This is a genomic window from Kitasatospora sp. NPDC092039 (assembly GCF_044756065.1).
Lineage (GTDB): Bacteria > Actinomycetota > Actinomycetes > Streptomycetales > Streptomycetaceae > Kitasatospora.
Genome location: NZ_JBIVSD010000029.1, coordinates 1,864 through 58,618, shown reverse-complemented (window position 1 = coordinate 58,618; position 56,755 = coordinate 1,864). Strand labels below are relative to the sequence as shown.

Sequence of the window (56,755 nt, the reverse complement as noted above, 5' to 3'; positions counted from 1 at the left end):
GTAGTAGTTGGAGAAGCGGCCGAGTTCGACGCCGAGCACGGTGTGCGGTTTGCCGAGGTCGAAGCCGAGGATCTGCAGGTCGGGGATGCGCGGGATGCCGTTGGAGCCGTTGGTGACCTTGGGGCCGGTGGTGCCGTTGAGGTTGAGCATGGTGATGCGGAAGATCTCGCCGAACCCGAGGGTGACGATGGCGAGGTAGTCGCCGCGCAGCCGCAGGGTGGGGGCGCCGATCAGTACGCCGAAGACCATCGAGACGACGGCGCCGGTGAGCATCGCGGCCCAGAACGGGAACTGGACGTGGATGGGGGAGGCGGGGGAGCCGGAGACCAGGGCGGCGGCGTAGGCGCCGACGCCGAGGAAGGCGACGTACCCGAGGTCGAGCAGGCCGGCCAGGCCGACGACGATGTTGAGGCCGAGGGCGACGGTGGCGAAGATCAGGATGTTGGTGGCGACGGAGGTGTACTGGTCGCTGGTCTGGGTGAACGGGAAGCTGGCGGCGGCGGCGAAGGCGGCGCCGGTGGTGACCGGGCGGTGCTTGACGGTCAGGGCGCGCAGCCGGGCGAGCAGGCCGGACCTGGACAGGGCGGGGACGGCGAGGGCGACGAACAGCAGGTAGCCGGTGAAGAGTTCGCCGTACTCGGTGTCGATGCCGAAGGTGATCGCGAACAGTCCGAGCCCGAAGGCGAGGACGATCAGCAGCACTTCGAGCCAGGAGGGGAGCGGGCGCGGCGCGGGCAGTGGCCGGTCGATCCGGCCCAGTCGGACGGTGCTGTTGGCGAGGTGGCCGAGCTGGAGCAGCAGGACGGCGCCGGCCGCGATGGCGAGGCCGCCGGCCAGCGCGGTCATGACCGGGGCGACGGGCTTGTCCTCGGGGATGGCGTGGGCGGCGAACCAGGCGGCGGGGGCGACCGGGACGAGCAGGAAGAGGCGCTTGTCGAGGATCCGCAGCGGGACGGCGGTGCGGCGGTCGAGCGGGAGGCCGAGGGCGCCGAGGACGCTGATCAGGCCGCCGGCGGCGAGCACCCAGCCGCCGGGTTCGAGGTTGGCGAGGCCGCCGAGTTCGGTGGAGACGGCGGCGACCGAGTAGACGGCGACGGCGAGGGCGCCGGTGGCGGCGTACAGGACGGCGTTGTGGCTGCGGGCGGGGGCCGCCCAGCGCAGGCCGGGGACGCCCTGGCCGGCGAGCAGCAGGACCAGGGTGAGCAGGCCGGCGGCGAGGGCGAGCCACTGGAGGCCGGCCGGGGAGCCGTAGTAGGTGAGGTCGCCGGGGAACTCGGAGGTCCAGGTCCAGGACATGGCGGCGGAGGCCGCGGTGGCGAGGGCGCCGAGTGCGGTGACGGCGGCGGCGGCGCGGGCCGGCAGCGGGATGACCGGGGTCGTTTCGGTGGTGGTGGTCATGGTGGTCACGCCCTGTCCGCGACGCGCTCGCCGAGCAGGCCCTGGGGCCGGATCAGGAGTACGAGGATGAGGAGAACGAAGGCCCAGACGTCCTTCCAGGCGCCGCCTCCGAAGAGGTGCATGCCGGGCAGGTGCTGGATGTAGCCGGTGGCGAGGGCTTCGGCGAGGCCGAGGGCGAGGCCGCCGAGCATGGCTCCGTAGATGTTGCCGATGCCGCCGAGGACGGCGGCGGTGAAGGCCTTGAGGCCGAGGATGAAGCCCATCCGGAAGTCGACCTGGCCGCTGCGCAGGCCGTAGGCGACGGCGGCGACGGCGGCGAACGCGGCGCCGATGGCGAAGGCCATGACGATGATGCGGTCGGTGTCGATGCCCATCAGCTTGGCGGTGTCCGGGTCCTGGCTGGTGGCCTGCATGGCGCGTCCGGAGCGGGTGCGGGTGACGAACCAGCCGAGGGCGAGCATGCAGAGCGGGGCGGCGATGATCAGGAAGAGGTCGCTGCGCTGGATGGTGACGGAGCCGAGGCTGAACGGGTCGCCGGGGAGCTTGGGGAAGACCCGGGCCTTCTTGGCGTCCGGGTAGAAGGAGAAGACGAGCTGCTGGAGGAAGATGGAGAGCCCGATGGCGGTGATCAGCGGGGCCAGCCGGGGGGCGGTGCGCAGGGGGCGGTAGGCGAAGCGTTCGGCGGCGACGGCGGTGAGGGTGGAGACCAGGATGCCGGCGATCAGCATGAGCGGCAGGGCCAGCCAGAGGGTGGTGCCGCCGGGGAGGGCGAGGTAGGCGGTCAGGGCGCCGAAGCCGCCGACCATGACGATCTCGCCGTGGGCGAAGTTGATGAGCTGGACGATGCCGTAGACCATCGTGTAGCCGATCGCGACGAGCCCGTAGAGGGCGCCGAGGATCAGGCCGTTGGCCAGCTGCTGCGGTAGGTCGTGCACCGCTGGGCCTCCGTAGTGCGTTCGGGGGTGTCCGCGTGGGTGGTGGATGTGGGTGCGCGCGGGGGCACTCGTGGCGCCCCCGCGCGCTGTGTGGTGGGGAAGTGGGGCTGGTGCTGCGGGTGGTGACGTGATGTCAGCCCTTGAAGGTGCCGGACTTCTCCACGGCCCACTTGCCGTCCTTGACGGCGTAGACGGTGAGCTGCTTGTTGGTGGTGTCGCCGAACTCGTCGAAGGAGACCTTGCCGGTCACGCCGTCGAAGGTGACCTTCTGGACGGCGTCGCGGACGGCCTTGCGGTCGGGGACCTTGCCGTTGTTGTCCTTCACGGCCTGCTTGACGCCCTGGATGATGGCCCAGGCGCTGTCGTAGGAGTAGCCGCCGTAGGTCTCGTAGGCGTCCTTGTAGCCGGCCGTCTTGTAGTCGGCGATGAACTTCTTGGCGGTGTCGAGGGATTCGACCGGCAGGCCGACGGCGGTGGCGTAGTCGCCCTGGCTCTTGGGGTTGAGCTTGATGAAGTCGCCGCTCTGGATGCCGTCGCCGCCCATCAGGGGGATGTTGGCGCCGGCTTCCTTGAGCTGGAGGGAGAGCGGGCCGGCCGCGGGGTACTCGCCGCCGTAGTAGACGGCCTCGGCGCCGGAGCTCTTGACCTTGGTGACGATGGCGGCGAAGTCGCGGTCGTCGGGGTTGACGTGCTCCTCGCCGACGAGGGTGCCGCCGAGCCTGGTGAACTCGCCCTTGAAGGTGCCGGCGAGGCCGGCGCCGTAGGTCTTCTGGTCGTCGATGAGGAAGACCTTGGTCTTCTTGGCGTCGTTGTAGAGGAACTGGGCGGCGAACGGGCCCTGGACGGCGTCGGTGGTGGCGGTGCGGAAGTAGGAGTTGAAGGGGCGCTTCTTCTCGCCGCTGGCCCACTTCTCGCCCTGGCTGAGGGCGACACCGGTGTTGGCGGGGGAGACCTCGACCAGGTTCGCGTCGTCGAAGATCTGCTGCATCGACTGCGCCACGCTGGAGTTGAGCGGGCCGACGACGCCGAGGACCTTGGAGTCGCCGACCAGCTGGGTGGCGTTCTGCTGGCCGGGGGCGGGCTTGCCGGTGTCGTCCAGGGCCTTGATCTCGAACTTGACGCCGGGGACCTCGTTGCTCTCGTTGGCCTTCTTGATCGCGAGGTCGACGGAGTTGCGGATGCCGAGGCCGAGGGCGGAGAGGTCGCCGGTGAGCGGGGCGTCGACGCCGATGACGACGGTGGTGGAGGCGGAGTTGGTGCCGCCGCCGTCGCCGCCCTTCTTCTCTCCGCGGGAGCCGCAGGCGGTGAGGCTGAGGGCGCCGATCACGGCAATGCTCACGACAACTGCTGAACGGTGACGCACGAGGGTCCCCTTCGGTTCAGGAGGCGCCCGCGCCGGAATGGCGGGAGCCGGAGTGCGCGGAGGGCCTGGCCCAATCGAATGGCGCGGTGACTGGCCGTGACTCTAGATGCCGTTGGGCGGCTCTGGCAGTGCTGGAGGCAGGCTGTGATTCTCTTGTTATGAGCACACGGAGCATTTGTCTCACCATGTGGTCGTTCCGGCTCGATCCATCCCGCGATGTCAGGCGTTTACTTGCTGGTAGGGGGATGTAAGGCCCAGAAATGGGGGTTGCAGCTGGCAGCGTCGATTATCGGACGATCATGTCCGATGCTCTGGTTTCGACCTTGAGCGTCCGGATTACGGACGTCGGAAGTGGTGCCAAGGGGTTCCGCGGCGCCTGAAGGTCGCGGAACCCGGCAATTGATCGGATTTCCTACTTGTTACGTAGCGTCACATGTGGCGGGTTGGGGTCGGCCGCGCCCGGGCATGTGAAAGCCCCCTCGTCCAGACCAACGCCTGCCCAGGGCGGCGGAGGGTCAAACAAGGGGGCGGAAAAGGGACTTGATGTCGCTCTGATTGAACTCTTCGGCGTGGTAGGGCCGTTGTGGCGTCGGTGGTTCAGGACGCGCCGGAGGTTCGGGCCGTGTCGCGGTTTCCGGGGGCCCGTCAGAGGTCGCGCAGCATGCAGGTCAGCCGGCAGCTGGTGATCCGCCGGCCGGTGTCGTCGGTGATCGCGATCTCGTAGGTGGCGGCGGTGCGGCCCTTGAACACGGCCGTCGCCACCCCGGTCACCAGGCCCGAGGTGGCCGAGCGGTGGTGGGTGGCGTTGAGGTCCACGCCGACCGCGTAGCGGCCCGGTCCGGCGTGCAGCATCGCCCCGATCGAGCCCAGCGTCTCGGCCAGCGCCGCCGACGCGCCGCCGTGCAGCAGCCCGTACGGCTGCTGGTTGCCCTCCACCGGCATGGTCCCGACCACGCGGTCGCCGGAGGCCTCGACGATCCGGATGCCGAGCTTCTCGCCGAGGTGGCCGCCGGAGAAGGTCTGCGGGCTGACGCCGAGCTTGGCGAAGTGGTCCAGCACGTCCTGCGGGACGTTCAGGACCGGCGCGGTGTCGGTCGCGGGCGCGGTGTCGGTCGCGGTGGCGGGCGTGGTGTCGGTGGCGGTGCCGGGGGCCGCGTCGGTCATGGGGTGAGCTCCTGCCGCTGGGGGACGCTGGGGACTGCTGAGGAAGGCCGGGGATGCCGGGGAACGCCGGGGGCGTGCCGCCTGTGATCGTACGACCGTCCTACTCGGAGGTAGCAGCTGCGGACGGACCGGCGCGGCGTCCTTTTTGTCGGTGCCGGGCCATAGGATCGGTGGCCGGTAGTGGAATCGGCAGGAACGGACGTTGACGTGGCTACGCAGAGTACGGACAAGGGCGCGACGGGTGGCGGCGGGGCCGGCCGGCGGCCCCGGCTGATGCTGCTGGACGGGCACTCGATGGCCTACCGGGCCTTCTACGCCCTGCCCGTGGAGAACTTCAACACCTCCACCGGCCAGCCCACCAACGCGGTCTACGGCTTCGCCTCGATGCTCGCCAACACCGTGCGCGACGAGCAGCCCACCCACCTCGCCGTCGCCTTCGACCTCTCCCGGCAGACCTTCCGCTCCGTCGAGTTCCCCGACTACAAGGCCAACCGCGCCAAGACGCCGGACGAGTTCCGCAGCCAGGTCGGCCTGATCGGCGAACTGCTCGACGCCATGCACGTCCCCCGGCTCACGGTCGAGGGCTTCGAGGCCGACGACATCATCGCCACCCTGGCCACCGCCGCCGAGGCGGCCGGCTACGACGTCGACATCGTCACCGGCGACCGCGACTCGCTCCAGCTGGTCACCGACCACGTCACCGTGCTCTACCCCACCAAGGGCGTCTCCGAGCTCACCCGCTTCACCCCGGAGAAGGTCACCGAGAAGTACGGCGTCACCCCGCGCCAGTACCCGGACCTCGCCGCGCTGCGCGGCGACCCGTCCGACAACCTGCCCGGCATCCCCGGCGTCGGCGAGAAGACCGCCGCCAAGTGGGTCAACCAGTTCGGCTCCTTCGACGAACTGGTCTCCCGCGCCGACGAGGTGAAGGGCAAGATCGGCGAGAAGCTGCGCGAGCACCTCGACTCGGTCAAGCGCAACCGGGTGCTCACCGAGCTGGTCCGCGACGTCCAACTCCCGGTCGGCGTCGCGGACCTGGACCGCAAGCCGTTCGACAAGGACGCCGTCGGCACCCTGATGGAGTCGCTGGAGTTCCGCAACGCCAACTTCCGCGACCGCGTCTTCGGCATCGACCCGTCCGCCGGCGAGGCCCAGGCGGAGGCCGAGCTCGCCCCCGGCGTCGAGGTCGACGGCGAGCTCCTCACCGACCCGGGCACCCTGGCCGCCTGGCTGGCCGAGCACGCCTCCGACGGCAAGACCACCGTCGCCCTCGCCGCCGTCTACCAGTGGGCGCTCGGCTCCGGCGAGGTCACCGAAGTCGCCCTCGCCGCCGGGGAGTCCGCCGCCTGGTTCGACCCGGCGCTGCTCGCCGAGGAGGACGAGCAGGCCTTCACCCGCTGGCTCGCCGACGCCACCGCCCCCAAGGCCCTGCACATCGCCAAGCAGGTGATGCGCGCCTTCGCCGAGCGCGGCTGGACGATCGAGGGCGTCGTCGCCGACACCGCGCTCGCCGCCTACCTGGAGAAGCCCGGCCGCCGCACCTTCACCCTGGAGGTGCTCGCCGAGGAGTACCTGGCCCGCTCGCTCACCCCCGCCCCCGCCACCGAGAGCGGCCAACTCGCCTTCGATGCACCGGAGGAGGACGAGACGGCCGCCGCCCAGTCGCTGATGCTCCAGGCCCGCGCCGTGCTCGACCTCGCCGCGCTCTTCGACACCCGCCTCGGCGAGGTCGGCGCCGCCGAGCTGATGCACGACATGGAACTGCCCATCGCCGCCCTGCTGGCCCGGATGGAGCGCTACGGCATCGCCGCCGACCGCGAGTGGCTCACCGGCCTGGAGGCGCAGTTCGCCGCCGAGATCCAGCGCGTGGTGGAGGAGGCGCACGCCGCCGCCGGGCACGAGTTCAACCTCGGCTCGCCCAAGCAGCTCCAGGAGATCCTCTTCGGCGAACTCGCCCTCCCCAAGACCAAGAAGATCAAGACCGGCTACACCACCGACGCCGACGCGCTCACCTGGCTGGCCACCCAGACGGACAACGAGCTGCCGGTCATCCTGCTGCGCCACCGCGACCAGGCCAAGCTGCGCACGACCGTCGAGGGCCTGCTCAAGACCGTCTCGCCCAAGGGCCGCATCCACACCACCTTCAACCAGATGGTCGCCGCCACCGGCCGGCTCTCCTCGCAGGACCCGAACCTGCAGAACATCCCCGTCCGCACCGAGGAGGGCCGCGCCATCCGCCGCGCCTTCGTCGTCGGCGAGGGCTACGAGTCCCTGCTCACCGCCGACTACTCGCAGATCGAACTGCGGATCATGGCGCACCTGTCCGAGGACGAGGCGCTGATCGAGGCCTTCGCCTCCGGCGAGGACCTGCACAACACCGTCGCCTCCCAGGTCTTCGAGGTGCCGCGCGCCGCGGTGGACGCCGAGATGCGCCGCAAGATCAAGGCGATGTCCTACGGCCTGGCGTACGGGCTGTCCGCGTACGGGCTGTCGCAGCAGCTCGGCATCAAGCCGGCCGAGGCCCAGGGCCTGATGGACACCTACTTCGAGCGCTTCGGCGGCGTGCGGGACTACCTGCGCCGGGTCGTCGACGAGGCCCGGGCGACGGGCTACACCGAGACGCTGCTCGGCCGCCGCCGCTACCTGCCGGACCTCAACAGCGACAACCGCCAGCGCCGCGAGATGGCCGAGCGGATGGCCCTCAACGCCCCGATCCAGGGCTCGGCCGCCGACATCGTCAAGATCGCCATGCTCCGGGTGGACGAGGCGCTGCGCGCGGCCGGCCTCACCTCCCGGATGCTGCTCCAGGTGCACGACGAAATCGTGCTGGAGCTGGCCCCGGGCGAGCGCGAGCAGGTCGAGGCCCTCGTCCGCGAGCAGATGGCGGGCGCCTACCCGCTGCGCGCTCCGCTGGACGTCTCGGTCGGCGTCGGCCCGAACTGGGAGGCCGCCGCGCACTGACGCGGCGTGCGGTACGCGGCGGGCCCGGACGCGCGGAGCGTCCGGGCCCGCTGCCGTCCCGGCCCAAGGCGCCTGGTCGGATCGCAGGGAAATCGTCCCGTACGCCGGGTCAATTCCGTACTACCGTAGGCCCAATGACAACAGGAGCCACTGCGACCGACCAGTCCGTATCCCTGGCCGAGGCGCCGAAGAACCAGGCCCGCAACTCCGCCGCCTTCTGGACCGCGACCGGCCGAAGCCGCGGGCACGAGGTGATCCGCTGCCGCGGATTCGTCGCGGTCGACGGAGACGAGCGGGCGGGTCTGCGGATCCTCGTCCAGGAGCCCGACCTCGACCCGGACGAACTGGCCGGGTTGACCGACCTGGTCCGCCGGGCCGCGGGGGCGGTGAACGTCGAGGATCCGTTCAGCTCCACCGACCTGAGCCACCTGGGCATGCGCAGCTGGCAGATGCCGGTCATGCTGCGGCTGCCCGGGCCCGTCGGCGAACCGGCGCTGGACGTGATCCGGGTGCGGCGGCCCGAGGAGCTCCAGACGGCCGAGCGGGTCGTGATCGAGGGCTTCGAGCTGGACGGGTTCGAGCCCCACCGCCCCGGCGAACTCTTCCCGGCGGCGCTGATCGAAGAGCCGGGCGTGGACGTGTTCATCGCCTCGATCGACGGCGAGACCGCGGGCGCCGGCGTCAGCGTCCTGGCCGACGGCGTCGGCAGCCACTACTGGATCAGTACGTCGTCGGCGTTCCGCTCGCGCGGCGTGGGCCGGGCCGTCATGCTCGGCGCCCTCGCCCACCTGGCGGACCACCCGGCCACACTCACCGCCTCGAAGCTGGGCAGGCCGCTGTACGAGTCGCTGGGGTACACGGTCGCGGCGCCCTCGACCTGGTGGGCCGCCCCGCGTCCGACCGCGTCGCACTGAAGCCCGCCGGCCCGCACCGTCGTGATGCGCGGGCCGGCACTCGCACCGCGCAGGAAGTCGGCGCCGCCGACTTCCTGCGCGCCCGGCGACTTCGTCGTGCGGGCCGTCGTGTGCGTGGCGTCAGCGTGCGAACTTCTCGACGGCCGCCGGGGTGACGGGGGTGAAGAAGTTGACCAGGTTGCCGTCGGGGTCGCGGAACAGCAGCGACCGGTTCCCCCACGGCATCGTGGTCGGCTCGGTGACGAAGTCTGGGACGAAGCCGCGCAGGTTCCGGTGGACGCGGTCCACGTCGTCGACGAGGAACTCGGTGATCACGCTGTGGTTGGCCGCCGGGCGGGCGGAGCCCGGGGCGAACAGCGGGACGGTACGGGCACCGGCGATCGCTAGGGTGGCGCCGCCGACCCTGAGTTCGGCGAAGTCCTCGGTGGCCCACGCCGCCCGCGCCCCGGTGGCTCGCTCGTAGAACTCGACGAGGCGCGCCACGTCGCCGGTGATGATGCGGATCGAGACGAAGTCCATGGGGATCTCTCCTTGGCCGTGCCGGATGTGTGCGTCGCAGGCTAGGAGAAATAGTGGACAGAACCGGTCCCCTATTCGCGTTAGGCTGCGAACATGTCCCGACCGGCCGCCCGCGTGCTGACCCTCCTGGAGCTGCTGCAGTCGGGCGGCACCCGGACCGTGGCCGAACTCGCCGACCGGCTCGGCGTCGAAGGGCGCACCGTGCGCCGGTACGTGGACCAGCTGATCGACCTGGACGTCCCCGTGGAGTCGGTGCGCGGCCGCTACGGCGGGTACCGGCTCGCCCCCGGGTACCGTCTTCCTCCGCTCATGCTCAGCGACGACGAGGCGCTGGCCGTACTGCTCGGTCTGGTCGCCGGCCGCCGAGCGGGGTTGACGACGACCGACCGCACGGCGGGTGAGACGGCGGCGGCCAAGATCCGGCGGGTGCTGCCCCGGCACCTCGCGCATCGGCTGGACACGCTCCTGGAAGCCCTCGACTTCACGGACCAGCCCGGCGAGTTCGACACCCCGGACGCGGAGGTCCTGCTCACCATCGCCGACGCGGTGCGCCACCGCCGACCGGTCTCGATCCGCTACACCGACCGCGACGGACGGCGCAGCGAACGCACGCTGCACGCGTACGGGATCGTCGCCCACGCGGGCCGGTGGTACGTCACGGGCAAGGACCCCGCGATCGGCGAGGACCGGACCTTCCGGCTCGACCGCATCGAGGACGCGCGGACCCGGCCAGGCTCCTTCGAAGCCCCCGAGGGCCCCGGTCCGGCGCAGCGGGTGTTGTCGGCGTTCGCCACGGCCGAGTACCGGCACGAGGTGACCCTGCGGATCCAGGGCACGGCCGCCCAGGTCCGCGCCCACCTCCCCGCGAGCGTCGCGATCCTGGAGGAGTGCGCGCCCGGGGCGGGCGGCTGGCTGCGCGTCGAGCTGCGGGCGGAGCGTCTCGACTGGCTGCCCCCGGTCCTCGCCTCACTCGACCGGCCGTTCGTCATCGAGCGCCCCGACGAGCTGCGCGACCTCGTCACCGCACTCGCCGACCGCCTCACGTCCCATGCCCGCCGAGCCTGACGGCGCGGAGCCGGCGCACTGGCGCCGGCACGGGCGACCGGCCGCGCTACCCCGGGCGGCCGTGCCCTTCGCGGGCTTCGGCGCGGAGCTGGTGGCGGGTGCGCATCAGGATCCGACCGAGCATGTTCTTGCCGGTTCCGGTCCTGCCGCGGCCCCAGTAGTGGTCGGTGCCGGTGTCCTCGACGATCTCCTCGTCGGCGGTCGACAACAGGATGTCGCGGATGTCCGCGTGGGTCCGGAACTTGGCCGCCACGGCGCGGCGCATCACGTCGTCCTTGACCCGCTCCCAGTCCCGCCGCAACGGTCTGGACGGGTCACGACCCAACTCGGCGGCACGCAGCGGCGTGCGAGCGCGACGGACGAGATCGGCATGGCGGGTGCCGGTGAACTTCTGGGCCTGGAAATAGTGTTCCGAGGTCGGCCAGAAGTGCCCGTCCAGTTCCAGGCCGTGGGCGAAGAAATTGGAGAAGCAGCCGTAGGGGACTTCGTCCGCGCCGTAGAAGTAGATCGTCATCCGAGCCTCGCCGCAGTTGCGTGAAGCCGCACCGTCTCAGGCGCGGGCCGCACCCGCAACCGGTTTCGCGTCCCGCACGGCCTTCGGCCCGCCCACTGGCCGGGCTGGGAGGCGGTCTTCGGCGCCGTGAGGCGGTGGGGGTGCACCAGAAGCCCGACGCTCGTCCTCTTCTCCGCGATCCGGCCGAACCGGCGGGACCGACCTACTTCCGCGCGTTGGTGCGGCGGGTGGGTTCGGCCGTGGTCGGGTCCTCGGGCCAGGGGTGGCGGGGGTAGCGTCCCCTGAGTTCTGCGCGGACGGCGCGGTAGCCGTCGCGCCAGAAGCTCTCCAGGTCGCCGGTGACGGCGGCGGGGCGGCCGGCGGGCGACAGGAGGTGGATGGTCAGTGGGACACGGCCTCCGGCCAGGGCAGGGGTCGCAGTCCAGCCGAAGAGTTCCTGCAACTTGACTGCCAGCACGGGGCGTTCGGTGGTGTAGTCCACGCGGATCTTCGATCCTGACGGCACCGTGATGCGCTCGGGGGCGAGCTCGTCCAGGCGGCCGGCCTCGCCGCTCGTCCAGGGGAGCAGGCGCTGCAGGGCGGCGGTGGTATCGATCCTCGCGAGGTCGGCACGGCGGCGGGCGCGGGAGAGTTCGGGCTCCAGCCACTCCTCGGCCCGCTCCAGCAGCGCCTCGTCGGAGACGTCGGGCCAGGGATCGCCGATGGCGGCGTGCAGGAAGGCCAGGCGTTCGCGCAGGTTGGACGGGAAGGTCAGCAGCGTGCCGACGCCCTCGCGGGCGAGGCCTTCGAGGAGAGCCGCCCGGACGAGCAGGGGGTCGGGGCGATCGAGGGGCTTCTCGGCGAGTTCGACGGCGCCCAGCGACTCGACCCGGCGCGAGACGACCTCCCCGCGCCGGGTGTCCCAGTGGACCTCCTCGCGCGCCGTGAGCAGCGCCGCTCCGGCGGCCAGCGCGGTGGCCTCGTCCAGCGCCGCCGCGTGCAGGACGCGGGCCGAGTGGGAGCCCGCCGGGCGGTCGGCGACCGCGACGGCGAGCCAGGGCAGGGCGCCGAGCGCCGTGCCGGGCGCGAGTTCGGCGGCCGTCCCGCCGGCCATCAGGTACGGGCTGCGCTCGCCGGGGGCGGGCCGCTCGACGCGGGCGCGGGCGATCCGCTCCGGGAAGGCGAGCGCGACGACGAGCCCGGCGGCGACGGCGTCGGGGAGGTCGGTGGCGGGCTCGTCGGCGGTGGCGCGCAGCAGCCGGCGGACTTCGTCGCGCCAGCGCCCCGCGTAGGGGTCGCGGGAGGACCGAACCGTCCGCCAGACCGCGCCGAGGTCGTCGCCGAGCGCCCGGAGCGGTTCCTCGGAGAGCAGCGCGACGACCTCGGCGGCTCGCCGCGCGCCGACCGCCGCCGCCCCGTCGACCAGGGCGCGCCCCAGCCGCGGGTGCAGCCCCGTACGGGCGAGCCGGACGCCGCGCGCGGTGGCCCGCCCGTCCGGGTCGACCGCGCCGAGGGCGACCAGGGCCTGCCGGGCGGCGGCCATCGCCCCGGCGGGCGGGGCGTCGGGCAGGGCGAGGCCGTGGGCGTCCGGGTCGCCCCAGCAGGCGGCCTGGAGGGCGAAGCCGGTGAGGTCGGCGAGCGCGATCTCCGGAGTGGGGAAGCGGGCGGCGAGGGCGTCCTCGGCCTCGTTCCAGCAGCGGTAGACGGTGCCGGGGGCCTCGCGTCCGGCCCGGCCGGCCCGCTGGCGGGCGGCGGCGAGCGAAGCCCGGACGGTGACCAGCCCGGCGAGCCCGCGGGCGTGGTCGGTGCGCGGCTCCCGGGCGAGTCCGGCGTCCACCACGACCCGGACGCCGGGGACGGTCAGCGAGGACTCGGCGACGGCGGTGGCGAGCACGACCCGCCGGGAAGCGGACGGCGACAGGGCGGCGTCCTGGACGGCCTGCGGGGCGCGGCCGTGGAGTTGCAGGACGTCCACGGGAAGACCGCCCAGCGCCCCGGCGACCCGGGCGATCTCGCCGACGCCGGGCAGGAAGCAGAGCACGTCCCCGTCCCGCTCGGTCAGCGCCCGCCGCACCACCGAGGCGACGTGGTCGAGCAGCGCCGGGTCCACCCGGGTGCCGTGGGCGGGCCGGACGGCGCGCGGCGGCGGCGCCCAGACCGCCTCGACCGGGTGGGAGGTGCCGTGCGCCTCAACCACCGGGGCGCCGCCGAGCAGCTCGGCCCAGGCGTCGGTGTCGGAGGTGGCCGAGGCGCAGACCAGCCCGAGGTCGGGCCGCAGCGCCGCCCGGACGTCGAGCAGGAAGGCGAGCGCGGTGTCGGCGTCCAGGTGCCGTTCGTGGCACTCGTCCAGGACGACCACGTCCACGCCGGGCAGTTCCTGGTCGCGCTGGAGCCGTTGCAGCAGCACGCCGGTGGTGACCACCTCGACGACCGTCGAGGGCCCGACGCGGCGCTCGCCGCGCACGGTGTACCCGACCCGGCCGCCGACGGCCTCGCCGAGCAGCCAGGCCATCCGCCGGGCGGCCGCCCGGACGGCGAGCCGGCGCGGCTCGGCGACCAGCACCCGCCGCACCGGGCTCCCGGGGTCCAGCAGCCCGGCCAGGGCCAGCGGCACCAGGGTGGTCTTGCCGGTGCCGGGCGGCGCGGCGAGGACGGCGGTGCCGTGCCCGGCCAGTGCGTCGTGGAGGGCGGGCAGGGCGGTGCGGACGGGCAGGTCGTGCCCCACCGGACGCAACCTCAGCCCCGCTCGGTGACGAAGATCGCCGTGCCGGGGATCAGCCGTCCGCGAAGCGGGGACCAGCCGCCCCACTCTTGTTCCAGGCCGGCCGGCCACTCGGGCTCGACCAGGTCCACCAGCCGGAAGCCGGCGGCCACGAGTTCGCGGACCCGGTCGCCGAGGGTGCGGTGGTGCTCGACGTAGGTGGCGCGCCCCTGCTCGTCCTGCTCGACGTAGGGGGTGCGGTCGAAGTAGGAGGACACCGCGGTGAGGCCCTCGACGCCGGGCTCGTCGGGGAAGGCCCAGCGGATCGGGTGGGTCACCGAGAACACCCAGCGCCCGCCCGGCCGCAGCACCCGGTGCACCTCGCGCATCAGGGCGGCGGTGTCGGCGCTGAACGGGACGGCGCCGTACGCGGAGCAGGCGAGGTCGAAGGAGGCGTCGGCGAAGGGCAGCACGGCGGCGTCGGCCTGGACGACCGGGACGGGCGCGGTGCCGCGGCCGAGGTCGATCCGGCGGGAGTGCTGGAGCTGGCGGTAGGAGATGTCCAGGGCGACGGGCCGGGCGCCCCGGGCGGCCAGCCAGCGGGAGCACTGGGCGGCGCCGGCGCCGATCTCCAGGACGTCCCGGCCGGCCACCTCGCCGAGCAGCCGGGCGTCGGCCTCGTCCAGGCCCTCGGGGCACCAGGTGAAGCGGTCGTCGCCGAGGAACTCGCCGTGCTCGTCCTGGTACTCGTCGGCGTTGCGGTCCCACCAGTGCCGGCTGGCCCGGCTGCTCTCCCCGCTGCCGGCCTCCCGCCGGAGCGCGTCGTCGCCGTCCTCCTCCTCGTCCCCAACGGGGGAGGTGTCAAGATCGTGCAGGTTCGACTGGGGGGTGGTGGCCACGGTGACAATGCCCATCGCGTAGGGTACGGAGTGCGGAAGCGCCGCTGCCGAGAACCGGCCCGTAAGGGTCCGGGTCCTGGCGGTGGCATCCGGGGACAAGGCCCCTTCGGGCGCCGCCGCGAGGCGCGCATTCGGAGGATATGGCCTGATCCGTACCGGGCTCCACCGTCTTGCCGTCCTTCGGCATTGACCGTGCCTGGCCGTCCCCGTATGCTACAAGTTGCGCTGCGGGCCTGCGCGCCTCGGACGGAGCAGGTCGCGCTCGCATCTGTCGAAGACCCCACGGTCGCAAGACGGACGCCGGTTCTCGTTGTACGGGAATCCCGGTGCGCCGTGTTCTTGGCTGTCCGGCTTTCGGTGGGAGCGATACGGGCCCTCCGCGTGGCATTACCTACGACTTTCATGTCCGTACCGGAGCCCTTTTCCTAATGACGAGCCCCACCGACTCCTCCCTCAGCACCACCCCGCAGGTCGCGGTCAACGACATCGGCGACGCGGAGGCCTTCCTCGCCGCGATCGACGAGACCATCAAGTACTTCAACGATGGCGACATCGTCGAGGGCGTCATCGTGAAGGTCGACCGTGACGAGGTCCTCCTCGACATCGGTTACAAGACCGAGGGCGTCATCCCGTCCCGCGAGCTCTCGATCAAGCACGACGTTGACCCGCACGAGGTCGTCGCCGTCGGTGACAACATCGAGGCCCTGGTTCTCCAGAAGGAGGACAAGGAGGGTCGTCTCATCCTGTCCAAGAAGCGCGCTCAGTACGAGCGTGCCTGGGGCACGATCGAGAAGATCAAGGAAGAGGACGGCATCGTCACCGGTACCGTCATCGAGGTCGTCAAGGGTGGTCTCATCCTCGACATCGGCCTCCGCGGCTTCCTCCCCGCCTCGCTGGTCGAGATGCGTCGCGTCCGCGACCTCCAGCCCTACGTGGGCAAGGAGCTCGAGGCCAAGATCATCGAGCTGGACAAGAACCGCAACAACGTGGTCCTGTCCCGCCGTGCCTGGCTGGAGCAGACCCAGAGCGAGGTCCGCCAGACCTTCCTCACCACCCTCCAGAAGGGCCAGGTGCGCTCCGGCGTCGTCTCCTCGATCGTCAACTTCGGTGCCTTCGTGGACCTGGGTGGCGTCGACGGCCTGGTGCACGTCTCCGAGCTGTCCTGGAAGCACATCGACCACCCGTCCGAGGTCGTCGAGGTCGGCCAGGAGGTCACCGTCGAGGTTCTCGACGTGGACATGGACCGCGAGCGCGTCTCCCTGTCGCTGAAGGCGACCCAGGAGGACCCGTGGCAGCAGTTCGCCCGTACCCACCAGATCGGCCAGGTCGTTCCGGGTAAGGTCACCAAGCTGGTTCCGTTCGGTGCGTTCGTCCGCGTGGACGAGGGCATCGAGGGTCTGGTCCACATCTCCGAGCTGGCCGAGCGCCACGTCGAGATCCCGGAGCAGGTCGTCCAGGTCGGCGACGAGATCTTCGTCAAGGTCATCGACATCGACCTCGAGCGTCGCCGCATCAGCCTGTCGCTGAAGCAGGCCAACGAGGCCCTGGGTGCCAACCCGGCCGAGGTCGAGTTCGACCCGACCCTGTACGGCATGGCCGCCTCGTACGACGACCAGGGCAACTACATCTACCCGGAGGGCTTCGACCCCGAGGCGAACGACTGGCTGCCCGGCTTCGAGAAGCAGCGCGAGGAGTGGGAGCGCCAGTACGCCGAGGCGCAGGCCCGCTTCGAGCAGCACCAGGCCCAGGTCATCAAGAGCCGCGAGGCCGACGCCCAGGCCGCCGAGGAGGGTGGCGACGCCGTTGCCGCCGCCGCCGGTGGTTCCTACTCGTCCAGCAGCGACGAGGGCTCGGGCGCCCTGGCCTCCGACGAGGCCCTGGCCGCCCTGCGCGAGAAGCTGGCCGGCGGCCAGAGCTGAGGCTCCCGCTTCCCGCTAGCCGATAGCTAGACGGTGGGCCCCACCCGGAATTCCCGGGTGGGGCCCATTTCGTTTTTCGCCCTGATTTATACCGCCCCGACTTATATGTGGCTTATGTGAAGGAAAGTGTGAGATGAGGCTCATTGCCCGTCTATAGGCCGTAGTTCGGCTTGCACCTAGATTGAGGGGAGCTGCCTGAAAGGCTCCTTCATGCGTAACCCCTCTTCCGCCGCCCCCACCGCCGTGGTCGGTGGCCGGCTCGCGGCCCTCGGCCGGTTCTGCTTCCGCCACCGTCGCTGGGTGCTCGGCCTGTGGGCCGTCGTCCTGGTGGTCGGCGTCCTGATCGGGGGGCGGGTCTTCGAGGGCTCGGTGGCCGGGGCCGCCTCCGCCAGCGCCGAGGCCGACCGGGGCGGCGCGGTGGTCACCGCGGCCGACCCGGCCAAGGGCACCGTCACCGCCGTGGTGGACGGCCGGCCGGTGGACGATCCGGCGGTCCGGGCCGCCGTCGAGCGGGCCACCGCCGAGATCGCCGCTCTGCCCGGGGTCTCCTCCGCGCTGGACGCGTACGGCTCCGGCCCGGGACCGGCCGCGCTGCGGTCCGCCGACGGGACGGCGAGCCTGGTCAGCGTCCGGATGGCCGACACCGCGTCCACCGCCCAGACCGACGCCGTCACCCAGCGGCTCACCGCGCTGGACGGCACCGGCGGCGCCCACGTCACGGTCGGCGGGGACCTGGTGCTCCAGCAGGAGGTCAAGAAGCAGACCGAGAAGGACACCCGGTTCGGCGAGCTGGTGACGCTGCCGCTCACGCTGATCGTCATGGTGCTGGTCTTCGGCGGGCTGGCGGCGGCCTCGCTGCCGGTGATCGGGGCGGTCGCCTCGGTGGGCGGCGCGCTGCTGGCCATGTTCGGTTTCAGCCGGATCATGGACATCGACACCAGCGTGCTGCCGATCGCCACGGTGCTGGGGCTCGGGCTCTCGATCGACTACGCGCTGCTCATGGTGAATCGTTTCCGCGAGGAACGCGGCCACGGCGCGGGCATCGCCGCCGCCGTCGAACGGACCGCGGCGACCGCCGGACGCACCGTGGCCTTCTCCGGGCTGACCGTCGCCGTCGCGCTCTCGGGCCTGTTCGTCTTCACCAGCCCGGTGCTCGGCGCGGTGGCCGCGGCCGGGGTGAGCGTGGTGGTGATCGCCGTCGCCGCAGCGCTGACCCTGATCCCCGCCCTGCTCGGCTTCGCCGGGGCGCGGATCAGGACGCCCGCCGCGCCCGTGGCGGACGAGGGGTTCTTCAGCCGGACGGTGCGCCGGGTGCGCAAGCGGGCGGTGGCGGTCACGCTCGCCTCGGTGGCGCTGCTGATGGCGGCCGGCGCGCCGTTCCTGCACGCCGACATGCGCAGCTCCGGCGCCGCGGTGCTGCCCGCCTCCTCCGCCGGGCGGCAGGTCGCCGAGACGGTCGACCAGCGCTTCCCGCAGGCCGCGGCCGCGCCGATCACGGTGGTGGTCGAGGGCGGGGCGCCGGTGGCGCAGGCGTACGCGGACGAGGTGGTCGCCAAGCTGCCCGGGGTGAGCGGGGTGCGGGCCGTGACGCCGGTGGGCGACACGGTCTCCACGATCGACGTGCTGGTGCACGGGGACCCGCAGGGCGGGCAGGCCAAGCAGGTGGTGGAGGAGCTGCGGGCTGACCGCGGCGGGCTGACCACCTACGTCACCGGCGGCGCGGCCTCGGTGGTGGACTTCCAGGACGAGCTGCTCTCCCGCGGACCGTGGGCGCTCGGCCTGGTCGCGGTCGGCACCCTGGTGCTGCTCTTCCTGATGACCGGCTCGGTGGTGATGCCGGTCAAGGCGCTGCTGATGAACCTGCTCTCGCTGGGCGCCTCGCTCGGCGCGCTCACCCTGGTGTTCCAGGACGGCTGGTTCAGCGGGCTGCTCGGGTTCAGCCCGACCGGCGGGCTGGAGACCTTCATCCCGGTGCTGGTCTTCGCCTTCGCCTTCGGGCTGTCGATGGACTACGAGGTGTTCCTGCTCGCCCGGATCAAGGAGCTGCGGGACAAGGGGCACAGCTGTACCCGGGCGGTGGAGCTGGGCGTGCAGCGCAGCGGTCGGATCATCACCTCGGCGGCGCTGCTGATGGTGATCGTCTTCGCCGGGTTCGCGCTCGGGGACATGCTGATGGTCAAGCAGATGGGCATCGCGCTGGCCGTCGCCGTCGCGGTGGACGCCACCCTGGTGCGGTGCCTGCTGGTGCCCGCCGCGATGAGCCTGTTCGGCGAGTTCAACTGGTGGGCGCCCGCCCCGCTGCGGCGGCTGCACCGGCGGTTCGGGCTGAGCGAGCACGTCGACCTGCCGGAGATCGAGCCGGCGGTGATCCCGGTGCAGCGGCCGGTCAAGCCGCTGGTCGGGACGGCGTAGCGGGCTTCCCCGGAGGGGGCTGCTCCATCGGGGCCGTTCTGGAGCGGGCTTCTCCGGAGCGGCCTTCTCCGGACGGGGCTGCTCCGTAGGGGCGTCCGGAAGCTAGGGCGCCGGGACCGGCCGCTGCCGGAGCAGGGCGAGGCGGCTGGCGGTGCGGTCCAGGTCGCGCTGGAGCGGGAGCCCGGGTCCAGGCCGGTCATCGGGTCGGCGCCGATCAGGACCAGCCGGACGTCGCGGTCGCAGCAGACGTCCACCAGGTTGGCGAACCGCTGGCGGCCGTCCGGGCTCGCCTCGGTGAGCGGCGGGACGCCGTCCAGCACGAGGGTGGGGAAGCGTTCGACGAGCGCCAGGTAGTCGGGGACGGCGGTGCGGCCCTCGCAGAGCGCGTCGAAGCCGAACCAGACCAGGCCCCCGCCCTCGCGCACGGCGCGGGCGGGCAGCTCGCGGTGGTGGGCGGTCACCGGGGCGGCCTCCCCGGGCCCGGGCGGGGTCAGGCCGGCGGCCGCCTCCTGGCCGGGGCGCAGGACGGCGCCGGTGGTGAAGCGCGGCTCCTGCCCCGGGGGCCGGTCCCCGGTCGGGGCCGCCCGGCGGAAGTCGACCGCGCCGGCGACGTCGAGGACGTCCATCCGCTCCTGGATGAGCCTGATCGTCGGCTCGAAGAGGTGGTGGTAGAGCGGGTCGGGCATCAGGCCGGCGGGCGGGTCGTTGGACGTGGTGACCAGGGTGATCCGGCGGTCCAGCAGGGTGCGCAGCAGGCGGGCGACGAGCATCGCGTCCCCGGCGTCATGGGCGTGGAACTCGTCGAAGACCAGGATCCGGCAGTCGCCGAGCAGGTCGTCCACGGCGCGGTCGACGGCGGCGCCGTCGCGTGCGGAGTGCTGGGGGCCGGCGTCGTGGTGGGCGACCCCTTCGTGCAGGCGGCGGAAGAAGTCGTGGAAGTGCAGCCGCCGCTTGTGCGGGGTGGTCAGGCCGTCGAGGAAGGTGTCCACGAGCCAGCTCTTGCCGCGGCCGACCGGGCCCCACAGGTAGAGGTGGCGTGGTGGGTGCCGCAAGCGCCAGGCGGGCCGGGCCAGTTCGCCGGCGAGCCGGCTGAGCCGCTCGGCCGCCGCCTGTTGGGCGGGAGCGAGGGTGAAACCCCGCTGGTGGGCGGCGCGGTGGAAGTGCTCGCGCATGGCCTGGTGGTGCTGCTCTGCCCGGTCCGTCACGTGGTCGGACCCTAGCAGGGGCCGGGGCGGCCGGGGCGTCGTGGGTGTCGGTCCGTCAGCGCGGCCGGTGGGGCGGGGGGATGGCGGTGCCAGGGGGTCAGTGCAGGCGGCGCAGCAGGGGGACGGCGGCCCGCAGGGTGTGCTGCTCCTCGGGGGTGAGGCGGGACTCGATGACGCCGGCGATCCGGCGTTCGCGGCGGGCGCGCTGGTCGAACAGGGCGGTGCGGCCGGCCTCGGTGGCGGTGACGAGCAGCTTGCGGCCGTCGGTGGGGTGGGGCTGCTGGGTGACCAGCCCGGCCTCGGTCATCAGCGCGACGGTGCGGGCCATCGACTGGTGGCGGACCCGCTGGAGGGCGGCGAGTTCGGCGACCGTGCAGGTGCGCTCGTCACGGACCAGCAGGCCGAGGACGGCGGCCTGGTTCTGCGGGAGTTCGTCGCCGCCGCGCAGGGAGCGGACCAGGCTGCCGATGGCGGCGCGCAGGTCGGCGGCGAGTTCCAGGGTGTCCGGGTGCGGGTCCTCACTGTTCATGGGTGGAGTCTACCGGGAATTAATCCAGCACAGCTGTACAGCCTTGCTGTATGGTTTCGGCATGCGAATCACCAAGTTCGGACACGCCTGCGTACGCGTCGAGCACGGCGAGGCCACCGTCGTCGTCGATCCGGGGGCGTTCACCGACCCCGCCGCCCTGGCCGGGGCGGACGCCGTCCTGATCACCCACGAGCACATGGACCACTTCGAGGAGTCCCGGCTGCGCGCCGCGCTGGAGGCCGACCCGGCGCTGCGGGTGTGGACCAACCGGGCCGTCGCCGCCCAGCTGGACGGCGTGGCGCAGCGGGTCGCCGTCGTCGGCGAGGGCGACGCCTTCGAGGTCGGCGGGCTCGGCGTCTCGGTGCACGGAGAGTGGCACGCGGAGATCCACCCGGACATCCCGCGGGTGCCGAACGTCGGCTTCCTCTTCGACGGCCGGCTGTTCCACCCCGGCGACGCGTTGACCCTGCCGCCGCACACCGTGGACACCCTGCTGCTGCCGATCGCGGCGCCCTGGAGCAAGGCCTCCGAGGTGGTCGACTACATCCGGGAGGCCGGGCCGCGCCGGGCCGTACCGGTGCACGAGGCGGTGCTCAGCCCGGTCGGGTTCGCCGTGCACACCCGGCTGGTCGGGCCGGAGGGGCCGGGTGCGAGCGCGGGCGCGGAGCTGGTGGTGCTGGGGGACGGCGAGGGCCTGGAGCTGGACTGACGGGCTCCGGCGACGGCCGGGTGTCGCGCGGCAGGCTCCGGGGGCGGCTGGGTGTCGGGCGGGGCCGCTCCGGGGGCGGCCCGCGCTGACGCCGCCGGTGCCGCGCCGGTAGCCTGACGCCATGCTGAAGATCGGACTGACGGGTGGCATCGGCGCGGGCAAGAGCGAGGTGTCCCGGCTGTTCGCCGCGCGTGGCGCGGTGATCGTGGACTCCGACGTGATCGCCCGCGAGGTGGTCGCCCCCGGGACGGACGGTCTGGCGGCCGTGGTCGCCGAGTTCGGCCCGCAGGTGCTGCGGGAGGACGGCGCGCTGGACCGTCCGGCGCTCGGGGCGGTGGTGTTCGCCGACCCGGAGCGGCTGAAGGCGCTGAACGCGATCGTCCACCCGCTGGTGCGGACCCGTTCCGCCGAGCTGGAGGCGGCGGCCGCGCCGGACGCGGTCGTGGTGCACGACGTGCCGCTGCTGGCCGAGAACGGCCTGGCGCCGCTGTTCGACCTGGTCGTGGTGGTGGACGCGGCCGACGGGGTGCGGCTGGACCGGCTGGTGCGGCTGCGCGGGATGGCCGAGGAGGAGGCCCGGGCCCGGATGGCCGCGCAGGCCTCCCGGGAGGACCGGCTGGCGATCGCGGACCTGGTGATCGACAACGGCGGCGGCCTGGCGGAGCTGGAGGCGCGGGTGGACGAGGTCTGGACGGAGCTGGCGCGGCGCGCGGCGGCCTGACGGCGACTCGGGCGTGCTCGCGCGCGGTCGGCGCGAGCGCCTGGAGGGGCGTCGGACCGAGTGGCCGGGAAGGGGCTGGTGAAAAGCCCTGGTGGGAGGAGAGCATGGCGGGATGAATGATCGTTTCTCGCCAGAGCCGCACCTCGTCGGGGCGCCGGTGGTCGAACGGCTCGCGCAGTACGGCCGCGCCGAACAGGAGGAGGTCCTCGGCCCCGGCGACGACCCGTACGGCGTCGCGTACACCGGGCTGGCCTTCCTGCCCAAGGAGATCCACTTCGGTGTCCGGGCCGCCGACGGCCGGCTCGTCGCCCACACCGGGCTGCTGCCGCTGTCGCTCACCGTGGGCGGCACCGACCTGGCCGTGATGGGCGTCGGCGGGGTCTGCGTCGCGCCCGACCACCGGCACGGCGGCCTCGCGCGGGCCGTGGTCGGGGCCGCCCTCGACCACGCGCGCACGCTCGGCCACCGGCACGCGCTGCTGTTCTGCCGCCCGCCGCTGTCCGCGTTCTACCGGGGGCTCGGGTTCCGGGAGGTGGCGGAGGGGGTGACGGTGGAGCAGCCGGAGGGCCGACTGGCGGAGATGCCGCTGCGCACCATGTGGGCGCCGCTGGTGGCGGGGGCCGGGTGGCCGGAGGGGCCGGTGCGGCTGCGGTCGCTGCCGATGTGACCTCGAACCGTGTTGCCGGGCCGTGACGCCGGAACGTGTTGCCGGGCCGAGGTGCCGGATCGTCAGGCCGGCTGGTGACGCCGGCTCAGGCGTGGGCCGCCGGCGCCCTGGAGCCGGCGTGGGCCACGGCGGCGCCGGCCAGGGCGCGGATCATGGGGTGCGCCCGGGTGCCGTCGCCGGCCAGCTCGGGCTGGAACAGCGAGGCCAGGAAGAACGGGTGGCCGGGCAGCTCCAGGACGCGCACCTCGCCGGACTCGTCCGCGCCGCTGAACCGCAGGCCGTACGCGGACAGCCGTTCCAGGTAGGCGCCGTTGAGGCCGTACGCGCAGTGGTAGCGCTCCAGGGTCCGGGTGGCGCCGAGGACGCGTTCGGCGAGGCTCCCGGGGGTGAGTGTGACGGCCCCCTCGTGGCCGACCAGGGAGCAGGCCAGCGGGGTGATGACCTGCCGCTCCCCGTCCGGCTGCTCCTCGCCGTGGACGGCGTCGGCCAGACCGCAGACGCTGCGGGCGTACTCCAGCACCGCGTGCTGGAACCCGGCGCAGGTGCCGAGGAAGGGGATCCCGCGTTCGCGGGCGGTCCGGACGGCGGCCAGCGCGCCCGCCTCGCTGCGGTACGGGCTGCCGGGCAGCAGCCAGACCGCGTCGAAGCCGTCCAGAGCGCCGGGCTCGGCGGCGTCCCCGGTCGGGATCCAGTAGGCGTCCAGGACGAGGTGGTCGTGCTCGGCGAGGGCGTCCAGCAGGCCGGGGATCCGGGCGTGCGAGCGGACGGCGGGGGAGCGGTCGCCGACCAGGGCGATCCGCGGGGTCGGATAGGTCATGCGGCTATCCTGACCCCGCCCCCCGGATCAGCGCCAACGATGATTCCTTAAGCTTCGATCAGATCGGTTGATGCCCGCCGTGGACCCGCAGCAGCTGCGCACCTTCGTCACCGTCGCCCGACTCGGCTCCTTCTCGGAGGCGGCGCGGGAGCTCGGCTACACCCAGTCCGCGGTGTCCCAGCAGATCGCCGCGTTGGAGGCGGACCTCGGGACGGCACTGCTGGTCCGCCGTCCGGTCGGCCCGACCGGTGCCGGGCAGCGGCTGCTGGAGCACGCCGCGCCGCTGCTGGTCCGGCTGGAGGCGGCGCGCGCCGACGTCGCACGCCTGGCCGGCACTCCGAGCGCCCGGCTGGTGCTCGGAGCCACCCCGCTGGCGGTCGGGGCGACGCTGGGGCGTGCGCTGGGCGAGGTGCGCCGGGCGTATCCGCGGGCGGAGGTGGTCGTCCGGGTGCTCGCCCAGGACGTGCTGCCCGCCCAGGTCGCCACCGGCGAGGTCGACCTCGCCCTGATCGACGGACTCGCCGCGCCCAGCGACCCGCTGCCGCTGGCCGACGTCGGCCCGCTGCGCACCGTCGCGGTGGCCGAGCGGCCGGTGGCCGTGGCCCTGCCGGTCGGCCACCCGCTGGCCGGCCGCGGCGGCCTCGCGCTCGCCGACCTCTCCGCCGCCCGCTGGCTGGACGCCCCCGACCTCACCCCGACGGCGGCCCGGCTGCGCGCGGCCGCGGGCGTCGACGGCTTCCGGCCCGCCACCCGCTACCAGGGCACCGACCTGCACGGACTGCTCGCGCTGGTGGCGGCCGGGCACGGGCTCAGCCTGCTGCCCGAGCCGGTGCTCGCGGCGGCGCCCGGGGTCGGGCGCGCGCGGATCGCCGCGCCCCGGCTGGTGCACCGCACCGAGCTCGTCCACGGCAGCCTGCCGGAAGGGCCGGCGGCGCTGCTGGCCCGGCTGCTGGAGGAGGCCCGGGTCGATCCGGCCCGGGCGGCGGCGCCGGTCCTGCCAGTCGCTCCGGCCCGGGCGGCGGCTCCGGCCTGACCTTCGGCGCCGGCCCGGGCGGCGGCGCCGAATTCGGTTGCGAGGGCCGCAGGTGCCGATGAAATGATCACGCGATGAGCAGCGGAATCATCATCAGACGGGTGCGGATCGAGGACTGGCAGCAGGCCAGGGACCTCCGACTGGAAGCACTGCTGGACCCGGTCGCGGCCGTGGCCTTCCTGGAGACCCACGAGCAGGCCGTCACCAGGCCCGAGGAGTTCTGGCAGGACCGCACGACCCGGGCCGCGACGGACCCGCACGTGGCGCAGTTCGTCGCCGAGGCCGAGGACGGGCGCTGGCTCGGCTCCATGACCGCGCTGGTCGAGCGGTCCGGCGGGGCGGGCGCCCTGGAGGGCGACGTCGTCGAGGTGGACCAGGCGCACGTGGTCGCGGTCTACGTCCGGCCGGAGGCGCGCGGCACCGGGCTGGCGCTCGACCTGATCCGGACGGTCCAGGAGTGGGCGTGGTCGCTCACCGAGCCCCGGATCGAGCGGGTGCGGCTGTTCGTCCACGAGGACAACCCCCGGGCCGAGGCGTTGTACCGGAAGGCCGGCTTCGAACCCTCCGGGGTGGTGCTCTCTGTGCCCGGCGACCAGCGCGGCCGGGAGGTCGAACTGGCGGTCCTGCGGGGCTGACCGCTCGGCGCGGGACGAAGGGAGCCGCCCGGTCCGTCCGGTCCCCTGTGCCGGACGGGCCGGGCGGCCGTCTGTGGGGTGGGCGCCCCTGCTCCGGCGCCCGCTGAGGGTCAGCGCCCGCGGAGGGGCCGGCGCCCGTCGAGGGTCAGCGCCCGTCGCAGCCCGGGAGGGCCTCGCACATCGGTGCCGTCATGCCGGTGCCGACGTACTTGTCCTCGGGGGCCTTCCAGGCGTCCTTGGGCTGGGCGCCGGCCTTGGTGGTGGCCCAGACGGCCAGCTCGCTGACCGCGCCCCCGTCGCTGACCACGTACTCGTGCAGGGTGACGGTGCCGCCGTCGGCCTGCGGGACGGTCAGGACGGCGGCGAAGTAAGGCGCTTCCGGGGCGCTGTCCACCTTCACGGTGGCGCCGGGCGCGGTCTTGGCGCAGGACTTGAGCGCCTCCGTCAGGCGGCCCTCGGCCAGGTTGGTGGTCTGCTTGGCGCCGCTGCTGTGGGTGGGGTCGCCGACGAACAGCAGGGTCTGCTGGGCCGTCCAGCGGTCCCCGCCGAAGCCGACCGAGGACTTCGCGGCGGCGGTGCCGGTGAACAGCGGCTCGTCGTCCTTGGTGACCGCGGCGTGGCACAGCTCCATGCCCTTGAACTGGAGCGGGCCGGAGACCGGCTTGGCGTTGGCCGCCAGCGGCGTGTAGTGGTAACTCTCGTCCATCGGGATGCTCTTGGTGTCCATCCAGGCCTTGTCCGGGATCCCCTTCTCGCCGCCGGTGGGCTTGTTGGGGTTGACGCTCGGCGTGGTGGTGCCGGCTCCGGCCGGGGCGGCGGGCTTGCCCGTGTCCTGGCCGCCGTTGTCGGGGCCGCAGGCGCTGAGCGCGCCCAGGCAGACGAGGGCGGCGGCGGTGGCGGTGGCGAGTCTGGTGGTGCGCAACTGACGGTTCCTCGGGTGTCCGGTGGCATGGGTCGGGGTCGGGCGCGCGTCGGCCGTCGGCCGCTGGTGCGCGGCGCCGTCCGTCCGTCCTCGCCGCCCGGTCGACCCGTGGTCGCGAGCGTGCGGCATGGCAGCTCCTCCCCCCTGTGCGTACGGCCGTCGGCTCCTCGCCCCGCTGCCGGCCCCGGGATTGAGGGGTGGTCAGCGTCGATGGTGCGTCGACGGCGGTCGAAACCTATGCCACCGGACCGCCGGTCGCAAAGCCGGGTTCCGGCCGGACGCCCGGATTCCCTTTGGGACTGGTGGGGCCTGTGGGACGAATGTGGTCAGGCGTGGCGGGATCCGTGGCCGGCGTGCGGTGGATCCCCGGTGCGTGCGATCGTGCCCCGCGCGCGGGTCGGGGCTGCGCATCCGCCCTGGTGGGGGCGGATGCGCCGGAGGCGGGCCGGACGCGGGCGCCCGGGCCTCCTCTCGGAAGGACGGGCGCCGACGGCCGGTCGGTTCGGTTCGGGCGCGTCCGGTCGGCAGTCCGCCGATGCCCCGGGGGCGCTGCGGGGCCCCGATCGACTCGACCGCGACCAGGGGTCGGAACCCCTCGCCGAAGACCGAGGCGGCGGCTTCGGTGAGAGCGGCGATGAGCGACCGCTCGACGGCGGGGTCGAGGGACTCCTCGCGGATGTGCAGGCTCAGGTGCGGCATGGTGGAGCTCCGTTCGGCTCGGTTCGTACCATGGCCGACGGGTTCACTTTGCACGTCAAACAGCTTTTATGCCAAAGGTAAACGGAGAGAGGTGGGCGATGTCACCGCCCGAGGGAGAACCGCGCAACGGGCTGGCACCGGAGGGGGAGCCGGTGCCCGGGGAGCAGCTCGACGACGCCGTGCGGTCGATGCTGCTGCTGATGCCCCGGCTGGTCGGGCGGGCCAAGCGGATCCCCGTCCCCGAGCCGCTGCGCGGCTTCGCCCTGGCGCCCCGTCATCTGTCCCTGCTGGCCGTCCTGCTGCTGGACGGGCCGGCGGGCGTCAACGACCTCGCCGCCCGGCTGGAGGTCGCCCCCACCACGGTCAGCCTGATGGTCGGCGACCTCAGCCGGCAGGGCATCCTCGAACGGCGCGAGGACGAGGCCGACCGCCGGCGCCGCATCGTCGCGATCGCCCCCGACCGGCTGCCCGCCATCGAGGCCTGGCTCGCGCCGGGGGCCGCCGCCTGGCGCACCGCCCTCGGGCCGCTCAGCGCGGCGCAGCGGCGCCTGGTGGTGGACACCCTGTTGGCGTACGAGGCGGCGGTGGGGCGGGAGCGGGACTGACGGCGCCGGGGCCCGGTGCCGCCTACCCGCGCCCGTCGGTGGGGCCGCCGGTGGGAACGCCGACGGGACCGTCGGTGGTGCGCCGGAAGAGCGCCGCGAGGAGGAAGGGCACGCCGAACAGCGGCGAGTCGGCCTCCTGGGCGGCCATCGGGCGGATCTCCAGCGGGGTGAACTCACGGAACAGCGAGCGGAGTTCGTCCGGCGAGTAGGCCAGGCCGCCCTCCAGCGCGCCGAGCCGGTAGAGCTCCTCGTCGGGCCGCTCGGACCCCATGGCGCCGGCCGCGAAGGCGGTGACGGCGAAGTGGCCGCCCGGCGCCAGGACCCGGTCGAGCAGGGCCAGGTAGCTGACCCGGCGGTGCGGCGGGAGGTGGTGCAGGCAGCCGGAGTCGTAGACCAGGTCGTAGTGGGCGTGCGGGAGCCGGGCATCGAAGATGCTCGCCCGGTGGAACCGCGGCCGGGCGCCCGCGCCGGCCTCGCGGGCGCGCTCCTCGGCCCAGGCGACGGCGGTGGCGGAGAGGTCGACGGCATCCACCTCGAAGCCGAGCGAGGCCAGGTGGACGGCGTTGCGGCCGACGCCGCAGCCGAGGTCGAGCGCCCGCCCGGGCGCCGGGGGCAGCAGGCCCCGGCCGAGCCAGGAGACGAGGTTCTCGTCCGGCTCGGGCGTGAAGAACGGGCGCCCGGCGGACCGGTCCGCGTAGAACCGGTCCCAGAACGGTTCGGCCGGCGGGAAGAGGCCGTCGAGAAGCGCGAGGACGTCTTCGGTGGTGCGGATCGTACGGTTCATGCCGCCGAGCCTAGGCGGCCCGACGGGCGGGCGCAGGCGGCGCAAAACGCTTTGCGGGGCGGGTGGTTGGGGCCGTCGGGGGCAGTGTCGGTCCGGATGGTCCGGACCCCGGCCGGCGCCCGGCCCCGCCCCGGCCCGGGGCCGGGAAGGGCCACCTGGGCGGGGCGGGGGGAGGGGCCCCGGCGGCCGTCCGGAATTCCCGCCGGAAATTCCGTGCGGGGATTCGGAAGACACGTTCAACCCGGACAAGTCAACATTTACTTCCCCGGATTCCCTCTGCATAGTGGCGGGTTGAATCGAGAGGGGCTCTTCCGTGTCGCAGACCAATGACAACGCCGTCCAGCAGGTGGAGCTGGAGCGGGCGCAGGTGTCCGTCATCGCCGAGCTGTTCGACGAGCGGCTCGCCGGGGCGCGGGCGCAGCTGGGGCAGGTGCTCGCGTCGGCGGCGGACAGTGCGGGCGAGGTGTACGAGCGGGAGGTGGCGGCGAGCCGCCTGGCGGGTGAGGTGCGCCGGCTGGAGGGGGCCGAGGGCGGGCTGGTCTTCGGCCGGATCGACCGGGCGGACGGGACGGTGCTGCGGATCGGGCGGCTGGGCCTGCAGCGGGACGAGGACGAGCTGCCGCTGCTGGTGGACTGGCGGGCGGAGGCGGCGCGGGCCTTCTACGAGGCGACGCCGGTCCACCCGCTGGGGCTGCGGCGCCGCCGTCACCTGAGCCTGGCGGGCCGCACGGTGGTCGGGGTGAGCGACGAGCTGCTGGACGGCTCGGAGCCGGCCGCCGGGGACGTCGTCGGCGACGGTCCGCTGACGGCGGCGCTGCAGGAGCGGCGGACCGGCCGGATGGGGACGGCGGTCGCGACGCTCCAGACGGAGCAGGACGCGATCGTCCGGTCCTCGCACCGCGGGGTGACGGTGGTGCAGGGCGGCCCGGGCACCGGCAAGACGGTGGTGGCGCTGCATCGGGCCGCGTACGTGCTGTACGCGTTCCCCAAGGCGGCCGAGCGCGGTGTGCTGGTGCTGGGGCCGAACACGCGGTTCCTCGACTACATCTCCCAGGTGCTGCCCTCGCTAGGGGAGAACGACGTCGTCCTGGCCACCTGCGCGGACCTGGCCGGCGTGGTCCCCGGCGCCGTGGACCGCTTCGACGTGGCCCGCCTCAAGGGCGGGGCCGGACTGGCGGACGCGCTGGCCGAATCGGTCCGCTCGCGGCAGGCCCCGGCCGGGGGCTTCACCGTCCGGGTCGGGCAGGAGTGGGTCGGCCTGGCGGAGGAGGAGGTCGCCGGGGCGCGGCAGGCGGCGCAGGGCAGCGGGCTCGCGCACAACCGGGCCCGCCGACTGTTCCTGGAACTGCTGGTCGACGCCCTGACCAGCGCGCTGGCCCGCGGCATGGCCGAGACGCTGGAGCGCATCGACGCCGAGGTCGCCCAGCTCACCGGGGTCGACTTCGACCGGATGGCGGCCCGGGACCTGCGCAACCTCGGCATCGATGAGGCGCCCGCCACCGGGGCCGACGAGTTCGACGCCGACGCCGTCCGCGCCGCGCTCCTCGACGACCCGCACATCGACCGGGCCGTCGAGGAGCTCTGGCCGCGGCTGGAGCCCGGCGACGTGGTCGGCGCGCTGCTGGCCGACGCCGACGCGCTGGAAGCGCACCTCCCGCACCTCACCGGGGAGGAGAGGGCCCTGCTGCGGCGCACGCCCGGCGCGCCGTGGACCGACGCCGACCTGCCGCTCCTCGACGAGGCGGCGAGCCTGGTCGACGGGCCGCCCGAGCAGTCCTTCGGGCACGTCGTCGTCGACGAGGCGCAGGAGCTGACCGCGATGCAGTGGCGGATGGTCCTGCGTCGCTGCCCCGGCAGGTCGATGACGCTGGTCGGCGACTTCGCCCAGGCCGGCCCGGTGACGGCCGCGCGGGGCTGGAACGAGGCGCTCGACCCGCACCTCGGCCACCGCTTCGACCTGCGGACGCTGACCGTCAGCTACCGCACCACGCAGGAGATCCTGGCCACCACCGCGGAGTTGCTGCGCCGGATCGCCCCGGACCAGCCGCCGATCCGCTCGATCCGGAACGGGGACGAACCCCGGACCGTCGCGGTGGCCCCGGACCGGCTGGCGGCCGGTGTCGTCCGGGAGCTGCGGGCGCAGAGCGCCGCGCACCCGGGCGAACTGCTGGGCGTGGTCTGCGCGGACGGCCGGGTGGCGGAACTGGCGGCCGCGGGGGTCGAGCGGTACGCCCGGCTGGTCCCGGCGTCGGAGGCGCGCGGCCTGGAGTTCGACGAGGCCGTCGTGGTCGACCCGGACGGCATCGCCACCGCCCGCCCGGCCGGTGAGCGCGACCTGTACGTCGCCCTCACCCGCGCCACCAAGCGCCTGTGCACGGTCGTCGTCCGGGCGTAGGAGACGTGCCGTCGCGCGGGAAGCCGGCCCGGCCGCCTTCCCGCGCGACGCCTGGCGCGCTCTAGGATCGGCGGATGATCACCGTTCCGTCCGGCCGGGTCACCCTCTCCGACCGTCGCACCCGGCGCAGTTGGGCCGTCGACGTCGCCTCCTACGAACTGGCGGCCTGTCCGGTGACCCGCGAGCAGTACGAGGGCGCCACCGGCGACCGCCGCCCCGCGCACAGCGTCTCCTGGCTCGACGCCGTCCGCTACTGCAACGAGCTCTCCCGGCGCGAGGGCCTGGCGCCCGCCTACGAGGTGGACGGCGAGGACGCCGCCTGGGACCGCGCCGCCGACGGCTACCGGCTGCCCACCGAGGCCGAGTGGGAGCACGCCTGCCGCGCCGGCACGGACGGCCCGCGCTACGGCCCGCTGGACGAGATCGCCTGGCACCGCGGGAACTCGGACGAGCGCCCGCACGCGGTGGGCGGGCTGCGCCCGAACGGCTACGGGTTGTACGACCTGCTCGGCAACGTCTGGGAGTGGTGCTGGGACCGCTACGACCCCGAGGTGTACGGCGACTACCGGGTGCTGCGCGGCGGCGGATGGTTCGACGAGCACTGGAGCTGCCGCGCCTCCGTCCGCCGCCGCAGCCACCCGACCCTGCGGATCGACGACGTGGGGTTCCGGCTCGCCCGCTCGATCGCCGGATGACGGCGCCCGCGGTAGAAGCGGGCGCGGCGCGGTAAACGGAAGCCCGCCGCGGTAAAAGAAAGCCCGTCGCGGTAAATTGCGGGCCGATCGGAATTCCCGGGGACTTTTTCCGCGGAATGAGGAACCGGCACCTCGCGGATACGCGTTGACGCCGGCATGAACGAGGAAAACGTCACCCTGCGCCCGATCGCCGAAGCCGACCTCCCGCACTTCCTGTCCCTGCTGAACGACCCCGACGCCATGGGTGAGCACCTGTGGTTCGGCTGGCGGCAGCCCGACCGGATCCGCCGGGTCTGGGCCGAGAACGGGCTGCTCACGGAGGAGCAGTGGACACTCGCGATCACCGTGGACGGGGAGTTCCACGGCTACGCCGCCGCCATGCGGGAGGTCGCGGCGCCGACGGGCTGGCACTGGAGCATGGGCGCGCAGCTGCTGCCCGGCGCGCGGGGCCGGGGGATCGGCACCCGGGCGCAACGGCTTTTCGCCGACTACCTGTTCGCGCATTCGCCGGTGATGCGGCTGGAGGCGGAAACCGAATCCGCCAACCTGGCCGAGCAGCGCGTCCTGGAGAAGCTCGGCTTCGTCCGCGAGGGCGTGAAACGGGCGCAGCTCTTCCGGGCCGGCGCATGGCGCGACGTCGTCCTCTACAGCCTGCTGCGCACCGATCCCCGTCCGCCGCTCGACGGAGGAACCGCGACGATCTCCCGGCCGTTGGCGCCTGCATGAGCGAAGAATCAGTCTCCCTGCGCCCGATCGCGGAGGACGACCTGTCCGCGATCGAGGAGCTGGTGAACGACCCGCAGGCGCTGGGCGAGTTCCAGTGGTACGGCTGGCGGGACCCGCAGCGGTTCCGCCGCCGGTGGCAGGAGAGCGGGCTGCTGGAGGACGGGCAGTGGGTGCTCGCGGTCGTCGTCGACGGCGGGTTCGGCGGCTTCGTCGCCGCCAACCGCAGCGGGGTGCGGCCGGCCGCCCCGTACTGGAGCATCGGGGTGCAGCTGCTGCCGCAGGTGCGCGGGCGCGGGATCGGCACCCGGGCCCAACGGCTGCTGGTGGACTACCTGTTCGCGCACTCGCCGGTGATGCGGCTGGAGGCGGACACCGAGGCGGGCAACCTGGCCGAGCAGCGCGTCCTGGAGAAGCTCGGCTTCACCCGGGAGGGCGTGCAGCGCGCGGTGACCTTCCGGGACGGCGAGTGGCGCGACATCGTCCGCTACGGCCTGCTGCGCACCGACCCGCGGCCGTGGGGCGGGTCCGACGGTTCCGGCCGGGGTGAATCGTCGGACCGCCCCTAGAGTGCCCCGAACCACTCCTCGGCGAGGGCGTCCAGTGTCCGCGCCGAGGGCTTCAACTCCCGCAGGTACCAAGGCAGGTGGCTGTACACGTGGAGCAGCGTGTACGCCAGCAGCAGCCGGGGCTCGAAGCGGCGCCCGTAGGCGTCCAGCAGTCGTCCGAGCAGCCGGGGGTCGGCCCGGGTGGTGAAGATGCCGACGGCGACGAGGTCGTAGGCCGGGTCGCCGATCATCGCGGGCTCGAAGTCGATCAGGCCGGTCAGGCGCCAGCCGCCGGCCGGGTCGGTGAGCAGGTGCTCGCGCATGAACTCGGTGTGCAGCAGGGCGCGCCCGGGGGCGGCGGGCAGCGGGGCGGCGGCGAGGAAGTCGGGGATCTGCTCCAACCAGTGCTCGGCCAGGCCGCGTTCGCGCTGGCGGGCCACCGCGCCGGCCCGCTGGCGGGCCAGGAAGGCCGGCCAGTCGGCGGGGCCGAGGGTGTCGGCGAGCGGCTCGGGGTCGAGGGCGTGCAGGGCGGCGAGCGCCTCGCCGCAGTCGCGGGCGATCCGTTCGCGGTCGCCCTGCGGGACGCGCGGCCAGGCCGGGGCGAGGCCCTCGCCGGGCATGCGGGACATCAGGACGTACCGCCAGCCGTTGGCGTCCTCGCCGGCCGCCCGGACGGCCGGGGTGGGGATCGGCAGGGCGCCGTCCAGCCGGGTGAGCACCCGCTCCTCGACGACGCCGTCCCGGGCACTGGCCGCCGGGAACAGCTTGAGGACGTGCTCCGCGCCGACCGCGTACACCGGGACGGAGCCCTCCGCGAAGCGCTCCAACGGCAGGCCCCCGACGCCCAGTCGGGCGCAGAGCGCCTCGGCGCCGGGGCGCATCACCGTCTCGTCGGGGACGACCGCGTCCCATTCCTCGTCCGTCAGCACCAGGGGCAGCATGGCGGCACGCTAACCAGGCGGACGGACCCGGCGCAAAGGGGTTCTCAGTACCCGTCCGGGCAGGTCCCGAACGGGTCGGCGGCCGCCGACAGCGGCTCCGGCCCGCCGTCCGGGTCGCGGGTGAGCAGGTAGCGGGCGCCGGGGCCGGCCTCGCCCGCGCGGTCGGCGGCGTTGTAGAGGGCGCAGCGGGAGAGGGAGAGGCAGCCGCAGCCGATACAGCCGGTGAGCTTCTCCTTGAGCCGCTGCAGTTCGGCGATCTGGTCGTCGACCCGGTTCTGCCAGGACTCGGCCACCTGGTCCCACTCGGCGCGGCTGGGGGCCGGGCGGTCGGGCAGCCGGTCCAGGGCGACCTTCGCCTCGTCCAGCGAGAGGCCGACCCGCTGGGCGGCGCGGACGAAGGCGATCCGGCGCAGCGTGGCGCGGGTGTAGCGGCGCTGGCCGCCGGAGGTGCGGGTGGCGTGGATCAGGCCGAGGCTCTCGTAGTAGCGCAGCGCGGAGGCGGCGAGGCCGCTGCGGTCGGCGAGTTGGCCGATGGTGAGCAGGTCGCTGTGGTGCGGGCCGGTGGTGCGGCGGGGGTCGGGGCGGTCGGTCATGGAAGTCCACTGTAGCCGCTTGACCTCAAGTCGGCTTTAAGTTGCAGGATCGTTGCCATGACGACGAACGCGACCGCCAAGACCGCGACCGGCACCCGCTTCGAGGACCTGCCCGCCCTGATGAGCCTGATGACCGGCGACGAGAAGCACGGCCCCGCCGCCACCTCCACCCTGGACGCGCTCTGGGTGCTGTACGACCGGGTGCTGCGGGTGGCCCCGGAGAGCGCCGACGCGCAGGACCGCGACCGCTTCCTGCTCTCCAAGGGCCACGGCCCGATGGCGTACTACGCCGTGCTGGCGGCCAAGGGCTTCGTCGACCCGGAGGTGCTGCCGAGCTTCGGCGGCTACGACTCGCCGCTCGGCCACCACCCGGACCGCACCCTGGTCCGCGGCGTGGAGATCGCCTCCGGGTCGCTCGGGCACGGCCTGCCGCTGGCCGTCGGCACCGCGCTCGGGCTGCGGGCGCAGGGCCTGGCCGACCCGGCGGTCTGGGTGCTGGTCGGCGACGCGGAGTTCGACGAGGGCTCCAACGCCGAGGCGGTGGCCTTCGCCGGGGCCTACGGACTGGACCGGCTGCACGCGGTGGTGATCGACAACTCCTCGGCCACCCACGGCTGGCAGGGCGGCATCGCCCGGCGGTTCGCCGCCGAGGGCTGGTCGACCGCGACGGTGGACGGCCGCGACCACGAGGCGCTGTACCGCGCGTACACCGCGGAGCACCCGGGCCGCCCGCACGTGGTGGTCGCCCGGGTCGAGCCCAAGGGACCGCACTGAGCCGGCGCGCCACGCCCGAGCACGCCACCCGACCGAGCCCCCGAGAGGAACTCCACCGATGGACACCATGCGCGACCGCTTCGTGGACGTGACCACCCGCCTGCTGGACGAGGACCCCCGGCTGGCCCTGGTGCTCGCCGACATCACCGCGGCCGCCTTCACCCCGGCGCAGCAGCGCCACCCCGACCGGGTGGTCAACGTCGGCATCCGCGAACAGCTGCTGATCGGCGCCGCCGGCGGCCTGGCGCTCACCGGGATGCGCCCGATCGCCCACACCTTCGCCAGCTTCCTGATCGAGCGGCCCTTCGAACAGGTCAAGCTGGACCTGGTCCACCAGGGCGTCGGCGCCGTGCTGGTGAGCGCGGCGGGCTCGTACGACTGGCCGGCCGGCGGCCGCACCCACATGTCCCCGGGCGACGTCGCCCTGCTGGACACCCTGCCGGACTGGACGGTCCACGTCCCCGGCCACCCGGACGAGGCCGAGCAGCTGCTGCGCCACGCCTACGCGGACGGCGACCGCAACGTGTACGTCCGGCTCTCGGCGCACCAGAACGCCGCCCCGGTGCCGGTCGAGCCGGGCCGCTTCACCACCGTCCGGAAGGGCTCGCGCGGCGCGGTGCTCGCCGTCGGGCCGATGCTGGACGCGGTGCTCGCGGCCACCGAGGGCCTGGACGTCACCGTGCTGTACGCGGCGACGGTGCGCCCCTTCGACGGCGCCGGGCTGCGCGCGGCGCTCGGCGACCGGGCGGACGTGGTGCTGGTCGAGCCGTACCTGGCGGGCACCTCCGCCAACGAGGCGCACGCGGCGCTGGCCGACCGCGCGCACCGGGTGCTGGGCCTGGGCGTGCCGCGCGAGGAGCACCGGCACTACGGCTCGATCGGGGAGCACCTGGCGGCCTACGGCCTGGACGCGCCGTCGCTCCGGGAGCGGATCGGCACCTTCCTCTGGTGACCCCGGCGGGTGAGCCGGTCAGCCGGTCAGCGCGCCGGCCCGTCGGCCCGTCCGCCCGTCCGTACGAGGGCACGTCAGCCCGTCAGCACGACGGCCACCGCGTCCGCCGCCAGCCGCACCGCCGTGCCCTCCAGCGCCGCCGCGCCGAAGGCCGCCACCACCTCGCGACCGGCGGCCCCCAGCGGCAGCGCGGCCTCGTCCGGCCCGAGGTTGACGGCGATCCGGTACGGCCCGCGGTGCACCACCAGTCGGCCCGCCGCCTCGTCGAACGTCACCCGCACCGCGCCGAGGTCCGGGTCGGACAGCTCCGGGCGCTCGCGCCGCAGGCGGATCAACGTCCGGTACCAGCCGAGCAGTTCGCTGTGCGGGGCGCGGCGGAGCTCGGTCCAGTCGAGGACCGAGCGCAGCACGGTGGCGGGCTCCTGCGGGTCGGGGACGGCCTCGGCGGTCCAGCCGTGCTCGGCGAACTCCCGCCGCCTGCCCTGCCGGACGGCCTCGGCGAGGCCGGGGTCGGTGTGGTCGGTGAAGTACTGCCAGGGGGTGGCGGCGCCCCACTCCTCGCCCATGAAGAGCATCGGGGTGAACGGCGAGGTGAGCACCAGCGCGGCGCCGCAGGCGAGCCGGCCGGGGGTGAGGCTGGTGGAGACGCGGTCCCCGAGCGCCCGGTTGCCGACCTGGTCGTGGGTCTGGAGGTAGCCGAGCAGCCGGTGGCCGTCGCCGAGCGGGGTGAACGGGCGGCCGTGGCGGCGGCCGCGGAAGGAGGACCAGGTGCCGTCGTGGAAGAACCCCCGGGTGAGCGTCTTGGCGAGGGCGGCGAGCGGCGCGCGCGCGAAGTCCCCGTAGTAGCCGTGGGATTCGCCGGTGAGCGCGCAGTGCAGGGCGTGGTGGAAGTCGTCGCTCCACTGCGCGGTGAGGCCCAGGCCGCCCGCCTCGGGCGGGGCGGTGGTGGCGGGGGTGTTGAGGTCGGACTCGGCGACCAGGAACAGCGGCCGGTTGGTGGCGACCGCCAGTTTCCGCACCTCGCCGGACAGTTCCTCCAGGAAGTGGACCGCCCGGTCGTCGGCGAGGGCGTGCACGGCGTCCAGCCGCAGCCCGTCGATCCGGTAGTCGCGCAGCCAGGCCAGGGCGCTGCCGACCAGGTAGGCGCGCACCTCGTCCGAGCCGGGCGCGTCCAGGTTGACCGCCGAGCCCCACGGGGTGTGGTGCCGGTCGGTGAAGTACGGGCCGTACGCGGGAAGGTGGTTGCCGGACGGGCCGAGGTGGTTGTGGACGACGTCGAGCACCACCCCGAAACCCTTGCGGTGCGCGGCGTCCACGAAGCGCTTGAGCCCCTCGGGGCCGCCGTAGGGCTCGTGGACGGCCCAGGGCGAGACGCCGTCGTAGCCCCAGCCGTGCCGGCCGGGGAACGGGCAGACCGGCATGAGCTCGACGAAGTCCACGCCCAACTCGACCAGGTGGTCCAGGCGTTCGGCGGCGGCGTCGAAGGTGCCGCGGGCGGTGAAGGTGCCCACGTGCAGCTCGTAGAGCACCGCGCCGGGCAGCGCCCGGCCGCGCCAGCCGGTGCGCGACCAGCGGAACGCGGCGTGGTCCACGGTACGGCTGGGCCCGTCCGGGCCGTGCGGTTGCCAAGCCGAGCGCGGGTCGGGCAGCGGGGGGCCGTCGTCCAGCCGGAAGGCGTAGTCGCCGGCCGGGGCCTCACCGGACCACCAGCCGTCCCGGTCCGGGCAGCGGGCCAACTCGTACGCCGTGCCGTCGACTTCGACCCGCACCCGGGAGCCGGCGCTGGGCGCCCACACCTGGTAGAGCGGCATCAGGCCCTCCTCGTCAGCAGTGCCACCGGCAGCGCCGTCAGCAGCTCCGCCACCGGCGCCGCGCCCGCCGGGAAGCTCCGCCCGGTCAGCTCGTCCGTCCACGGCCCGCCCGCCGGCAGCTCCAGCGCCGTGTCGCGCCAGCCGCCCGCCCGCTCCAGCCCGTACGGCAGCCGGGTGACGGCGGTGACCACGTCCTCGCCCCGGGCGAAGGCCAGCAGGTGGTCGGCGGCGGGGCCCGCGGCGGGCAGCGGCCGGTACGGGCCGAGCGGCCGGTCGCGGCGCAGGTGCAGCGCGGTGGTGGTGAGGTGCAGCTTCTCCCGGGCGAGGTCGCCGGGGCGCGGCGCGGCCGCGTCGGTGAGCCGCACGGCGAGCGCGCCCAAGTCCACCACGCCCCGGTTGTCCGGGTCCACCAGGGTGTACAGCGGCTCCTCGCTGCCCTGGTAGAGGTCCGGCACGCCCGGCACGGTGAGGTGCAGCAGCGCCGCGGCCAGGGTGTTGGCCCGGGCGTACGGGGCCAGGGCGTGCACGGTGCCCTCGATCCGGGGGAGCAGCCCGGGATTGCCGTGGACGGAGCGGGCCCGCTGCTCCAGGGCCCGCTCGTAGCGCGGGTCGGGGGCGGTCCAGGAGGTGCGCAGCTTGGCCTCGCGGGCGGCCTTGAGCAGGGCGGTGACCAGCCGGTCCGAGTCGATCGGCCAGGCGGCGACCAGGGTGTGCCAGAGCAGCCAGTCGGCGTCCGGGTCGAAGCCGGGGCCGGCGGCGGTGGACCAGGCGGCGGCCTCGGCGGCCCAGGCGTCCGGCCGCTCGGCGAGCACGGCGAGCCGGGCCCGGGCGTCGGCGCTGCGCTTGGTGTCGTGGGTGGAGAGCACCGTCATGCTGTGCGGCCAGGTGCGCTCCAGGTAGCGGCACCAGTCGTGGAACTCCTCCGGGTGGACCCCGGGCCGGGCCGGCTCGCCGCCGACCTCGTTGAGGCCGGGCAGCGCGTTCCAGCGGTAGAAGGCGGTGTCCTCGACGCCCTTGGCGGCCACCGCGGCGGCGGTCTGGGCGAAGCGCGCGCAGAACTCGTCCTTGTCCGCGCCGCGGCCCAGCTCGCCGAGCGCGAGCGCGGCCACCAGCCGGTCGGTCGGGTCGGTGGAGCCGTCCAGGGCGGCCCGCAGCTGCGCCGCGGAGGCCGCCGAGGGGGGCTCGCCGGGCCGGGCGTACGGCCGGTACGCCGGGTAGCCGGTGAGCAGCCGGCCGAGCGCGGCGCGCAGCTGCCCGGGCGCGTGGTCGGCGTGCGCGGGCTCGGCGGCGCCGATCCGCAGCGCGATCCGCACCAGCCGCTCGACCTCGGCGGCGAGTTCGCCGTCCGGGCCGGTCATGTCGGCCCGCCCGCGCCGGGCCTCGGCGATCGCGGGGTGCGGGTCCGCGCAGAGGTCCCGGACCGGGCCGCCGTGCCGGAAGGACTCGTACGCCCCGGCCAGCCGGCAGGCGCCCGCGTGGTCGGTGAGCACGCCGTCGATGCGGCGCAGCGCGTCGTAGCCGGTGGTGCCGGCCACCGGCCAGTCCTCGGGCAGCCGCTCCTCGCCGGTGAGGATCTTCTCGACCACGACGTACGCCCCGCCGGTGGCGTCGGCGAGGCGCCGCAGGTAGCCGCGCGGGTCGGCGAGCCCGTCCGGGTGGTCGATCCGGAAGCCGTCCAGGACGCCGTCGGCGTGCAGACCGAGCAGCACGGCGTGGGTGGCGGCGAACACCTCCGGGTCCTCGGCGCGCAGCGCGATCAGCTCGTTGACGGTGAAGAAGCGCCGGTAGTTGAGTTCGGTGCGGGCCAGCCGCCACCAGGCCAGCCGGTACCACTGGCGGGCCAGCAGCCCGGGCAGCGGCAGCTCCTCGGTGCCGGGGCGCAGCGGCAGCTCGTGCTCGTGGTAGCGCAGGGTGTCGCCGTCCACGGTGAGCTGGTCCAGTACGGCGCCGAGCCGGTCGCCGAGCAGCGGCAGCAGCACCCGGCCGCGCCCGGGGGCGTCGGCGGGGCCCGGCTGGGCGGTCCAGTCGATGTCGAACCAGCGGGCGTACGGCGAGTCGGGCCCGTCGCGCAGCACCTGCCACAGCGGCCGGTTGAGGCGTTCGGGGGCGGGCACGGCCATGTGGTTGGGCACCACGTCGGCGATCAGCCGCAGGCCGTGGCGGTGCGCGGCCGCGGCCAGCTCGCGCAGCGCCGGCTCACCGCCGAGCTGCTCGCTGATCCGGGTGTGGTCGACGGTGTCGTAGCCGTGGGTGGAGCCGGGGACGGCCTCCAGCAGCGGGGACAGGTGCAGGTGGGAGACGCCGAGGGCGGCCAGGTAGGGGACGGCGGCGGTGGCGTCGTGGAGGGTGAAGCCGGGCTGGAGCTGGAGACGGTACGACGACGAGGGGACGGTGGCGGCCGGGCGGGGCTGCGCGGGCTCGGCGGCGGGGGTCATAGCTCCATAGGTACCCGGGGGAGCCCTCCGCCAAGACCCGCTGCTGACCCGAACAGGTGACCACCCCGGCCGTCCGGCAGGCCCGCCGGCCGTCCGGCGGGCCCGCGCCGCCTCCGGACGGCGGCTACGCGGGCCGTTGCAGCACCATCAGCGAGCGGTCGGTGAGCCACAGGGCGTCCCCGGCCTTGACCCGGGCTCCGGTGCCCGGGGCGGGCAGCCGGGGCCGGGCGGTGTCGACCACGACCTGCCACTCCTTCCCGTGGTCGGCGGGCACGGTGAACTCCAGCGGTTCGAAGTGGGCGTTGAACATCAGCAGGAAGGAGTCGTCGACGATCCGGCCGCCGCGCCGGTCCGGTTCGGAGATCGCGTAGCCGTTGAGGAAGACGGTCAGCGACTTGGCGTAGCTGGCGCCCCAGTTGTGCTTGGTCATCTCCTCCCCGCCCGGGGTGAACCAGGCGATGTCGGTGAGGTCGTCGAACCCGCCGGAGGCCGGCCCGCCCGGGCCCTGCGCACCCGCACCGCCCTGGCCCCGGCCCTGCGCGGCCGCACCCGGCCGCCCGGACACCGGCCGGCCGTGGAAGAAGCGCCGCCGCCGGAACACCGGGTGGTCGCGGCGCAGCCAGATCATCCCCTGGGTGAACTCCAGCAGCCGCGCCTGCGGCCCGTCGCCCTCCGGCCAGTGCACCCAGGTCAGCTCGTTGTCCTGGCAGTAGGCGTTGTTGTTGCCCAGCTGGGTGCGGCCGAGCTCGTCGCCGTGCGAGAGCATCGGCACGCCCTGGGAGAGCATCAGGGTGGCGATGAAGTTCCGCTGCTGGCGCTCCCGCAGCTCCTCGACGGCCGGGTCCTCGGCGGGGCCCTCGACGCCGCAGTTCCAGGAGCGGTTGAAGGACTCGCCGTCCCGGTTGTCCTCGCCGTTGGCCTCGTTGTGCTTCTCGTTGTACGAGACCAGGTCGCGCAGGGTGAAGCCGTCGTGGCAGGTCACGAAGTTGATCGAGGCGATCGGGCGGCGGCCGTCGTCCTGGTAGAGGTCGGAGGAGCCGGTGAGCCGGGAGCCGAACTCGGCGAGGGTGGCGTTCTCGCCGCGCCACAGGTCGCGCACGGTGTCCCGGTACATGCCGTTCCACTCCGTCCACAGCGGCGGGAAGTTGCCCACCTGGTAGCCGCCCTCGCCGAGGTCCCAGGGCTCGGCGATCAGCTTGGCCTGGGAGACCACCGGGTCCTGCTGGACCAGGTCGAAGAACGAGGAGAGCCGGTCCACCTCGTGGAACTGCCGGGCGAGGGTGGCGGCGAGGTCGAAGCGGAAGCCGTCCACGTGCATCTCGGTGACCCAGTAGCGCAGCGAGTCCATGATCAGCTGGAGCACGTGCGGGCTGCGCATCAGCAGGCTGTTGCCGGTGCCGGTGGTGTCCTCGTAGAAGCGCTGGTCCCGGGCGAGGCGGTAGTAGGACACGTTGTCCAGGCCGCGCAGCGACAGCGTCGGCCCCAGGTGGTTGCCCTCGGCGGTGTGGTTGTAGACGACGTCCAGGATCACCTCGATCCCGGCCGCGTGCAGCGCCTTGACCATGGACTTGAACTCCTGCACCTGCTGGCCGCGGTCGCCGGTGGAGGAGTAGGAGGAGTGCGGGGCGAAGAAGCCGATGGTGTTGTAGCCCCAGTAGTTGGCCAGTCCCAGGTCCCGCAGCCGGTGGTCGCGGACGAACTGGTGCACCGGCATCAGCTCGATCGCGGTGACGCCGAGCTTGGCCAGGTGCTCGATCACCGCCGGGTGGGCCAGGCCCGCGTACGTGCCGCGGATCTCCTCCGGGATGCCCGGGTGCAGCCGGGTCAGGCCCTTGACGTGGGCCTCGTAGATGACGGTGCGGTGGTAGTCGGTGCGCGGCGGGCGGTCGGTGCCCCAGTCGAAGTACGGGTTGATCACCACCGAGTGCATGGTGTGCGGGGCGGAGTCCAGGTCGTTGCGGCGCTCGGGGGCGCCGAAGTGGTAGCCGTAGACCGACTCGTCCCAGTCGATGTGACCGCTCATCGCCTTGGCGTACGGGTCCAGCAGCAGCTTGGCGCTGTTGTGCCGCTGGCCCAGGCCCGGGTTGTACGGGCCGTGCACGCGGAAGCCGTAGCGCTGGCCGGGCTGGACGCCCGGGAGGTAGGCGTGCCGGACGAAGGCGTCCGTCTCGCGCAGCTCGACGGCCGTCTCCGAGCCGTCCTCGGCGATCAGGCACAGCTCGATCCGGTCGGCGCTCTCGGAGAACACCGCGAAGTTGGTGCCGGCCCCGTCGTAGGTGGCGCCGAGCGGGTAGGGCGTACCGGGCCAGACCTGCATGACTCCTCAACTTCCTTGCTGCCGACGGAAACTGACGTGTGGTCCGACAGTCGGCCCGACCGTCTGCCCGGACCCGGACGCTCTCCTGCCCGGCCGGGCGGCCGGGCATGTGCGTGACCGCGCGCCGTGACGCAGGGCACAGCCGCCGTGACACGCGGCACAGGGCATACTCCCCGAGCCCTTCCCCGGTGGCCGGGACATCCGGCCCCGGTTGGTCCGAACGAGTACCGGCGGGCATTCGTATGAAAAGCGCCGCCGGTGCCGTCGCGGGGCCCCGGACATCAGGCTGCGACCGCCTCTCGGCGGGCAGTACCCTTGATCGTCCGGGCGCCCGGTCCGGGCCGACAGACAGCCGAACGCCCCCCGCGCCCGCGGGGGTCAGCCGCAGACGAGGTGGCGCATGGTGTTTCCCGCAGGCGGCCGTGGCTCCGGGCCGGGCGGCCGCGACCGGGGCGGTGTCCGCAGCGAGGCGCCCACGGTGGTCATGCGCCCCACCCTGACCGGCCGCGCGCTGGTGCCCGCCCAGAGCGGCCCGGTCGAGATACCCGCGCTGGCCTGGTCCGCCGGCGAGTGGGAGGACGCCTACCAGCGGGTCCGGCTGTCCGGCCGCGCCTACGTCTGGCTCAACCTGGTCGAACAGCGGCTGCGCGCCCTCGTCGACGAGGTGCTGCACCCGATCTACGCCCCCGCCCACGGCGAGGACTGGGTCACCGCCGCCGCCGGGCCGGCCGGCGAGGAGTGGGCGCACCGGGCCGGAGCCGTGCGCGAGGTCAGCCGCCGCAAGGGCTACCTGCTCGACCCGGCCGACGACGACCCGCTGGTCTTCCTCACCCTGCCCCAGCTGCGCGAGCTGATGGTGCAGCACTGGCCCTGCTTCGAGCCGTACCTGGCCGACCGGCGCGAGATCGAGCTGGCGCTGGACGAGCTGGAGGTGGCCCGGCACGTGGTCTCCCGCAACCGGGCGCTCACCCAGACCGTGCTGGCCCAGACCGAGCGGGCCGCCGCCCGGCTGCTGGCCGTCCTGGACGGCGGCGCCGGCGGGGTGCCCGCCGACGTGGTCGAGTCCCTGGTGGCCGGCCGGTACGCGGACGTCGTCGCGGTGCACGCCGACCGCGTCCGGCTCCAGCGCGACCTGCCGGTCGAGGACCTGCTGGACGGCGCCCGGCGCCTCGACGCGCTCGGCATCGGCCTCGGCATGCTCTGCCAGAACTACACCGGCAAGCGCCTGGTGCACCTGGCCGGCGAGGGCTGCCGGGTGCGGCTGCTCTTCCTCAACCCGGCGAGCAGCGCCGTGCGCCGCCGGGAACGGGAACTCGGCCTGGGGCGCGGCGAATTGTCGCGCTCCATCGAGATGAACATCATGCACGTGCGGCGGGTCCGGGCCCGGCTGCGGGACCAGGGCGGCTTCGAGATCCGGGTCTTCGACGAGACCCCGCGCTTCACCGCCTACCTGGTCGAGGGCCCCCGCACCCCGGGCCAGGCGGGCGGCCGCCGGCAGAGTCGCGACCTCGGCGTCGTCCAGCCCTACCTGCGCCGCGCCCGCGGCATGGAGTCCCCGGCGCTGGTGCTGCGCGGCGGCGCCGGGCAGCAGCCCGGCGGGACAGAGCCCGGCCTGCTGGAGGTCTACCGCGAGGAGTTCGAGGGCGTCTGGGGCGACTCCCGCCCGGTCTCCTGAGGCCGACGCGCCCGGTGTCCTGGGCCGTCCCGCCCGGTGTCCTGAGGCCGACGCGCTCGCCGGCGCCCTGCCCGGCCGCCCGCCGTCGCGGCGCTCACCCGGTCCGGCGCCGCCGCCCTGCCCGGCCGCCGCACCCTGGCCGCCCCGGCGGCGGCGCGGTAGCGTGCCCGCTGTCGAACCGGCGGCCAACCCGGCTGCGCGCCACCGGCGTTGACACCGCCCGCCGGGCCGTCCCGCCCCCCGTCCGGCGGTCCCGACGGCCCTCCCGGACAGCCGCCGAGCCCCTGGCCGGGCTCCCCGCGGGCCGCTCTGTCGGTGGGGCGGGTGATGATAGGGGCTGTTTTCGAGAGAAGGACGGAAGGACACACCTGATGAGCTGGTGGCAGCAGCCACTGGTCGGCTTCGACCTGGAGACCACGGGCACCGACCCGGCCGTGGACCGCATCGTCACGGCCGCCCTCGTGGACACCGTCGGAGCCGCCCGGGTGGGAGCCGCCCACTGGCTGATCGACCCCGGGGTGCCGATACCCGCCGAGGCGGAGGCGATCCACGGGATCGGGGACGCGGTGGCGCGGAGCAAGGGCAGGCCGGCGAAGGCGGCGGTGGACGAGATAGCCGCCGCGCTGTGCGAACGGATCGCCGCCGGGCGGCCGGTGGTGGCGTTCAACGCGCCGTTCGACCTGTCGCTGCTCGACGCCGAGCTGAGGAGGCACGGGCTGGAGACGCTCGCCGAGCGCCTGGGCCGGCCGGTCGGGCCGGTGCTGGACGCGCTGGTGATCGACCGGGCCGTGGACAAGTACCGCAAGGGCTCGCGCACCCTGCAGAGGGTCTGCGAGCTGTACGGGGTGGAGCTGACGGACGCCCACGAGGCGGGCAGCGACGCGCTGGCCGCCGTCCGGGTCGCCGTCGCGCTGGCCGAGCGCTACCCGGCCGAGGTCGGCGCGGTGGCCCCCGCCGAGCTGCACCGGCGGCAGGTCGACTGGTACCGGCAGTGGGCCGAGGGCCTCCAGGCCTGGCTGCGCCGCGGCAAGGACCCGCAGGCCGTGGTCGACCCGCGCTGGCCCGCCCGGTGAAGGTGCGCCCGGCCCGCCCGGCGGACCTGCCCGGCTTCCTCGCCCTCGCCGCCGAGGTCGAGCACTGGTTCGGCCCGATGGTCGCCGAACCGGGCTTCCACCGCGCGGTGGCGAACAGCATCGACCGCGGCCTGGCCACCGTCGCCGAGAGCGGCGAGAGCGGCGAGGACGGCGTGGACGCCGCGGGACTGCTCGGCGGCGTGCTGTTCGGGGTCGGCGGCCCGGGGCCCCACTACCTGCACTGGCTGGTCGTCGCCGGGCGCGCCCGGGGCACCGGCGTCGGCCGGGCCCTGGTCGAGGACGTCCTGCGCCGCCACGTCCGGAGCCCGGCCGTCGTCGAGGTGGTGACCTTCGGCCCGGACCACCCGGGCGCGGTGGCGAGCGGTGCCCGGGTCTTCTACGAGCGGCTGGGCTTCGCCCCGGCCGAGGCCGCCGCCCCCGGCCCGGAGGGCGGGTCCCGGCAGGTCTACCGGCTCGTCCTGACCTGACCGGCCCGCCGGGACGCCGGTCGTCCGGGCGGGAGGCTACGCCGCCGGGAAGTCGAAGGCGTACCCCTGGGCGACCAGCCAGGGCAGCAGCTGCCTGAGCGCGGCCACGGTCTGGCTCCGGTCGCCGCCGCCGTCGTGCATCAGGACCACGCCGCCGGGCCTGAGCTGCTTCTGCACGGCCGAGACGATGGCCGGCACTCCCGGGCGCGCCCAGTCGCGCGGGTCGACGGACCAGCCGAGCGAGGACATCCCGAGGCTCGCGGTGATCTGCTCGTTGTCGGCGTTGAAGCCGCCGCCCGGGGCGCGGAACCAGCGGACCTCGGTGCCGGGGCCGCCCGCCTGGACGATCATGTTCCGGGCGGCGGTGATCTCGTACCCGGCCTTGTCGTGCGGGAGCTTCGCGAACGGCTGGGGGTGGTGGACGCTGTGGTCGCAGAGCCGGTGTCCGGCGGCCAGGACACGCCTGACCATGGCCGGGTCGGCGGCGGCGTTCCGGCCGATCTGGCAGAAGGTCGCCTTGGCGTGGTACTGGGCCAGCAGGTCGAGGACCTGGCCGGTGGCCGGCCCGGGGCCGTCGTCGAAGGTGAGCGCGACGGTGCGGCCGCCGGAGGCGGTGGAGCCGATCACGGTGCCCGCCCCGGGGCGCGGGGGCGGCGCCGCGGGCGTGGACGGGGCGGCGGTGGGCGCGGCGGGGGTGTTCGGGGTGGCCGGCGTGCCGGGGGTGGTGGGCGCGGGGGAGGCCGTGGTCGCGGACGGGCTCGGCGTCGGCCTGGGCGGCGCCGCCGAGGTGGAGGGGGCGGCCGGGGAGCCCGCGCCGCCCGGCGGCACGGCGTCCGAGCCGGGAACCGGCGCGACGGTGGTCGCCGCCGTCCCGCTCGGCCGGGCGGCGGCCGGTGACGGCGTCCCGGACGGTGCGGCCGCGCTCGGCGACCGGAGCGCCCCGTCCGCCGTCCCGCACGCGGCCGGCCCCAGGGCGGCGACCACCGCGACCGTGCCCGCGAGCAGCCGGCGCCGGGATCGGGACGGTCGGGTCGGGGTGCAGGGTCGGCGGGCGGTCCGGTGCATGGCGGCGGCTCCTGAGGTACGAGTGCGGTGCCGATCTCTCGGATCAGGATGACTGTCCGACAGGACGCCGATCGTACGTTCGCCGGTTGCGGGCCGGACCGGCCCGCCGTAGGAGCCTTCTCACACGTCCCCCGGTGGCGGCCCGGCGCCGCCGCGGGTAACGGGCAGGCCCGTCAGAACGGGTACCAGCGCACCTCGGTGGCCCCGTCCCGCAGCGAGTCGACCCGGCGCCGGAACTCCTTCAGCGCGGCCGGGTTGCTGGCCGCCTGCTGCGCCACCCAGGAGGCGCTGGCGGTCTCCCGGGCGCCGCGCAGCACCGTGAAGCCGGGCCACTCGCGCACGTCCCAGCCGTACGCCTCGGTGAACGCGCGGTACTCCGCGACGGGCACGCCGTACCGGTCCTGGCTGAGCGCGAGGACCACCAGGTCGTGCTCGCGCAGGTCGTTCGCCATGAACTCCAGGTCGAGCAGCACCGGCCCGTCCGGGCCGATGTGGACGTTGCGCGGCAGCGCGTCGCCGTGGATCACCCCGGAGTGCAGCTGCGGGACGAGGTCGGGCAGCGCGGCCGCGAAGGCGTCCCGGCGGTGGCGCAGGAAGGCGACGTCCGCCGGGTCGACGTGGCCCTCGGCGGAGGCCAGCCAGCGCTCGACCGGGGCCAGCAGGTCGCGCCGGCCGAGCGTGAAGGGCGGCAGCGGCAGTCGGTGCAGGGCGCGCAGCAACGGGGCGAGGTCGACCGGGCGGGCGGGCCGGACGGCGGGCGCCAGCCGGCGCCAGAAGGTGACCGGGTGGCCGTCGGCGAGCTGCGGCTCGGGCGCCACCGCGGCGTACGGGCGGACCACCGGCACGTCCTGTCCGGCCAGCCAGTGGGCGAGGGCCAGCTCGCGGTGCGCCCGGTCGTACAGCTCGGGGCCGCGGCCGACCTTGGCGACGACGGCCGGGTCGCCGAGGTCGAAGACGGCGTTCTCGCCGAGCGCGAGCAGTGCGGCCCCGTCGGGGGCGGCCAGCCCGGCCGACTCGCAGGCCCGGGCGAGCAGCAGCCGGGCGCGGCCCTCGTCGAAGGGGATCATGACTGGGGCTCCGTTCCGCCGGCGTTCATCCGGGGGACTCCGGACGGTGATCATCATGACGCACGGACGCCGGGCCCCGCGCGCTGTGGGGCCCGGCGCCGGGCGGGTCGCCCGGGTGACGCGTCGGACGGCCGGGGAGGGCCTCAGACCCCGGCCCGGCGGTGCCGTGCCCCCTGCGCCCCCTCCGCAGGCCCGGCGGGCGGGGCCTGGCCGGCGCCGACCGGCGGGAGGGATCCGCCGTGCGAGAGGTCCGGCAGCCGGTCCAGCCAGCGCGGCAGGTACCAGTTGCGGTCGCCCAGCAGGGTCATCACCGAGGGCAGCAGCACCGCGCGGATCACCGTGGCGTCGATCAGCACCGCGACCGCCAGGCCCACCCCCATCTGCTTCATCACCTGCATGGACAGCGAGCCGAAGACCGAGAACACCCCCACCATGATCACCGCGGCGCTGGTGACCACCCCGGCCGTGGAGCGGATGCCGTGGGCGACCGCCTCCCTGGTCGGCAGGCCGCGGTCGTGTCCCTCCTTGATCCGGGAGACCACGAAGACGTGGTAGTCCATCGAGAGCCCGAAGAGGATCACGAACAGGAACAGCGGCACCCAGGACTCCACCGCGCCGACCCCGGCGGTGCCCAGCAGCGAGGCGCCCATGCCGTGCTGGAAGACCAGCGTCAGCACCCCGTACGCGGCGCCCACCGAGAGCAGGTTGAGCACCACGGCGGTGGCCGCGACGACCGGGGAGCGGAACGAGGCGAGCATCAGCAGGAAGGCGAGGACGACGACGAAGCCGAACACCAGCGGCATCGAGTCGGTCATCCTCCGGTTGAAGTCGTACGAGGCGGCGGTCTGGCCGGTGACCGGGGCCTCGGTGCCGGGCACCTTGAGCACGGTGGCGGGCAGCAGGTCCTCGCGCAGGCTCCGCAGGGCCTCGTTGCTGGTGGCGTCGTTGCCGGTGCCGTTGAGTGGGATGTCGACGGTGGCCACGTTCCGCTCGGGGTGCACGGTGACCGCGACCGGGCCGTGCATCCGCCCGCCGGCCAGCGCCCCGGCCTTGAGCTCGGCGATCGCGGCGGTCATCGCGGGGGAGTCGATGTCGGCGGCCTTGATCACCACGGTGGCGGGGGCGGGGCTGCCGGGGAAGGCGGCCTCGATCCGCTGCGAGGCGGCGACCAGCGCGTTGCCCTCCGGCAGCTGCTGCTGGAAGGTCAGCTTGGCGGTGTGCATGGTGAGCAGCGGCGCTGCCAGGCCCAGCAGGAAGGCGCCGGCGAGCAGGGTGGCGGCCAGCGGGCGGCGCAGCACCGGGGTCAGCACCGCGTTCCAGAACCGTCCGCCGTCCTGGGCGCCCCGCGGGCGGCGCAGCCGGGCGAGGAGCGGGATCCGGCCCTTCTCGACCCGGTCGCCGAGCATCGACAGCAGCGCGGGCAGCACGGTGAGCGAGCCGAGCACGGCGGTGATCACGACCACGATGGTGGCGAAGGCCATCGCCTCGAAGGTGGCGATGCCGGTGAGGAACATGCCGGCCATGGCGACCACCACGGTGGTGCCGGAGACCAGCACGGCCCGTCCGCTGGTGGCGGCGGCCACGGCCAGCGCGGTGGCGGCGTCGCGCCCGGCGGCCCGCTCCTCGCGTTCGCGGCGCAGGTAGAAGAGGCAGTAGTCGATGCCGACGGCGAGGCCGACCAGCAGCATCACCGAGCCGGCGTCGCCGCTGGTGTGCAGGAAGCCGCTGCAGAGGGCGACCAGTCCGGCGGCGGCGAGGAAGGCGGTGAGCGCGAGCACCACCGGCAGCACGGCGGCGACCAGCGCGCCGAAGGCGACCAGCAGGATGCCGAGGGCGAGCGGCACGGCCGTCCACTCGGCGCGGGCGAAGTCGTCGCCGAGCTGGTCCTGCATCCACTTGCCGGAGCTGGCGTCGCCGAGTTGGACCACGGTCAGGTCGGGGTGCTGCCGCTGCACGCCGGTCACCACGTCCAGCACCGGCTGGACGCGGTCCGGCGCGGTCGCGGGGTCGCCCTTGAGCGTCAGCGTCACCAGGACGGAGTGGCCGTCCGCGGAGACCGCCCCGGTGTCGTACGGCGAGCGGATCTCGGCGGCCTCGCCGGTGCCGCCCACGGCGGCGATCACCCGGTCGACGGCGGTGCGGAACTCGGGGTCGTCGGCGACGCGGGTGGCGCTCTGGACCAGGACGGTCTCCCCGGCCGGGCTCTTCAGCCCGGCCTCGTCGAGGATCCGCGCGGCCCGGGAGACCTGGCCGGGGACCTGCTCGGCGTCGGTGATCCTGGTGCTGCCGTGCAGGGTCCCGAGCGCGGCGGTCAGGACGACGAAGAGCAGCCAGCCGAACACGGCGGTCCTGCGGTGCCGGGCGCTCCAGGCACCCATCGTGGCCGCCAGGCCGGGTCTGGGCTTCACGGGCTTCACGGTGGTTCTTCCCCCCTGGGAGATCGGCGGTCGTCGCCGGACGGGAGCGGCGGCGGCCCTGGGTGGGGGCGGCCTCCGGCTGCGGTGCGCCGGGTGCGGTCCGGCGTCCCGGTCGACAGTAGGGAAGCGGGTCCTGACGGGTAATCCGGCTGGCGGGTGGCCGTCTCCTGGGGCTCTCCTCGGGGCCGGGGTGGGGTTTTCCCTACCCCGTGACCCCGAGATCTCCTCCTAGGGGGTAGGGGGTGCGCCTCCACCCTGAGGGGGAGAAGTCTCCACCCGGAGCACGAGGTCAACGGGGGTGCGCCCGGGGGAGACTGGGCCGGGGCCGCTTCTCGGCGGCCCGACGGGGGTTGAAGCACACGGGGGCTACTTGCCGGGCGGCAAGCAAGTACTCGTAGGATGATGCCCCAGATCCACTTACCTGCCGACCGGCAAGGGGGTGCCCGCGGGCATTCCCCGAGCCGGCCCTGCCGTCGCCCAGCGTCCCGTCCCCCAAGGGCTGCGGTGAACCATGCCCAGGAGGCATCGAGCATGTTCCACCGACTAGGACAATTCGTCGTTCGCCGTGCGTGGTGGGTGATCGCCGCGTGGGTCGTCGCGATGATCGCCATCGTCGCCACCGCGCCGAAGGTCACCTCGCAGACGGACGAGTCCGCGTTCCTGCCCAAGCACTACGAATCCATCCAGGCGGCGCAGCTCCAGGAGCAGGCCTTCCCGTCCAGCTTCACCCCCGCCGCCCTGCTGCTCTTCGAGCGCAACGACGGCCAGGCGCTCAACGACGCCGACCAGGCCTCGATGGACAAGGTCGTCAAGGGTCTCACCGACGCGCACATCCCCGCCGTCGAGACGATCCTGCCGGTCGACCCCAAGAACTCGAAGTCCAAGGACGGCAAGTACGCGCTGTCCATGGTCGCCATCGACAAGACCAAGATGCAGAGCGCGGAGTACACCGACGCCGCGAAGAAGCTGCGCGCCGAGGGCTCCAAGCTGGCCGACGGTTCCGGCCTGAAGTTCCAGGTCGGCGGCCAGGCCGCGAGCAGCCTCGACCAGACGGAGGCCTCCGGCGCCACCGACGCCATCGTCATGTTCGGCAGCCTGCTGCTGGTCATCCTGATCGTCGGGATCATCTTCCGCAGCATCCTGGCCGGCATCCTGCCGGTCATCCTCTCGCTGGTCATCGCGATGCCGGTGGCCAACGGCCTGATCGCCGACGCGATCAAGATATTCGACCTGAAGTCCTCCCCGATGACCTCGGCGATCCTGATCATCGTGGTCCTCGGCGTCGGTACCGACTACTTCCTCTTCCTGGCCTTCCGCTACCGCGAGCGGCTGCGCCTGGGCGAGGACCGCAAGACGGCCGTGGCCAACGCCGTGGGCCGGGTCGGCGAGGCGATCGCCTCCGCCGCCGGCGCCGTCGCCGTCGCCTTCGCCGTGCTGGTCCTCTCCAGCCTGGGCATGTTCACCGCGCTCGGCCCGGCGCTGGCCATCGCGGTCATCGCGACCGCGCTGGTCTCGCTGACCCTGGCCCCCGCCGTGCTGGCCGTCATCCCGTCCAGGGGCGTGTTCTGGCCCGGTAAGAAGTGGATGCAGGAGCCGACGAACGCCCGCTTCGCCGCGCTGGGCCGGATGACCGGCAAGAAGCCGGGCCTGGTCGCCCTGGCCTCCGGCGGCGTCCTGCTGCTGCTGGCCCTGGCGGGCATCAACTACAACGGCACCTACGACCTGGCCGGCAGCTCGATGCCCAAGGGCAAGGAGTCGATGGTCGTCCAGGACAAGCTGATGACCGCCTTCTCGGCCGGCGCCGCCGACCCGAGCCACGTCTACCTGACCAGCACCAACGGCGCCAAGCTCGACGACTCGGCGATCAAGGACTTCGCCGGGAAGCTCCAGGGCGTCCCCGGGGTGGCCACCGTCGTCACGCCGTCCGCCGAGGCCAAGACGATCAACGCCGACGGCACCACCGGTGACTTCACCGTCCTGCTCAAGGACGCGCCGGCCTCCAACAAGGCCATCGACACCATCGAGAAGGTCCGGGACACCGCCCACGAGTCGGCCCCGGCCGGCAGCAAGGCCCTGGTCGGCGGCATCACCTCGGTGTACAAGGACATCAACACCGCGATGGTGCACGACTACACGCTGGTCTTCCCGATCGCGGCCGTGCTCATCATGATCATCCTGGGCCTGCAGCTGCGCAGCGTGGTCGCGCCGTGGTACCTGATGGCCTCGGTCGGCCTCGGCTTCGGTGCCACCCTCGGTGCCACCACCCTGCTGTTCCAGAACGTCAAGGGCGAGCAGGGCCTGATGTTCATGCTGCCGATCTTCATCTACCTCTTCGTGGTGGCGATCGGCACGGACTACAACATCCTGATCATCGCCCGCCTCCGCGAGGAGGCCCGCGAGGGCCGCAGCCCGCGCGAGGCGGCCCGCGAGGCCGTCAAGCACGGCGGACCGACCGTCGCCGCGGCCGGCTTCATCCTGGCGGCGTCGTTCGCGACCTTCATGCTCGCGGGCAACGTGCTCTTCATGGAGCTCGGCTTCTCGCTGGCCTTCGGCATCGTCCTGGCGGCCTTCGTGATGGCGATGTTCTTCACCCCGGCGCTCACCGCGCTGCTCGGCCACCGCGCCTGGTGGCCCGGTCACGCGGACAGCCCCGGCCACGGCCACGGCCGCGGCGAGGGCCCGGCCCCGCTGTCCGGCGCCCACGGGGTGCCGGAGCCGGCCGGCCGGCGCTGACCCGACCGGGTCGGTACGAACAGGCGGCGCCCCGCTTCGGCGGGGCGCCGCCTGCCCGTTTTGCGGAGCCGCCAAACGTGATCTACGGGGCGGGAAAATCCCCGGTCAACCGGGGTGGCGCCGTGCTACAGTCGAAGCAGTTGCAGTTTTGGTTCCCATGAACGTGGTGTGCGCCTGCTGGTTCCAACCGCCAGGCGCATTTGTTTTGTCCGGTGTTTCAGTCTCCGGATGGGGATCGCGGCTACTTGGGGGTCCACGAGGTGTGGATCCCTGATGCCCCAGTTAGAGGAGACGGTTATGGCTACCGGCACCGTGAAGTGGTTCAACAGCGAAAAGGGCTTCGGCTTCATCGAGCAGGACGGTGGCGGCGCTGACGTGTTCGCCCACTACTCGAACATCGTGGCTCAGGGCTTCCGTGAGCTGTTCGAGGGCCAGAAGGTCGAGTTCGACGTGACCCAGGGCCAGAAGGGCCCGCAGGCCGAGAACATCCAGATCATCGGCTGACGTCAGCTCCAGCTGACTCGCGATCATCGCGAAGCGGGGGCCCGCACCGCAAGGTGCGGGCCCCCGCTCATGCCGCCGTACGGCCGGGGCGGCGCACCTCTCCCGACGGCCGACCCAGCCCGTGTCCCGGGCTGTAGACCGACGGACGGAGATCCCGTGACCACCCCTGCCCGCCCGCCGCGCGACCGCGGCCCCCGCACCACCGACCAGTCCCGCCGCACCGGCCAGGCCGGCCGCACCGCCGGCGGCGACCGCCCGCGCAAGGCCCGCAGCCGCGCCGGCGCCCCCAAGCAGAACCGCCCCGCCGCCGTCCCCGAGGCCACCGACTTCACCGTGGTCCAGGGCACCCCGGCCCGGCCCCCGGCGGAGTCCTTCGGCGAGCTCGAACTGCCCAAGGCGATCCTCTCCGCGCTGACCCGCGAGGGCGTCACCGCGCCGTTCCCGATCCAGGCCGCCACGCTGCCCGACTCGATCGCCGGGCGCGACGTGCTCGGCCGCGGCCGCACCGGCTCCGGCAAGACCCTGGCCTTCGGCCTGCCGCTGCTCGCCCGTACCGCCGGTCGCCGCGCCGACGCCCGCCACCCGCTGGCGCTCGTCCTGGTGCCGACCCGCGAGCTGGCCCAGCAGGTCACCGAGGCGCTCACCCCGTACGCCACCGCCGTCAACCTGCGGATCACCACCGTCGTCGGCGGCATGTCGATCAACCGGCAGGCCAACGCCGTGCGCCGCGGCACCGAGGTGCTGGTGGCCACCCCCGGCCGGCTGGACGACCTGATCGGCCGCGGCGACGTCAACCTGTCCGACGTCGCGATCACGGTCCTCGACGAGGCCGACCAGATGGCCGACATGGGCTTCCTGCCGCAGGTCAGCAAGCTGCTGGAGCAGGTCGCCGAGGGCGGGCAGCGGATGCTGTTCTCCGCCACCCTGGACCGCAACGTCGACCGGCTGGTCAAGCGCTTCCTGACCGACCCGGTGACCCATTCGGTCGACCCCTCGGCCGGCGCGGTCACCACCATGGACCACCACGTCCTCCAGCTGGAGGCGGCCGACAAGGCCTCCGCCACCGCGCACATCGCCTCCCGCGACGGCCGCGTGATCATGTTCGTGCACACCAAGCACGGCGCCGACCGGCTGGCCAAGCAGCTGCTCGCCAACGGCGTGAAGGCCGCCGCCCTGCACGGCGGCAAGTCCCAGCCGCAGCGCAACCGGGTCCTGGACCAGTTCCGGGACAGCCACGTCACCGCGCTGATCGCCACCAACGTCGCCGCCCGCGGCATCCACATCGACGGCCTGGACCTGGTCGTCAACGTCGACCCGCCGATCGACCACAAGGACTACCTGCACCGCGGCGGCCGCACCGCCCGGGCCGGCGAGTCCGGGACGGTCGTCACCCTGGTGCTGCCCGAGCAGCGCCGCGAGGTCAACCGGCTGATGACGGTGGCCGGCATCCGCCCGACCGTCACCAAGGTCCGCCCGGGCGACGCCGACCTGGCCCGGATCACCGGCGCCCGCACGCCCAGCGGCGTCCCGGTGACGCTGGCCGTGCCGGTCCCCGCGGACCAGGGCGCGTCCGGCACGGCCCAGGCCGGCGGCGACAAGCCCGCCGGGGGCAGGTCCGGCGCCCCGCGCCGCCGGCCCGGCAAGCGCTCCGGGCTGCCCACCGACGTCGACATGAACGGCAACCCGCGCCGCCCCCGCCCCAAGCAGCGCCTGGGCGCCGCCGCCCAGGGCGAGCGCCCGCAGGCGGCCGGGTTCATCGGCCGCTCCTCGGGGCGCGCCAAGCCCGGCAGCGGCTCCAAGTCCGGCTCCAACTACGGCACCGGCCGCCAGCGCCGCAAGGCGGACTGACGCCCCCGCGCACCGGCGACGGCCCGGCTCCCCCTCGGACGGGGGAGCCGGGCCGCGCCCGTTCCGGCCGTTCCGGCCGGCCGGGTCACGCCGCCGTGGGTCGGCGCGGGTTCCGTCCCCGCCGGAGTGGGGGCGGGGGCCGGAGCGCGGGCCGGGCAGGGGCCGTGGCCGGGGCCGGGGCCAGCCGGCGCAGCGGCCGCTGGGTGTCGGTGTCGCGGGGACATTACGCTCCTCGGTGCGAGACGGGACGCCGAAGTCGAGCTGCGCTCCGACGACCACTGGCGCACCGCCCGCCTGACCGCCGTCCGTCCCTCCGCCGACCCCGGCGCCCGGACGTCACCCCCACGGCGGTGGTCGGCGGGCCGGCCGGCAGCCTCTACCAGCTCTCCGGCGGCCTGGCCGACGCCGCCGCGGGCCACCCGTCGGACGCCTTGACCCTGCGCCGGACCTGAACCGGCATCCGCCCGGCCACGGCCCGGCTCCCGCTCTCCCGGGGGCCGGGCCGCACGCGTTCCGGCCGGATCGGCCGGGCGTGCGGCCTGCCGGGGTCGTTCCGGGGCCCTGCCGGACACGTTCCGTGCGTGGGCGGACGGGTGGCGTGATCTTCACCCCGCCCGTTGACCGTGGGCATGTCCTGCCCGAGGCTTTCGCGCGGCCCACATGAAGATCGCATTATCGCCACGATTGCTTCACATGTGGGTCGCCCGGTTCACCCTCCCCGGAAGGACACCCCCGTGCGTCGTACCGCAGCCCTGTTCGCCACCGCCCTGCTCGCCGGAGCCGCGGCCCTCACCGCACCCGCCTCGGCCGGAGCCGCCGAGAGCACGACCCGGAACTCGACCGTCCCGGGCCCGGGGGGTGTCGGGAGCTGCACCGTCGACGACACCGCCGCCAGCCCGGTCGGCACCTGCACGGGCATCGACCCGAACCAGACCTGGCGCGTCGTGGTCGACTGCAACGGCTACGACTGGACCCGCTACACGCCCATCTACGAGGTGTCGCCGGGCAACTGGGTGGCCGGCAACGTCAGCGGCAGCACCTTCTGCCGCTACCCGCTGATGCCGGGGAAGGGCTACATCCAGTTCGGACCGGCGGTTCCGGCGGGGCCGGTGGGTCAGATCACCGGGATCGCGGGCAAGTGCCTGGACGTGCGGGGCGGCAGCTCGGCGAACGGGACGCAGACGCAGATCTGGGACTGCCTGGGCAACGTCAACCAGACCTGGAAGGTCGCCGTCGACGGGACGGTGCGGGCGGTCGGGAACTGCCTGGACGTCGAGGGCGGTCGGACCGGCAACGGGACGCCGGTGCGCACCTGGGAGTGCAACGGCAGCGGCGCGCAGAAGTGGCAGGCCCGTGCGGACGGCTCGCTGGTGAACCCGCAGTCGGGCCGCTGCCTGGACGTGCGGGACGTGTCCAGCGCGAACGGCGCGGTGCTGCAGATCTGGGACTGCTTCGGTGCCTCCGCCGCCAACCAGAAGTGGAACCTCCCGGTCTGACCCGCACCACCCTCAGCGGCGCGGGGGGGCCCCCCCCCCCGCCCCCCCGGCCCCCCCCCGGGCCCGCCCCCCCCCCCCGGGCGGGGGGGGGGGGGGGGCCATAGCGGTTGGACAAACAGTGGGTGGGTGACCAGAG

Annotated in this window: 44 protein-coding genes and 1 pseudogene (1 of these 45 cut by a window edge); 24 read left to right on the top strand and 21 right to left on the bottom strand. The window is 74.1% G+C overall.

Features of this window, described 5'->3' with window-relative positions; genetic code table 11:
- The 4 genes from ACIQI7_RS36080 to ACIQI7_RS36065 form a co-directional block, all read right to left on the bottom strand.
- Positions 1-1,398: the 5' portion of a branched-chain amino acid ABC transporter permease gene (locus tag ACIQI7_RS36080; protein WP_401118326.1), read on the bottom strand. Its footprint begins 531 nt before the window's first position; 1,398 of the gene's 1,929 nt are visible here — the first part of the coding sequence; the start codon lies at positions 1,396-1,398; its stop codon lies beyond the left edge, outside the window.
- Positions 1,399-1,403: 5 nt separating this feature from the next.
- Positions 1,404-2,333 carry a branched-chain amino acid ABC transporter permease gene (locus ACIQI7_RS36075; protein WP_387749124.1) on the bottom strand — a complete coding sequence of 310 codons (930 nt, stop codon included), beginning with the start codon at positions 2,331-2,333 and terminating at the stop codon, positions 1,404-1,406.
- A gap of 133 nt (positions 2,334-2,466) precedes the next feature.
- Positions 2,467-3,696 (bottom strand): branched-chain amino acid ABC transporter substrate-binding protein, encoded by a 1,230-nt coding sequence (locus tag ACIQI7_RS36070; protein ID WP_401118323.1) that lies wholly within the window; start codon positions 3,694-3,696, stop codon positions 2,467-2,469.
- Positions 3,697-4,341: 645 nt separating this feature from the next.
- Positions 4,342-4,860: a PaaI family thioesterase gene (locus ACIQI7_RS36065; protein WP_401118321.1), complete on the bottom strand. Its 519-nt coding sequence runs from the start codon at positions 4,858-4,860 to the stop codon at positions 4,342-4,344.
- Positions 4,861-5,133: 273 nt separating this feature from the next.
- Between ACIQI7_RS36065 and polA the strand changes: the two genes are divergently transcribed.
- Positions 5,134-7,821, top strand: a complete 2,688-nt coding sequence (polA, locus tag ACIQI7_RS36060; RefSeq protein WP_401118368.1) for a DNA polymerase I — start codon at positions 5,134-5,136, stop codon at positions 7,819-7,821.
- Between the two features lie 134 nt (positions 7,822-7,955).
- On the top strand, positions 7,956-8,735 hold the full coding sequence (locus ACIQI7_RS36055; protein WP_401118319.1) for a GNAT family N-acetyltransferase: 780 nt from the start codon (positions 7,956-7,958) through the stop codon (positions 8,733-8,735).
- A 120-nt stretch (positions 8,736-8,855) separates the two neighbouring features.
- On the opposite strand, the gene ACIQI7_RS36050 is transcribed toward ACIQI7_RS36055, so the two are convergent.
- On the bottom strand, positions 8,856-9,254 hold the full coding sequence (locus tag ACIQI7_RS36050; protein WP_401118316.1) for a VOC family protein: 399 nt from the start codon (positions 9,252-9,254) through the stop codon (positions 8,856-8,858).
- A gap of 93 nt (positions 9,255-9,347) precedes the next feature.
- Between ACIQI7_RS36050 and ACIQI7_RS36045 the strand changes: the two genes are divergently transcribed.
- Complete coding sequence (locus ACIQI7_RS36045) at positions 9,348-10,319, top strand: helix-turn-helix transcriptional regulator (RefSeq protein WP_401118314.1); 972 nt, start codon at positions 9,348-9,350, stop codon at positions 10,317-10,319.
- Between the two features lie 46 nt (positions 10,320-10,365).
- Here the strand turns inward: ACIQI7_RS36045 and ACIQI7_RS36040 are convergent, their stop codons facing one another.
- From ACIQI7_RS36040 to ACIQI7_RS36030, 3 genes are all read right to left on the bottom strand, one after another.
- Entirely contained in the window at positions 10,366-10,833 is a 468-nt protein-coding gene (locus ACIQI7_RS36040) for an NADAR family protein (protein ID WP_401118312.1), read from the bottom strand.
- Positions 10,834-11,035: 202 nt separating this feature from the next.
- Positions 11,036-13,546: an ATP-dependent helicase HrpB gene (gene hrpB / locus ACIQI7_RS36035; protein WP_401118310.1), complete on the bottom strand. Its 2,511-nt coding sequence runs from the start codon at positions 13,544-13,546 to the stop codon at positions 11,036-11,038.
- 2 nt (positions 13,547-13,548) lie between these two features.
- A complete protein-coding gene (locus tag ACIQI7_RS36030; protein ID WP_401118308.1) occupies positions 13,549-14,427 on the bottom strand; it encodes a class I SAM-dependent methyltransferase in 879 nt (292 codons plus the stop codon).
- A 413-nt stretch (positions 14,428-14,840) separates the two neighbouring features.
- Here ACIQI7_RS36030 and rpsA point away from each other — a divergent pair, with 413 nt between their 5' ends.
- Together rpsA and ACIQI7_RS36020 are read left to right on the top strand one after the other, a co-directional pair.
- Complete coding sequence (gene rpsA / locus ACIQI7_RS36025) at positions 14,841-16,331, top strand: 30S ribosomal protein S1 (protein WP_030061640.1); 1,491 nt, start codon at positions 14,841-14,843, stop codon at positions 16,329-16,331.
- A 210-nt stretch (positions 16,332-16,541) separates the two neighbouring features.
- On the top strand, positions 16,542-18,743 hold the full coding sequence (locus ACIQI7_RS36020; RefSeq protein ID WP_401118304.1) for an MMPL family transporter: 2,202 nt from the start codon (positions 16,542-16,544) through the stop codon (positions 18,741-18,743).
- Positions 18,744-18,988: 245 nt separating this feature from the next.
- Here the strand turns inward: ACIQI7_RS36020 and zapE are convergent.
- Positions 18,989-19,915 (bottom strand): annotated as a pseudogene (gene zapE / locus ACIQI7_RS36015) (cell division protein ZapE); the annotation flags it as partial.
- A gap of 130 nt (positions 19,916-20,045) precedes the next feature.
- On the bottom strand, positions 20,046-20,477 hold the full coding sequence (locus ACIQI7_RS36010; RefSeq protein ID WP_401118302.1) for a MarR family winged helix-turn-helix transcriptional regulator: 432 nt from the start codon (positions 20,475-20,477) through the stop codon (positions 20,046-20,048).
- A 61-nt stretch (positions 20,478-20,538) separates the two neighbouring features.
- On the opposite strand from ACIQI7_RS36010, the gene ACIQI7_RS36005 reads away from it, so the two are divergent.
- From ACIQI7_RS36005 to ACIQI7_RS35995, 3 genes are all read left to right on the top strand, one after another.
- Entirely contained in the window at positions 20,539-21,186 is a 648-nt protein-coding gene (locus tag ACIQI7_RS36005; protein WP_401118300.1) for an MBL fold metallo-hydrolase, read from the top strand.
- 121 nt (positions 21,187-21,307) lie between these two features.
- A complete protein-coding gene (coaE, locus tag ACIQI7_RS36000; RefSeq protein ID WP_401118297.1) occupies positions 21,308-21,907 on the top strand; it encodes a dephospho-CoA kinase in 600 nt (199 codons plus the stop codon).
- Between the two features lie 112 nt (positions 21,908-22,019).
- Entirely contained in the window at positions 22,020-22,574 is a 555-nt protein-coding gene (locus tag ACIQI7_RS35995; protein WP_401118295.1) for a GNAT family N-acetyltransferase, read from the top strand.
- Positions 22,575-22,659: 85 nt separating this feature from the next.
- Here ACIQI7_RS35995 and ACIQI7_RS35990 read toward each other — a convergent pair whose 3' ends face one another.
- Positions 22,660-23,391, bottom strand: a complete 732-nt coding sequence (locus tag ACIQI7_RS35990; RefSeq protein WP_401118293.1) for a hypothetical protein — start codon at positions 23,389-23,391, stop codon at positions 22,660-22,662.
- A 70-nt stretch (positions 23,392-23,461) separates the two neighbouring features.
- Between ACIQI7_RS35990 and ACIQI7_RS35985 the strand changes: the two genes are divergently transcribed.
- Together ACIQI7_RS35985 and ACIQI7_RS35980 are read left to right on the top strand one after the other, a co-directional pair.
- Complete coding sequence (locus ACIQI7_RS35985; protein ID WP_401118291.1) at positions 23,462-24,424, top strand: LysR family transcriptional regulator; 963 nt, start codon at positions 23,462-23,464, stop codon at positions 24,422-24,424.
- 74 nt (positions 24,425-24,498) lie between these two features.
- A complete protein-coding gene (locus tag ACIQI7_RS35980; protein WP_401118289.1) occupies positions 24,499-25,059 on the top strand; it encodes a GNAT family N-acetyltransferase in 561 nt (186 codons plus the stop codon).
- Positions 25,060-25,204: 145 nt separating this feature from the next.
- Here the strand turns inward: ACIQI7_RS35980 and ACIQI7_RS35975 are convergent, their stop codons facing one another.
- Positions 25,205-25,981: a hypothetical protein gene (locus ACIQI7_RS35975; protein ID WP_401118287.1), complete on the bottom strand. Its 777-nt coding sequence runs from the start codon at positions 25,979-25,981 to the stop codon at positions 25,205-25,207.
- A gap of 797 nt (positions 25,982-26,778) precedes the next feature.
- Between ACIQI7_RS35975 and ACIQI7_RS35970 the strand changes: the two genes are divergently transcribed.
- Positions 26,779-27,285, top strand: a complete 507-nt coding sequence (locus ACIQI7_RS35970; protein WP_401118285.1) for a MarR family transcriptional regulator — start codon at positions 26,779-26,781, stop codon at positions 27,283-27,285.
- 22 nt (positions 27,286-27,307) lie between these two features.
- Here ACIQI7_RS35970 and ACIQI7_RS35965 read toward each other — a convergent pair whose 3' ends face one another.
- Complete coding sequence (locus ACIQI7_RS35965; protein WP_401118283.1) at positions 27,308-28,069, bottom strand: class I SAM-dependent methyltransferase; 762 nt, start codon at positions 28,067-28,069, stop codon at positions 27,308-27,310.
- A gap of 313 nt (positions 28,070-28,382) precedes the next feature.
- On the opposite strand from ACIQI7_RS35965, the gene ACIQI7_RS35960 reads away from it, so the two are divergent.
- The 4 genes from ACIQI7_RS35960 to ACIQI7_RS35945 all read left to right on the top strand — a co-directional run bounded on the left by ACIQI7_RS35960 (position 28,383) and on the right by ACIQI7_RS35945 (position 32,451).
- The gene (locus ACIQI7_RS35960; RefSeq protein WP_401118281.1) at positions 28,383-30,464 is read left to right on the top strand and encodes a HelD family protein; all 2,082 of its coding nucleotides are present in this window, start codon (positions 28,383-28,385) and stop codon (positions 30,462-30,464) included.
- A 74-nt stretch (positions 30,465-30,538) separates the two neighbouring features.
- Positions 30,539-31,159 carry a formylglycine-generating enzyme family protein gene (locus ACIQI7_RS35955; RefSeq protein ID WP_401118278.1) on the top strand — a complete coding sequence of 207 codons (621 nt, stop codon included), beginning with the start codon at positions 30,539-30,541 and terminating at the stop codon, positions 31,157-31,159.
- A gap of 156 nt (positions 31,160-31,315) precedes the next feature.
- The gene (locus ACIQI7_RS35950; protein ID WP_401118276.1) at positions 31,316-31,885 is read left to right on the top strand and encodes a GNAT family N-acetyltransferase; all 570 of its coding nucleotides are present in this window, start codon (positions 31,316-31,318) and stop codon (positions 31,883-31,885) included.
- The gene (locus ACIQI7_RS35945) at positions 31,882-32,451 is read left to right on the top strand and encodes a GNAT family N-acetyltransferase (protein ID WP_401118274.1); all 570 of its coding nucleotides are present in this window, start codon (positions 31,882-31,884) and stop codon (positions 32,449-32,451) included. The genes ACIQI7_RS35950 and ACIQI7_RS35945 overlap by 4 nt, the downstream gene beginning before the upstream one ends.
- Here the strand turns inward: ACIQI7_RS35945 and ACIQI7_RS35940 are convergent.
- Together ACIQI7_RS35940 and soxR are read right to left on the bottom strand one after the other, a co-directional pair.
- On the bottom strand, positions 32,448-33,371 hold the full coding sequence (locus ACIQI7_RS35940; protein WP_401118272.1) for a phosphotransferase family protein: 924 nt from the start codon (positions 33,369-33,371) through the stop codon (positions 32,448-32,450). The genes ACIQI7_RS35945 and ACIQI7_RS35940 overlap by 4 nt on opposite strands.
- A gap of 44 nt (positions 33,372-33,415) precedes the next feature.
- Entirely contained in the window at positions 33,416-33,964 is a 549-nt protein-coding gene (gene soxR, locus ACIQI7_RS35935; RefSeq protein ID WP_401118269.1) for a redox-sensitive transcriptional activator SoxR, read from the bottom strand.
- Positions 33,965-34,021: 57 nt separating this feature from the next.
- Here soxR and ACIQI7_RS35930 point away from each other — a divergent pair, with 57 nt between their 5' ends.
- The gene (locus tag ACIQI7_RS35930; RefSeq protein WP_387749201.1) at positions 34,022-34,738 is read left to right on the top strand and encodes a transketolase; all 717 of its coding nucleotides are present in this window, start codon (positions 34,022-34,024) and stop codon (positions 34,736-34,738) included.
- Between the two features lie 58 nt (positions 34,739-34,796).
- Complete coding sequence (locus tag ACIQI7_RS35925; RefSeq protein ID WP_401118266.1) at positions 34,797-35,690, top strand: transketolase family protein; 894 nt, start codon at positions 34,797-34,799, stop codon at positions 35,688-35,690.
- A 74-nt stretch (positions 35,691-35,764) separates the two neighbouring features.
- Here ACIQI7_RS35925 and treZ read toward each other — a convergent pair whose 3' ends face one another.
- From treZ to glgX, 3 genes are all read right to left on the bottom strand, one after another.
- On the bottom strand, positions 35,765-37,501 hold the full coding sequence (treZ, locus tag ACIQI7_RS35920) for a malto-oligosyltrehalose trehalohydrolase (protein WP_401118263.1): 1,737 nt from the start codon (positions 37,499-37,501) through the stop codon (positions 35,765-35,767).
- A complete protein-coding gene (gene treY / locus ACIQI7_RS35915; protein ID WP_401118260.1) occupies positions 37,501-39,936 on the bottom strand; it encodes a malto-oligosyltrehalose synthase in 2,436 nt (811 codons plus the stop codon). Before treY ends, treZ begins: the two co-directional genes overlap by 1 nt.
- Positions 39,937-40,060: 124 nt before the next feature.
- Positions 40,061-42,253 (bottom strand): glycogen debranching protein GlgX, encoded by a 2,193-nt coding sequence (glgX, locus tag ACIQI7_RS35910; RefSeq protein ID WP_401118257.1) that lies wholly within the window; start codon positions 42,251-42,253, stop codon positions 40,061-40,063.
- A 400-nt stretch (positions 42,254-42,653) separates the two neighbouring features.
- On the opposite strand from glgX, the gene ACIQI7_RS35905 reads away from it, so the two are divergent.
- The 3 genes from ACIQI7_RS35905 to ACIQI7_RS35895 all read left to right on the top strand — a co-directional run bounded on the left by ACIQI7_RS35905 (position 42,654) and on the right by ACIQI7_RS35895 (position 45,489).
- The gene (locus tag ACIQI7_RS35905; RefSeq protein ID WP_387749215.1) at positions 42,654-43,928 is read left to right on the top strand and encodes an SAV2148 family HEPN domain-containing protein; all 1,275 of its coding nucleotides are present in this window, start codon (positions 42,654-42,656) and stop codon (positions 43,926-43,928) included.
- 371 nt (positions 43,929-44,299) lie between these two features.
- On the top strand, positions 44,300-45,001 hold the full coding sequence (locus ACIQI7_RS35900; protein WP_401118254.1) for an exonuclease domain-containing protein: 702 nt from the start codon (positions 44,300-44,302) through the stop codon (positions 44,999-45,001).
- A complete protein-coding gene (locus tag ACIQI7_RS35895) occupies positions 44,998-45,489 on the top strand; it encodes a GNAT family N-acetyltransferase (protein ID WP_401118252.1) in 492 nt (163 codons plus the stop codon). Before ACIQI7_RS35900 ends, ACIQI7_RS35895 begins: the two co-directional genes overlap by 4 nt.
- Before the next feature lie 36 nt (positions 45,490-45,525).
- Here ACIQI7_RS35895 and ACIQI7_RS35890 read toward each other — a convergent pair whose 3' ends face one another.
- The 3 genes from ACIQI7_RS35890 to ACIQI7_RS35880 all read right to left on the bottom strand — a co-directional run bounded on the left by ACIQI7_RS35890 (position 45,526) and on the right by ACIQI7_RS35880 (position 49,999).
- Positions 45,526-46,554 carry a polysaccharide deacetylase family protein gene (locus ACIQI7_RS35890; protein ID WP_401118249.1) on the bottom strand — a complete coding sequence of 343 codons (1,029 nt, stop codon included), beginning with the start codon at positions 46,552-46,554 and terminating at the stop codon, positions 45,526-45,528.
- Positions 46,555-46,727: 173 nt separating this feature from the next.
- Positions 46,728-47,621: a phosphotransferase enzyme family protein gene (locus ACIQI7_RS35885; RefSeq protein WP_401118247.1), complete on the bottom strand. Its 894-nt coding sequence runs from the start codon at positions 47,619-47,621 to the stop codon at positions 46,728-46,730.
- A gap of 143 nt (positions 47,622-47,764) precedes the next feature.
- Positions 47,765-49,999, bottom strand: coding sequence for an MMPL family transporter (locus ACIQI7_RS35880; protein WP_401118366.1), 2,235 nt, complete (start codon positions 49,997-49,999; stop codon positions 47,765-47,767).
- Positions 50,000-50,569: 570 nt separating this feature from the next.
- Between ACIQI7_RS35880 and ACIQI7_RS35875 the strand changes: the two genes are divergently transcribed.
- From ACIQI7_RS35875 to ACIQI7_RS35860, 4 genes are all read left to right on the top strand, one after another.
- Positions 50,570-52,771, top strand: a complete 2,202-nt coding sequence (locus tag ACIQI7_RS35875) for an MMPL family transporter (RefSeq protein WP_401118243.1) — start codon at positions 50,570-50,572, stop codon at positions 52,769-52,771.
- 297 nt (positions 52,772-53,068) lie between these two features.
- Entirely contained in the window at positions 53,069-53,275 is a 207-nt protein-coding gene (locus tag ACIQI7_RS35870) for a cold-shock protein (RefSeq protein WP_049657493.1), read from the top strand.
- A gap of 156 nt (positions 53,276-53,431) precedes the next feature.
- Entirely contained in the window at positions 53,432-55,123 is a 1,692-nt protein-coding gene (locus ACIQI7_RS35865) for a DEAD/DEAH box helicase (protein ID WP_401118239.1), read from the top strand.
- A 734-nt stretch (positions 55,124-55,857) separates the two neighbouring features.
- Positions 55,858-56,619 carry an RICIN domain-containing protein gene (locus ACIQI7_RS35860; protein WP_401118237.1) on the top strand — a complete coding sequence of 254 codons (762 nt, stop codon included), beginning with the start codon at positions 55,858-55,860 and terminating at the stop codon, positions 56,617-56,619.
- Positions 56,620-56,755 lie beyond the last annotated feature (136 nt).

Bases quoted from the DNA above. Each gene is read 5' to 3' on its own strand.
- ACIQI7_RS36020 (WP_401118304.1), top strand. From the start codon at position 16,542: ATGCGTAACCCCTCTTCCGCCGCCCCCACCGCCGTGGTCGGTGGCCGG.
- ACIQI7_RS35955 (WP_401118278.1), top strand. From the start codon at position 30,539: ATGATCACCGTTCCGTCCGGCCGGGTCACCCTCTCCGACCGTCGCACC.
- ACIQI7_RS35885 (WP_401118247.1), bottom strand. From the start codon at position 47,621: ATGATCCCCTTCGACGAGGGCCGCGCCCGGCTGCTGCTCGCCCGGGCC.
- ACIQI7_RS35970 (WP_401118285.1), top strand. From the start codon at position 26,779: ATGTCACCGCCCGAGGGAGAACCGCGCAACGGGCTGGCACCGGAGGGG.
- ACIQI7_RS36030 (WP_401118308.1), bottom strand. From the start codon at position 14,427: ATGGGCATTGTCACCGTGGCCACCACCCCCCAGTCGAACCTGCACGAT.
- ACIQI7_RS36005 (WP_401118300.1), top strand. From the start codon at position 20,539: ATGCGAATCACCAAGTTCGGACACGCCTGCGTACGCGTCGAGCACGGC.
- ACIQI7_RS35990 (WP_401118293.1), bottom strand. From the start codon at position 23,391: ATGACCTATCCGACCCCGCGGATCGCCCTGGTCGGCGACCGCTCCCCC.
- ACIQI7_RS35875 (WP_401118243.1), top strand. From the start codon at position 50,570: ATGTTCCACCGACTAGGACAATTCGTCGTTCGCCGTGCGTGGTGGGTG.
- ACIQI7_RS36050 (WP_401118316.1), bottom strand. From the start codon at position 9,254: ATGGACTTCGTCTCGATCCGCATCATCACCGGCGACGTGGCGCGCCTC.
- ACIQI7_RS36045 (WP_401118314.1), top strand. From the start codon at position 9,348: ATGTCCCGACCGGCCGCCCGCGTGCTGACCCTCCTGGAGCTGCTGCAG.
- ACIQI7_RS35945 (WP_401118274.1), top strand. From the start codon at position 31,882: ATGAGCGAAGAATCAGTCTCCCTGCGCCCGATCGCGGAGGACGACCTG.
- ACIQI7_RS35905 (WP_387749215.1), top strand. From the start codon at position 42,654: ATGGTGTTTCCCGCAGGCGGCCGTGGCTCCGGGCCGGGCGGCCGCGAC.
- ACIQI7_RS35870 (WP_049657493.1), top strand. From the start codon at position 53,069: ATGGCTACCGGCACCGTGAAGTGGTTCAACAGCGAAAAGGGCTTCGGC.
- ACIQI7_RS35900 (WP_401118254.1), top strand. From the start codon at position 44,300: ATGAGCTGGTGGCAGCAGCCACTGGTCGGCTTCGACCTGGAGACCACG.
- polA (WP_401118368.1), top strand. From the start codon at position 5,134: ATGCTGCTGGACGGGCACTCGATGGCCTACCGGGCCTTCTACGCCCTG.
- treZ (WP_401118263.1), bottom strand. From the start codon at position 37,501: ATGCCGCTCTACCAGGTGTGGGCGCCCAGCGCCGGCTCCCGGGTGCGG.
- ACIQI7_RS35930 (WP_387749201.1), top strand. From the start codon at position 34,022: ATGACGACGAACGCGACCGCCAAGACCGCGACCGGCACCCGCTTCGAG.
- ACIQI7_RS35890 (WP_401118249.1), bottom strand. From the start codon at position 46,554: ATGCACCGGACCGCCCGCCGACCCTGCACCCCGACCCGACCGTCCCGA.
- ACIQI7_RS36040 (WP_401118312.1), bottom strand. From the start codon at position 10,833: ATGACGATCTACTTCTACGGCGCGGACGAAGTCCCCTACGGCTGCTTC.
- ACIQI7_RS35995 (WP_401118295.1), top strand. From the start codon at position 22,020: ATGAATGATCGTTTCTCGCCAGAGCCGCACCTCGTCGGGGCGCCGGTG.
- ACIQI7_RS35940 (WP_401118272.1), bottom strand. From the start codon at position 33,371: ATGCTGCCCCTGGTGCTGACGGACGAGGAATGGGACGCGGTCGTCCCC.
- ACIQI7_RS35965 (WP_401118283.1), bottom strand. From the start codon at position 28,069: ATGAACCGTACGATCCGCACCACCGAAGACGTCCTCGCGCTTCTCGAC.
- ACIQI7_RS36010 (WP_401118302.1), bottom strand. From the start codon at position 20,477: ATGAACAGTGAGGACCCGCACCCGGACACCCTGGAACTCGCCGCCGAC.
- ACIQI7_RS36065 (WP_401118321.1), bottom strand. From the start codon at position 4,860: ATGACCGACGCGGCCCCCGGCACCGCCACCGACACCACGCCCGCCACC.
- ACIQI7_RS35985 (WP_401118291.1), top strand. From the start codon at position 23,462: ATGCCCGCCGTGGACCCGCAGCAGCTGCGCACCTTCGTCACCGTCGCC.
- rpsA (WP_030061640.1), top strand. From the start codon at position 14,841: ATGACGAGCCCCACCGACTCCTCCCTCAGCACCACCCCGCAGGTCGCG.
- ACIQI7_RS35980 (WP_401118289.1), top strand. From the start codon at position 24,499: ATGAGCAGCGGAATCATCATCAGACGGGTGCGGATCGAGGACTGGCAG.
- treY (WP_401118260.1), bottom strand. From the start codon at position 39,936: ATGACCCCCGCCGCCGAGCCCGCGCAGCCCCGCCCGGCCGCCACCGTC.
- ACIQI7_RS35950 (WP_401118276.1), top strand. From the start codon at position 31,316: ATGAACGAGGAAAACGTCACCCTGCGCCCGATCGCCGAAGCCGACCTC.
- coaE (WP_401118297.1), top strand. From the start codon at position 21,308: ATGCTGAAGATCGGACTGACGGGTGGCATCGGCGCGGGCAAGAGCGAG.
- glgX (WP_401118257.1), bottom strand. From the start codon at position 42,253: ATGCAGGTCTGGCCCGGTACGCCCTACCCGCTCGGCGCCACCTACGAC.
- soxR (WP_401118269.1), bottom strand. From the start codon at position 33,964: ATGACCGACCGCCCCGACCCCCGCCGCACCACCGGCCCGCACCACAGC.
- ACIQI7_RS36055 (WP_401118319.1), top strand. From the start codon at position 7,956: ATGACAACAGGAGCCACTGCGACCGACCAGTCCGTATCCCTGGCCGAG.
- ACIQI7_RS35880 (WP_401118366.1), bottom strand. From the start codon at position 49,999: ATGGGTGCCTGGAGCGCCCGGCACCGCAGGACCGCCGTGTTCGGCTGG.
- ACIQI7_RS35925 (WP_401118266.1), top strand. From the start codon at position 34,797: ATGGACACCATGCGCGACCGCTTCGTGGACGTGACCACCCGCCTGCTG.